We start from the raw sequence: 56,039 nt of genomic DNA on the forward strand, positions 1-56,039 counted from the left end.
CGACAAGGACCGGACCTACGAACTCGCGAACGACAAGTAGGAGGCCCCCCCATGCCTACGAGGATCCTCCCGGCCGTCGGCGACGCGGACGCGGTCCGGTCCATCACCACCCTGCTCAGCCAGCTCCCGGACGCCGAGCCGGTCCCCCCGGTCGTCGACTCCACCCAGCTCGTCGACACCCTCGCCCGGCTCGCCGCCGAGTCGTTCGACGAACTGCCCGAGGTCGTGGTCGTCCACGAACGCATCGGTCCCGTCCCCGCCCTCGAACTCATCCGCGAGGTCGCCCTGCGCTTCCCCGCGGTCGGCGTCATCCTCGTCACCACCGACGCCGGCCCCGGCCTGTTCGCCGCCGCCATGGACTCCGGGGCCCGCGGCCTGGTCTCCCTGCCGCTGAGCTACGAGGAGCTCGCCAGCCGCGTCCAGGCGGTGGCCCAGTGGTCGGTCGGGGTACGCCGTCACCTGGGCCACGGCGCCGACGTACTGCCGGGCGTCGGCGGCAGGGTCGTCACGGTCAGCGGGGCGAAAGGTGGCGTGGGGACCACCCTCACGGCCGTCCAACTCGCCTTGGCCGCGCAGGCGTCCGGCCGCGGCACGGCCCTGGTCGACCTGGACCTCCAGACCGGCGACATCGCCTCCTACCTCGATGTGCAGTTCCGCCGCTCGGTCGTCGACCTCGCCACCATCAGCGACATCTCGCCGCGCGTCCTGGCCGACGCCGTCTTCCGCCACGACACCGGCGTCGCCCTGCTGCTCGCCCCGGGCGAGGGCGAACGCGGCGAGGAGGTCACCGACCGGGCCGCCCGCCAGCTGGTCAGCGCGCTGCGCTCCCGCTACGAGGTCGTCGTCATCGACTGCGGCGCTCAGCTGGGCGGCCCCGGCGCGGCCGCCGTCGAGATGGCGGACACCGCGCTGCTGGTCACCACGCCCGACGTGGTCGCCGTCCGGGGCGCCAAGCGCACGGTCCGCATGTGGGACCGCCTCCAGGTCCGCAAGGCCGAGGAGACGACGGTCGTCGTCAACCGCCACACCCGGGGTACGGAGATCCAGCCCCCGCTGATCCAGCGGATCACCGGCACGGGGATCGCCGCCACCACGATCCCCGCCAACTTCAAGGAACTCCAGGCCGCCGTCGACGCGGGCCGTATCCACGCCCTCGACAACCGGAGCACCGTGAAGCAGGCGCTGTGGACCCTCGCCGCCGAACTCGGCCTGGTCAAAACCCCGGAGAGCGGCCACCGCGGCGGCCGGCCCCGGGGCGGCGAACGGGGCGCGGTGAGCCTGCGACGCCGGAAGGGCGGCGGAGGATGAACGGGATACGCGGAGCCGGCCGGGTGGGCGGGGGAGGCCGATGGTCGGACGGGGGAGCCCGCCGGGTGGTCGGCGGAGTTCACGGGCTGGACGGGGGAGCCCTCCGGTCGGGCCGGGGAGGATCCAGTTCGGTTCGGGGAGCCCTCCGGTCGGGCCAGGCAGTCCCCCGCTCGGTCCGGGGAGTTCTCCGCTCGGACCAGGGCCAAGTCACCGTCGAGTTCCTCGGGATGACCCCGCTCATCATTGTCACGCTGGTGCTGCTGTGGCAGTTCGTCCTCGTGGGATACACCTTCACGCTCGCCGGGAATGCTGCGGACGAGGCGGCGCGCGCGGGCACGGCGGCGCGACCGGGGGAGCGCCAGGCGGCCTGCGCGCAGGCGGGCCTGGACAAGCTGTCGGACGCGTGGAAAGGGGGCGCCCAGGTGAACTGCACCACCGGAGGCGGCTATGTGCGTTCCTCCGTCTCCCTCAAGGTGCCCGTCCTCTTCCCGGGCGCGGTCGCCTTCCCGTTCACCGTCCACGGCGAGGCGGGCGCGGTGGAGGAGGCGAAGCGCTGAGATGCCGTACGACGTCAGGTCACGCGATCGCGGCCAGGTGGCCATCGAGTACCTCGGGTTCATCCCGATCCTGCTCCTGGTCGCCCTGGCCGGTGTCCAGCTCGGACTGATCGCCTACACCGCCCAGCAGGCCGGCACCGCGGCCCGCGCCGGGGCGCGCAGCGCCTCGCTCGACCAGGGCTCCCAGGGGGCGTGCCAGAACGCCGTCAGCGACTGGCTGGCCGACGGCACGTCCTGTGCCGACGCGGACCTGGGGGACTCCGTGCGGGTCACCGCGGCCATCGAGATCCCCTCCGTCGTCCCCGGCTGGGACTTCGGCCGGGCGAGCAGAACCGCCACGATGCCCAAGGACCACTGACCCGGGCGGGCGCGACCCGCGATGCCCACGGACCACCGGCCCGACTACCGCACAGGGACCGTACGAGCTAGGAGCACAGGACCATGAGCCTGCGGGCACGTATCAACTCCCCCGAGGAGAACGGCAGCCGGGGCGAGGACGGCCATCTGGTCGCCTCCTACCGGGCCAAGCTCCTGGAGGAGATCGACCTCGCGGAGATGGGCTCGCTGGCCGCGGCCGAACGCAGGGCGCGCCTGGAACGGGTGCTCGGGCACATCATCAGCCGCGAGGGCCCGGTCCTGTCCACGGTCGAGCGTTCCCAGCTGATCCGCCGGGTCGTCGACGAGGCGCTGGGCCTCGGCATCCTGGAACCGCTCCTGGAGGACGCGTCGATCACGGAGATCATGGTCAACGGCCCGGACGCGATCTTCGTGGAACGCGGCGGCCGCGTCGAGCAACTGCCCCTGCGCTTCGCCTCCGCCGAGCAGCTGATGCAGACCATCGAACGCATCGTCTCCACGGTCAACCGCCGGGTCGACGAGTCCAACCCGATGGTCGACGCCCGCCTCCCGTCCGGTGAGCGCGTCAACGTCATCATCCCCCCGCTGTCGCTGACCGGGCCGATCCTCACCATCCGCCGCTTCCCGCGCTCGTACACGCTCCAGGAACTGGTCTCCTTCGGCTCCCTCGACGAACACATGCTGTTCCTGCTCGCGGCCCTGGTGCAGGCCAAGTTCAACATCATCGTCTCCGGCGCGACCGGCACCGGGAAGACCACCCTGCTCAACGCCCTGTCCGGTCTGATCCCCGGCGGCGAACGCATCATCACCATCGAGGACTCGGCGGAGCTCCAGCTCCAGCAGGCGCACGTGATCCGCCTGGAGTCCCGGCCCCCGAACGTCGAGGGCAACGGCCAGGTCAGCATCCGCGACCTGGTCCGCAACTCGCTGCGTATGCGTCCCGACCGGATCGTGGTCGGCGAGGTCCGCGGCGGCGAGTCCCTCGACATGCTCCAGGCGATGTCGACCGGCCACGACGGCTCGCTCGCCACCGTCCACGCCAACAGCGCCGAGGACGCCCTCACCCGCCTCCAGACCCTGGCCTCCATGTCGGACGTCGAGATCCCCTTCGTCGCGCTGCACGACCAGATCAACAGCGCCGTCGACGTCCTCATCCAGCTCACCCGGTTCGCCGACGGCGCCCGCCGCGTCACCGAGGTCGCCCTCCTCGACAGCCAGGGCGGCGAGCCCTACCGGCTCACCACCGTGGCCCGCTTCGACGCCCGGCCGATGGCCGCCGACGGCCGGGTCTACGGCGCCTTCCAGTACCACCCGCTCCCACGCCGTACCGCCGACCGCCTCTACATGGCGAGCCAGCCCCTCCCCCAGGCCTTCGGCGTCGCCCACACGACGGACCAGCTGGCCATCCGCGAAGCCAGGTAGAGACGGCGAAGACGTAGAGACAGGACGGACCCTCCCCCATGGATCTCCAGACGCGCATCACCCTCACCACCGGCGTCACCCTGCTGACCTGCGCCCTCGCCGTCATCGGCCTGCACGTCTACGCCACCGGCCGGGCGCAGCGGGCCGCGCTCGTCGAGCGGCTGTCGCACACCGGCCAGGTCCCCGTCATCGGCCGTCGGCGCCGCTTCCGCAACCTCGACCGCCGACTGCGCCGCACGAAGACGGGCCGGAAGCTGGAACTGAAGCTGGCCGCGACGGGCCTGGACGTGACCCCCGGCGAGTTCTTCGCCTACATGGCGGCGACGGTGGCCGGCCTCTTCCTGGTCGGCCAGGCCTCCCTGGCCCCCTTCTTCGGCCCGATCGCCGGCGTCCTCGGCATCTGGGCCGCCCTCCAGTTCCTGAACTGGCAACGCCAGAAACGCATCGAGAAGTTCATCAACCAACTCCCCGAACTCGCCCGCATCCTGGCCAACGCCACCCAGGCTGGCCTCGCCCTGCGCACCGCGATCGGCATGGCGGCGGAGGAACTGGAGGCCCCGGCCGGTGAGGAACTGGGCAAGGTCGCCGACCAGTTGGCCCTCGGCCAGTCCCTCGACGACGCGCTGGGTGAACTCGCGGACCGGCTGCCGTCACGCGAACTCGTCGTGCTGGTCACCACGCTCGTCCTGTCCAACCGGGCGGGCGGCCAGGTGGTGGGCGCGCTGCGCAACCTCACCGAGACGCTGGAGGAACGCAAGGAGACCCGGCGCGAGATCCGCACCCAGCTCTCCCAGGTCAACATGACGTCGTACGCCGTCCCCGTCCTCGGCATCGGCTCCCTGTTCCTGATGAACGGGGTCAAGGACGGCGCCCTGGACCGGATGACCGGCTCGACCGCCGGGCAGGCCTGCGTGATCATCGCCTTCGGGCTGTACGCGGTCGGGTTCGTCCTCATCCGCCGTATGTCCCGGATCGACGTCTGAGCGCGGGAGAGGAGAGGATCTCGTGACCGGACCACAGGTAGGAATCGCGCTGGCCCTGCTCATGGGCCTGAGCGTGTGGGGTGTCTTCGCCGGCATCCGCATGTACCGGGCGGACGTCAAGCTGCCCACCGACCTCGCGCTGGCCCTGGAGGTCGGCGCCACCCGCACCGGCGCGGTCGACTCCCTCGTCGACCGGCTCGGCATGCGGTACGCCCCCGCCGTACTGCGCCTGATGGGTCCCAGGCTGGTCGCGCGGTACCGCCGCAGGATCGACCTGGCGGGCAACCCGGGCGGCCTCACGATCGACCGCTACGCGGCCCGCCGCGCGGTCTACGGCGCGCTCGGCGGCCTGGGCGCGCTGGTCTTCGCGCTGCGCGGCCAGTACCTCATGGCCCTGCTCCTGCTGGCCTTCGGCGCGTTCTGGACCGAGGTCGGCATATGGGCGGCCATCCGTATCCGCCGGGACGTCATCGAGCGCACGCTGCCGGACTTCCTGGACGTCCTCGCGGTCGTGGTCGGCGCCGGACTCGGCTTCCGCCAGGCGCTGGACCGCGTGGCGACCCGCTACGAGGGCCCGTGGGCGGACGAGATCCGCATCACCCTGCGCCAGATGGACCTCGGCATGAGCCGCCGCCAGGCCTTCGCGGAACTGCGCCGCCGCAACGACTCCGAACAGGTCGCGATGTTCGTGACGGCCCTCCAGCAGGGCGAGGAACTGGGCGCCCCCATCGTCGACACGCTGGTGGCCATCGCCAAGGACATGCGCCGTACGGACGCGCAGAACGCCCGCCGCAAGGCCGCCCGCGCGGTCCCCAGGGCCACGCTGGTGATCACCACGTTCATGGTCCCGGCCACCATGCTCCTGCTCGGCGCGGGCCTGCTCCTGGGCTCGGGCACGGACTTCGGCTCCATCACGGGGAAGTAGGCGGGGCGGATGACGGCGACGATGACGCGGAAGCCGAGGCGACGCGGCGTACGGCTGCGACGCGGCCGGGAGCGGTCGAAGACGGCGGCGGCGGGTGCGACGACGGGCGCGGCGTCGGCGCCGGAAGCGGGTGCGGTGACGCCGGCGGCCGGGGGGAAAGCCGTCGCGCCCCCGACGATCCCCATCCAGGTCAACGCCCTCCAGGCGATGTGCCGCCAGGTGTTCGGCTTCCGCCTCGCGATGATCGCCCTGGCCACCCCCGCCGCCCTGCTCAACGCCCAACCCGGCCTGGGCGCGCGCCTGGTGGGAGCGGCCGTGGTCGTCACCTTCATGACGAGCTACGTCCTCTTCCGTGACTGGGAGCGCTTCGGCCCGCTCCTGCTGCGCCACCCCACCCTGCTGGCCGTGGACACCCTCTTCGGCTCGCTGCTCCTGATCTCCGCGGGCCCGGACACGACCCTCGCCTACGTCAGCGTCTGCACCCCCCTCCTCGCCGGCATCGTCTACAGCTGGCGCGGCGCGGCCTGCTTCGCCTCCCTCCAGTCGGGGATACTCCTGCTGGTCTACGCGGCGACGAGGGACCTGCGCGCCGACCTCGCCGAATCCCTGCTCCTGCCCGGCCTGTGCGTCATCACCGGCGCCCTCGGCTCGACCCTGCGCGGCCTGCTGCTGCGCTTCGGCGCCGCCACCCACGCCCTGACCGCCGTGCAGTCCCGGCTGGCCGTGACGGAGGCGGTGGCCGCCGAACGGGCGCGCCTGGCCCGCGAGATGCACGACTCGGTGGCGAAGACCCTGCACGGAGTAGCCCTGGCGGCGGAGGCCCTGGCCGGCACCGCCCGTACGGACCGGATGGACCCCGCCCTGGTCCGGCAGCAGGCGGAACTGGTCGCCCGCTCGGCCCGCCGCGCCGCCGCCGAGTCCCGCGAACTCCTCACCGACCTGCGCGCCCGGACCGCCCCCGACGCCACCGACGTCCTGGGTGAACTGGCCGCCCGAACCGACGACTTCAGTACCCGTACCGGTCTCCCGGCCACCTACCACCCCACCGGCGAGCCCGCCAAGGACCCGCCCGCCCTCCCGCCCGCCGTGGCCCGCCAGCTCCTGACCATCGCCGCCGAGGCCATGGAGAACGCCCACCGGCACGCCGCCCCGACCCACGTCGACGTCCGCGCCGGCGTCCACGGCGACCTGCTGCGCATCAGCGTCTACGACGACGGCCGCGGTCTGCCCCCCGACACGACCCTCGAACGGCTCTGTAGCGAGGGCCATTTCGGGATGCTCGGCATGGTCGAACGGGCCGCGGCGGTCGGCGCCCGCATCCACATCGGCCGCGGCGGCCACCTCCGGGGCACCGAGGTCAGCCTCGAACTGGAGCTTGCCGCGGCCACGGCCCGAGAGGAGGCCCCGAGATGACGGACCGACCGCTGCGCACCCCCGTGAAGCCCCTGCGTGTCGTCGTGGCGGACGACAACCCCGTGGTCCGCGCGGGGCTCACGGCCCTGCTCTCGGGCCGCGAGGACATCACGGTCGTCGCGCAGGCCGCCGACGGGCACGAGGCCTGCGAGGCGGCCGACCGCCACCGCCCCGACGTGGTCCTCCTGGACGTCCGCATGCCCGGCGTGGACGGCCTCTCGGCCCTTCCGTACCTGGTCCGGATCGCCCCGGTGGTGATGCTGACGTACACCAGGGAGTCGGAGACGGTCCGGGAGGCCCTGCTCAGGGGCGCGGGCGGCTATCTGGTCCACGGAGAGTTCACCGTGGACCAACTCGTCGCAGCGGTACGGGACATCAGGGACGGCCGGGCCCATTTCACGTCGACCGCGGCGGACGCGCTGCTGGCGCAACTGCGGGAGGCGGGTGCGACTGCACATGGCGAGGAGGCGTCTCAGCCTTTGTCGCGTACAACTTCTCCACAAAACCTTTCGCACATGCAACCGGATGTGGGACAGTCGTCTTCGACGTCCTCGCCGGCGTCGGCGGCTCAACTCAGCACGAGAGAGGCGGAGATCATGGATCTCATCGCATCGGGCATGAGCAACCAGCAGATCGCCGCCACGTGTTTCATCAGCGAGAAGACCGTCAAGAACCACATCAACCGGATCTTCGCCAAGCTGCACAGCACGACCCGGGCGCAGGCCACCGCCAAGTGGCTCGGGGTGACCCGATGACCGGGCGGGGGAGCGGCCGGCTGGGCCTGGACTGGGCCCGGAAATGGGTCCCGGGACCCTTCTCGGAGTCAGGTGTTCCGGCGTACGTTCCCTGCGACGCGACACCTGGAGGAGCACACCATGAGCGACCTCATGCTGAGGACGGCCGTCGCGGCCAAGGTCCGCGTGAACGGCTGGAAGAACACGACGGCGGAGGCGATGCGCCGCCGAGGCGGCGACGCGGGCCAGACGGCGGTCGAGTATCTGGGCATCATCGCGGTGGTGGTGGCGATCGTGCTGGCTATCACCGGTACGGATATCGGCAAGGCGATCCTCGACAAGATCAAGGCGAAGATCACCGAGATCACTTGATCCCTTCGCGCAGGTACGGCGGTGACGCAGGGCAGGCCTTCCCCATCTACATCACGGTGGTGGCGGGCCTGCTCTTCCTTGCGTTGGCCTACCTCGCGGTCGGGCAGGCGGCGGCGAACCGGAACGGCGCCCAGACGGCGGCCGACGCGGCGGCCCTCGCCGCGGCCCAGGACACCCGGGACCAACTCGCGCGCCAGTGGGTCACGGACGTACTCGACCCGACGAAGTGGCAGGACATCCTCGACGGCGACGTCCCGGTCGTCGCCTCGTGCTGGCGGGCCTACCAGCTCGCCGCGCAGAACGATGCCCATGTGACCGACTGCGGCCCGGACGGCTTCCTCAGCTACACGGTCCAGGTGCGGACGGACAAGCCGGTCGGGGACTCGGTCGTTCCCGGCACGGAGAACACGTACGCGGACGCGTCCGCCACCGCCGTGATCGAGCCGCTCTGTACGTTCGCGCTCCCGGGGGAGGACGCCGGGGACGACGTACTGCCCCATCTCACCTGCAAGGACGGGGACTGGGATCCGGACCCGGACGACATCGCGACGCTCCCGCGACCCGAGGATCTCTTCGACGTCCACCTGGCCAGACTTGCGAACGACGAGTGAAGGAAGCAGAGCGATGAGCATTCGGTTCACTGCGAAGGCCCGCAGCGGGATGGTCGCGTTGACCGTGGTGACCGGCCTGACTCTGGGGATGGCCGGCTGCGGCGGGGGCGGCGGCGACGACAAGAAGCCGGAGGCGTCGGCTTCCGCCACGAAGGGCGACGGGTCCAATCCCAGCACTCAGGAGGGGCAGTCTGACGAGCCCCTGGCCGAACTCAGGGGACCGGACGGCCTGAACTTGAAGATCACGTCAGCCGCGCGGGACGCCGGTGGGTTCGTCACCGTCAACGCCGAGCTCAAGAACGACGGGAGCAAGACGAGCGTGCTGTCGTCCCAGCTCACCGGCAACGAGACCGAGATCATGAAGAACGGCCAGTCGTTCGGCGGCGCGACCCTCGTGGATTCCAAGGGGAAGAAGCGCTACTACGTGCTTAGGGACACGGACGGGCGGCCACTCACCACCGCCGGGGTCCAGACAATCGAGCCGGGCGCGACAGTGCCGATCTTCATGCAGTTCCCGGCGCCCCCCGCCGGCACGACCGAGGTCAGCTTCCAGTTGCCGACCTTCCCCACCGCCACCATCACGATCTCCGGCTGAGGCCCACCATGACCCGCCTCGCCCTCGCTCTCACCGCCCTGCTCGCCGCGAACATCTACGCGGCCACCACGGCCCGGGCCGACGACGCTCCCAGCGTGCCGCCCGGCACCGAGGCCTCCGCCTCCGCCCCCGTCGAGGTCGACCCGAACGATCCGGATCTCAAGCTGCCCGAGGGCGCCACCCTCGCCTCCCCCAAAGTCCTCGACATCAAGTCGGTCGTGGAGGACCAGTCCGGGGACGAGCGCCGGGAGGACACCAACTCGTCCGTGAAGTTCGCCCTCCAGGCGGAGGTGCTGTTCGGCAAGGACAGCGCGAAGCTGGGCGCCGACGCGAAGGCGCGGATCGCCGCGATCGCCGAGGAGATCAAGAAGCAGAACGCGACGAACGTGCGCGTCTTCGGATTCACCGACGACCTCGGCAGCTCGGCCCACGGTGACGTCCTGTCGAAGCAGCGCGCCAACGCCGTGCAGGACGTCCTCTCCCAGGACCTGAACGACGCAAGCATCACGTTCGAGGTGCGCGGCTACGGCGAGCAGTACCCGATCTCGTCGAACGCCACGGAGGAGGGCCGGAAGAAGAACCGGCGGGTCGAGGTCTCCTTCCCGCGCTCGGAGAGCTGACGCGCGGCCGGGTCACTCCGGGCGGACGGCGACCAGCGACCCGGTCCGCAGCCCCCACCGGGCCATCGCGCCGGCCTCCGCCTCCAGGACGTGCCGGGAGCGCGGCCGGGGCAGCCCCAGCCGCCCCGGTCTCATCGTCCGGACGGCGATGACACGCAGGCGGCGGTCGACGTAGGCCACGTCGATGGGGATGCGCATGCCGAAGGTGTGCACGCCACTCGCCGGGGAGAGCAGGAGTGCCCCGTCGACGGAGTCACGGCCCAGCAGACCCTTCGTACGGGCCCGGTACGAGGTGGCGATCTCCAGTGCCACGGTCACCGAGTCCCCCTCGCCCCCGCCGTCGGCCTCCCCCTCCGGCCCCCGCCGCACCACCAGTTCGCCCCGCCCGTCCCGCCAGCGTCTCCCCATGCCGGTCACCTCCCCCGTTCCGTCCCGGCGGTAACCGCCCACGGCGCCCGCCGGTAAAGGAGTTGTCGTGCGGGCCGGGGCCCGATAGGAAGGCCGCATGACCGGACTCGGCGCGGTGTTCCGTCCCCAACTCCCTCCCGAGCGGCTGCGCGCGGTGGCCCGCCTCGCGGACGAGACGGGCCTCGAAGAGCTCTGGCTGTGGGAGGACTGCTTCCGCGAGGGCGGGATCTCGACGGCGGCGGCCGCGCTCGCGTGGACCGAGCGCGTGCGGGTCGGGGTCGGCCTGCTGCCCGTGCCGCTGCGCAACGTGGCCGTCACCGCGATGGAGGCCGCCTCGCTGCACCGGATGTTCCCGGGCCGTGCGACCCTCGCCGTCGGACACGGCGTCCAGGACTGGATGGGGCAGGTCGGGGCTCGCGCGGAGTCCCCGCTGACCCTCCTGCGCGAGCACCTGGAGGCGCTGCGCGCCCTGCTGCGCGGGGAGCGCCTGACCACCGACGGACGGTACGTCAGGCTCGATGACGTCGGCCTGGACTGGCCGCCGCGGGGCGCCCCCGTCGAGGTGCTGGCCGGCGCCACCGGACCGCGCACCCTGCGGCTGTCCGGCGAGGCCGCCGACGGCACCGTCCTGACCGCCTCCACCGCGCCCGACGGCGTCCGCCGGGCCCGTCGGCTGATCGACGAGGGCCGTGAGGCGGCCCGGCGCACCGACCCGCACCGGATCGTCGTCTACCTCCTCGCCGCGACCGGCCCCGACGCCACCGCCCGGCTGCGCGCCGAACTGGCGTACGAGGGCGTCGCCGACGTCCCCGGCCTAGGCGTCGCCGGGGACGCGACCGCCGTCGCCGAGGCGGTCCGGCGGCTGGCCGACGCGGGCGCCGACACGGTGATCCTCCAGCCGACGGGGGACGAGCCCGACCCCGAGGGCTTCGTACGGTTCACGGCCGAGGAGGTACGGCCGCTGCTCGGCTGACCGCCCGTTCACTACGGCCGGCGATGTCCCGTGGCGCCGTCGATCAGCTCCCGTACGACGTCCATGTGGCCCGCGTGTCTCGCCGTCTCCTCGACCATGTGGACGAGGACCCAGCGCAGCGACACCTCGTGGTCGCGCCAGGCCGGCCGGCCCGGGGCGTCCAGGGACAGCTCGGCGATGGTGCGGTCGGCGGCGGCGCGGGCACGGGCGTAGAAGGCGAGGATCTGTTCGGTCGTCTCGCCCTGGTCCGCGCGCATGTCCTCGTCCTCGTAGGGGTCGAACCACAGCGGTTCGGTCTCGCGGCCGAAGGTCTCCACGAACCAGCCGTACTCCACCGACCCGAGATGCTTCACCAGCCCGAGCAGACTGGTTCCCGAGGGTGTCATCGGCCGCCGCACCTGCTCGTCGTCCAGCCCCTCCAGCTTCCACACCACCGCGTCCCGGTGCCGGTCCAGGCTCTCGTGCAGGGTCTCCTTCTCACCGCCCCGGTACGGCATGCCGGGGTCGGCGGGCAGGGCGGGCACGGCGGGGCCGTCGGAAGCACTGTCGGCGTCAGGTCGCGTCATGCCGCCGAAAACTAGCAGCGCGCACTGACACCGTCCTGCCACGATCACCGTATGCGTGACACCGGGGACCCCTACGACATGGACGACACCAAGGACGCCTTGGGCCCGGAGGGCGCTTTCGCGGACCTCCTCGCGGAAGGTGCCGCCGTGCCCACCGACGGCTGGGACTTCTCCTGGTTCGAGGGCCGGGCCACCGAGGAGCGGCCGTCCTGGGGCTACGCGGTGGCGATGGCGGGACGCCTGGCGGGGGCCACCGCCGCGCTCGACGTGCAGACCGGGGGAGGGGAGGTACTCGACTTCGCCCTCGGCCGTGCCGCCCGGACACCCCCGCTGACCGCCGCCACCGAGGGCTGGCCGCCCAACACGGCCAGGGCCACCGCCCTGCTCCGCCCGCGCGGCGTCGCGGTCGTCGCCGCCCCGGAGGAGGCACCGCTGCCTTTCGCGGACGGCACCTTCGACCTGGTCGTCAGCCGCCACCCCGTACGGCCCCGGTGGACGGAGATCGCCCGGGTCCTCGCCCCCGGCGGCACGTACTTCGCCCAGCACGTGGGACCCGGCAGCGTCCACGAACTCGTCGACCACTTCCTGGGCCCGCTGCCGGACCCGGCACTGGGCCCCCGTCACCCCGACCGTGAGCGCGCCGAGGCCGAGGCGGCCGGGCTGGAGATCGTCGGGCTGCGGGCCGAGCGGCTGCGGGTGGAGTTCCACGACATCGCCGCCGTCGTCCACTTCCTGCGCAAGGTGATCTGGATGGTCCCCGGCTTCACGGTGGCGGCGTACGAGCCGAGGCTGCGCGCCCTGCACGAGCGCATCGAGGCGGAGGGCCCGTTCGTCGCCCACAGCACGCGCCACCTCGTCGACGCCCGCCGGCCTCTGGCGGTCGACACGCCATGAGCGGCATCCGGGCGCCGGTTCCACCGTTTTCGGGCCGTCGGCGGGAAGTGGCCAGGAACGGTCGTCGGCCACCCGCCCGCTCGCCTCGCCGAGTTCACCCGGGCGGGCCCGGCGTCCCCCTCGGGTAGGGGGCGAATCGGGTGATCCGCTCGCGCCTGGACAGATCGCCCGGCGATTCTCCACAGGGTTTCCACATCGTTATCGGTACGGCTCGCCTCCACGTCCCGGCCTCACGTAAATTCGGCCAAGGCAATTCGCGTGAGCAAAGCTGCGCGGCGGTACCGCGCAGTGGAGGGGGCTGCGCGGTGCCGGGCCTGTGGGGGCTGACGGCGCTCCGGCGTCAAGGCCGCGTTCGCGGTCGGGGTCGCCCGTCGGGGGGAACCGAGGGCGACACGCCCGGGGCCCTCCAGACACACCAAACCCTCGGGATCTCTCCGCATCTCAGGCGAAACACCCGGCAATCCGCCCTGTTTCGGCCATGGGCGGCCCCTGAATCCCCCCTTCCGCGGCCACCGAGGCGTCGTCATCCGACTGCGGAGAGTAGTTGTGGGGCGCCGATGCACGCAGCATCACTTACGAAGGGTTATGGTGGAAACCCCCCCTCGGGCCGGTCCGTCTCCCCCCCACGGACCGGCCCGTTTTTTTGTGCCCGCGAGCAGCCGGCTCCCCGCCGCCGCGAACGGCCCCCTCGCCGGCCCGCGAGCCCATCCCTCTCCGCACCCGCGAGCGCCGTGGCCTCCGGCCCCGGGAGCGGCCCGCCGCCCGGCCGTCCGCGAGGCGCCGCCGAAGCACCCCGACCCCGTTCCCGGGGCTCGGCGAGACCCCGCCAGAGGGGCCCGGGAAACCTTGCGAACGCATTCCCGCGCCCCGAGCCCACCCTCGTCCGCCTCCTGCCGGCGCCACGCCGATCCCCACCGGCCCCGGCCCCGGCGTCGGCACCGCGCCCGCCCTCACCTGCCCCCGCCACCGTGCCCGCCGGCCCCCACCTGCCCCCGGAACAGCGCCCCAGCCGCGCAGCGGTAGGCTTCGCCCGCGGGGACCGCCACCGTACGGAGGGGCTGACAATCACGTGAACCTGCGCGACAGGCTGCGCGGCCTGCTGGTCAGGCTGTACGCACGCCGGGTGGAAGGCCACCTGGACCACGCTCAGGTGCCCAAGCACATCGGCGTGATCATGGACGGCAACCGACGCTGGGCGAAGGCCGCGGGTTCCACCACCGCGCAGGGCCACCGGGCCGGTGCGCACAAGATCGAGGAGTTCCTCGGCTGGTGCACCGAGACGGACGTCGAGGTCGTCACCCTCTGGCTGCTGTCGACGGACAACTTCGACCGTGCCAAGGAGGAGCTCGTCCCGCTCCTCGGCATCATCGAGGACGTCGTCCGCACCCTCGCCGCCGACGGCCGCTGGCGCGTGCACCACGTCGGCACCTCCGACCTGCTGCCGTCCGGGATGCAGACGGTGCTGAAGGAGGCCGAGGAGGCCACCGCCCACGTCGACGGGATACTGGTCAACGTCGCCATCGGCTACGGCGGCCGCCAGGAGATCGCCGACGCCGTCCGGTCGATGCTCCTCGACGCCCACGACAAGGGCGTCTCGATGGAGGAGCTCGCCGAGTCCCTCGACGTCGACATGATCGGCCGCCATCTCTACACCGGCGCCCAGCCCGACCCCGACCTCGTGATCCGCACCAGCGGCGAACAGCGGCTGTCCGGTTTCATGCTGTGGCAGACCGCCCATGCGGAGTACTACTTCTGTGAGGTCTTCTGGCCGGCCTTCCGCAAGGTCGACTTCCTGCGTGCGCTGCGCGACTACGCCGCACGTCACCGCCGTTACGGCGGCTAGGACGGGTCGGGGGACCCTTCGCGAGGATCCGGGACGGGGCCTGGTCACCCGTACGGCCCACAAGGGGCCCCCGGGGTCCCGCTCGACGCGGACGTAACACGGAGTTCACCGGCGCGCCGTCATATGCCGTGGCATGGCCGTGCGTGTTCGAGGGCATAAGCCAAGCAGGTCGGTGCCCGAACCACGGGTACCGCATCTCAGCGGGCGGCTCGGGGCCGTCCGCCCGGGAGGCCCTTTGCACCAGCCCGACCGTGTGTTCCCCGCACGGACGCAGCCGCGGAGGGCCGGTTCTCGGCCCGCCGTGCATCGGCGCCGTCAACCGGTCCAGCTCCTTCTCGTCGCTCCCCGACCTCATCCGAGGGGGTACGTCCTTCCGTGGTGACCAGCACAAAGCGCCGTATGCCAGACCGGCGCACCTATGTTCTCGACACCAGCGTCCTGCTGGCCGACCCGAACGCCCTGACCCGGTTCGACGAGCACGAAGTGGTGCTCCCGATCGTCGTGGTCACGGAGCTGGAGGCCAAGCGGCACCATCCCGAACTCGGCTACTTCGCCCGGCAGGCCCTGCGCCTGCTCGACGACTACCGGGTCCGGTACGGCCGTCTTGATTCCCCCATCCCGATCGGCGAACTCGGCGGCACGGTGCGTGTCGAGCTCAACCACTCGGACCCCAGCGTGCTGCCTTCCGGCTACCGCCTGGGGGACAACGACTCCCGCATCCTCGCGGTGGCCCGAAATCTTCAGGCCGAGGGGTTCGACGTCACCGTCGTGTCGAAGGACCTGCCGCTGAGGATCAAGGCGTCGTCCGTGGGACTCCTCGCCGAGGAGTACCGCGCCGAACTCGCCATCACGGGCTCCTCCGGCTGGACCGGAATGTCCGAACTGACGCTGTCCGGCGAACAGGTGGACATCCTCTTCGAGGAAGGGCACGTGTACGCGCCGGAGGCCTCCGACCTTCCCGTGCACACCGGCCTGACCATCCAGTCGGAGCGCGGCAAGGCGCTCGGCCGGGTGTCTCCGGAGGGCAATGTCCGCCTGGTGCGCGGGGATCGCGAGGTGTTCGGCATCAAGGGGCGCAGCGCCGAGCAGCGCATCGCGCTCGACGTCCTCCTCGATCCGGACATCGGGATCGTGTCGATGGGCGGCCGGGCCGGCACCGGCAAGTCGGCGCTGGCGCTGTGCGCGGGTCTGGAGGCGGTCCTGGAGCGCCGCCAGCACCAGAAGGTGATGGTGTTCCGTCCGCTGTACGCGGTGGGCGGTCAGGAGCTGGGCTATCTGCCCGGCTCCGAGTCCGAGAAGATGAGCCCCTGGGCCCAGGCGGTCTTCGACACCCTCTCCGCGGTCACCAGCCGTGAGGTCATCGAGGAGATCACCGCGCGGGGGATGCTGGAGGTCCTCCCGCTCACCCACATCCGCGGGCGCTCGCTCCACGACGCGTTCGTGATCGTGGACGAGGCGCAGTCGCTGGAACGGAACGTTCTGCTGACCGTTCTGTCCCGAATCGGCTCGAATTCCCGGGTGGTTCTGACCCATGACGTGGCCCAGCGGGACAATCTGCGGGTCGGGCGCTACGACGGCGTGGTCGCCGTGGTGGAGAAACTCAAGGGTCATCCGCTCTTCGCGCACGTGACGCTGACCCGGTCCGAGAGGTCCCAGATCGCGGCGCTTGTGACCGAAATGCTGGAGGACGTACAGATCTGAGAAACCGTTTCCCGGTTGCCCGATCGAGTCCGGTTACTCGGTAGTTGGCGCCGTCCGAGAAGGCGATGAGCCTAGTCGGGCGGCGCCTTCGCGTGTGGTTGTTTCGCGAAATCCCTGGGGCCAAACAAGATGTGAGCTTTCACACGCAACTCAGAATTGCCTCCCGGCGTCGGGTTACGGCAGAGTCTCAGTCCTGTCAGGCCCCGCATACGACACATCTGTACCCCCAGCGGTGCGGAACCGCAGTAGCACCAGTGCCAACTCCATAGCGTCGTCGTATGCCGCCCGCTCTCCACGCGGCGCTCCCTCACCGGGAGTTGCCCACCGGGCCCGCGCCTCCCGTGACCCCGTAGTTGGGAGGCCAGTGTCAAGGGCACGATTGCGTCCGCCAGGGTCACCGAAGCGGGCGATGCTGGAAGGAAAACCGTGTGAGCCGGATCTCGGTCCGGGGATTCGCAGTGGCCTCGGCCACCGCGGTCACCGCCGTCGGAAGCGTCGTCGGTGTTGCCTCGGGCAGCAGCGCGCAGCCCATCGACGCAGAGGCGACGGCAAGCGACGCGACGCTCCTCGCGGACATCCCCGCGGGTCAGCAGGCCCAGGTGCAGACCGCGTCCCTGACGCAGCAGGCCGACGCCCAGGCCATCGCCGCCGACGCGGGCGCCAAGAAGGACGCCGAGGAGGCGGCCCGCAAGGCCGCCGCCGAGAGCGCCGTCGCGAAGAAGGAGGCGGCCGAGAAGGCGGCCAAGAAGCGCGCAGAGGAGAAGGAGGCGGCGAGCCGCAGCACGCGTGACGCCTCCAGCTTCAGCGTGCAGAGCTCCTACACCGTCGGGCAGATCCAGGCGATGGCGCGCCAGATGGTGCCGAGCGCACAGTTCCAGTGCTTCAGCAACATCGTGGACCACGAGTCCAGCTGGAACTACCACGCCGTCAACGCCTCCTCGGGCGCCTACGGCCTGTTCCAGGCGCTGCCCGCCTCCAAGTACTCCACCGCGGGCTCGGACTGGCAGACGAACCCGGCCACCCAGATCAAGTGGGGCCTCAGCTACATGGACGGCCGCTACGGCAGCCCCTGTGAGGCATGGTCCTTCTGGCAGGCGAACCACTGGTACTGAGCCGGTTCCGGCTGCCGGTGCTCAACCTCGCGAAGCCCCTCCCCGTCCTAGGGGGAGGGGCTTTCGCCATGTACGGTCGGACGCGACGACTCCAGGGGGGAGTGGTGAGGGGAAACGGGGGAAGAGAGCGGATCATGTCGCGAGTTCCAGGGTGGCTCAGCCGGCTCGGCGCCGGACTGAGTGAGATGGGTGAGCGTCTCGACAAGCGCCGGGCCGAGTTCGAGCGCGAGGACGCGGACCCCGCGCCGCCGCCGCCCGCGCCCGCGCCGCCGGCTCCGCCGCCACCGGCCGAGCACGCGCCCGCCCCTGCGCCCGCGCCGGCCGGTCAGCAGACCGCCGCTGTCGCCGTCCGCCCCGACCCCGTGCACGCGGTTCCCTGGGGTGTCCGGGTCGCCGCTGAGGCGAGTTGGCGGCTGCTGGTCCTCGCGGGCACCGTCTGGGTCCTGATGCGGGTCATCAGCGCGGTCCAGCTCGTGGTGCTCGCCTTCGTGGCGGCGCTGCTCATCACCGCCCTGCTCCAGCCGACGGTGGCCCGCCTGCGCCGCTTCGGCGTGCCGCGCGGCCCGGCCACCGCCCTCACGGCGATCCTCGGCTTCGTCGTCATGGGGTTGATCGGGTGGTTCGTGACCTGGCAGGTCGTGGAGAACATCGACAACCTCTCCGACCAGGTCCAGGACGGCATCGACGAACTGCGCAAGTGGCTGCTGAACAGCCCCTTCCACGTCACGGACAAACAGATCAACCAGATCGCCAAGAACCTGCGCGAGGCGATCGGCGCGAACACGGACCAGATCACCTCGGCGGGCCTGGAAGGCGTCACGGTCGTGGTCGAGGCCCTGACCGGCATCCTCCTGACCGTCTTCTCGACCCTCTTCCTGCTCTACGACGGCCGGCGCATCTGGGAGTGGTCGCTGAAGCTGGTCCCCGCCGCGGCCCGTCCGGGGGTGGCCGGCGCCGGACCGCGCGCCTGGCACACGCTCACCGCCTACGTCCGCGGCACGGTGATAGTCGCGTTGATCGACGCGATCTTCATCGGCCTGGGCATCTACTTCCTCGACGTCCCCATGGCCGTCCCGCTGGCCGTCTTCATCTTCCTCTTCTCCTTCATCCCGCTGGTCGGCGCGGTGGCCTCGGGAGCGCTCGCGGTCGTCGTCGCCCTGGTCACCCAGGGCGTCTTCACCGCGCTCATGACCCTCGTGGTGGTCCTCGCCGTCCAGCAGATCGAGGGCCACATCCTCCAGCCGTTCATCCTCGGCCGCGCGGTCCGGGTCCATCCGCTGGCGGTGGTCCTCTCCGTCGCCGCGGGCGGCATGGTCGCGGGTATCGGGGGCGCGGTGGTCGCGGTGCCGCTGGTGGCGGTGACGAACACGGTCGTGGGCTACCTGCGCTCGTACTCCCTGAGCACGGCCCCGCACACGTCCCCCGCCCCTGGGGGCGCCACGGCGCCGGACCCGCTCCCGGAGACCCCGCCGAAGGAATGAGCACCTGAACCGCCCCTGAGGGAGCCCCCCTTCCAGCCCCGGGGCCCGAGGAGCGGGGGTCCGGGGGCGGCGCCCCGGGGACGGGAACGGGCGGCGGGGAGCGCGGGAACACCGAGGCCCCGCCCACCCCTCACAGGGGTGAACGGGGCCCGGGGCGAACCGATGGGCGGAGTTACTCCGCCAGCACCGCCTCCGCGTCCAGCGTGACGCCGACCGCCTGGATCACCGAGGCGATCTTGAAGGCCTCCTGGACGACCTCACGCTCGACGCCCGCCTTGCGGAGCACCTGCTCGTGCGAGTCGAGGCACAAGCCACAGCCGTTGATCGCGGAGACCGCGAAGGACCACAGCTCGAAGTCGACCTTGTCGACACCGGGGTTGCCGATGACGTTCATCCGCAGCCCCGCGCGCAGGGTGCCGTACTCGTGGTCCGACAGCAGGTGCCGGGTGCGGTAGAAGACGTTGTTCATCGCCATCACCGCGGCCGCGGCCTTGGCCGCCGTGTACGCCTCGGGCGACAGTGCCGCCTTGGCCTCCGGCTCCAGCTCACGCAGCACGATCGGCGACCGCGAGGCGATCGCGGTCGCCAGGACCGTGCCCCACAGCTGCTGGGCGGGCAGGTCGGAGTTGCCGATGACCGAGCCCAGGTTGAGCTTCAGGTCCTTGGCGTAGTCCGGGACGCGGGACTTGAGGGAGTCGAGGGACAACTCACTCACCGGCCAGCAGCGCGACCGGGTCCAGCGTCTGCTCGCCCTTGGTCCAGTTGCACGGGCACAGCTCGTCCGTCTGGAGGGCGTCCAGGACCCGCAGGACCTCCTTGGGGTTACGGCCGACGGAGCCGGCGGTCACCATGGAGAACTGGATCTCGTTGTTCTGGTCGACGATGAAGACGGCGCGCTTGGCGAAGCCGTCCTCGCCCTCGATGCCGAGGTCACGCATGAGCTCGTGCTTGGAGTCGGCCATCATCGGGAACGGCAGGTCACGCAGGTCGTCGTGGTCCTTGCGCCAGGCGTGGTGCACGAACTCGGAGTCACCGGAGAAGCCGAGCACCTGGGCGTCACGGTCGGCGAACTCGTCGTTCAGCTTGCCGAAGGCCGCGATCTCGGTGGGGCACACGAAGGTGAAGTCCTTGGGCCACGCGAAAACGACCTTCCACTTGCCCTCGTAGGTCTTGTGGTCGATCGTCCCGAACTCCTTGCCCTTCTCCAGCGAGACGCAGGCGGTCAGTTCGAACTCGGGGAACTTGTCACCGACAGTGAGCACACGCTCTCCTTGCAGCGAAGAAACACCCTTTCCGGGGGCGTTTCCCATGGGTTGGACGCTGGTGATGTTGGCACAGAGTGCATTGATTAGGGAAATTGATACACTCGGTCGTGTTGATCGGAGGCGGTTATTAGTGACTGTTGGTAATGGGAGTAAGAAGAGGCAGCCCAGCCTCGCCCAGCTTCGGGCCTTCGCCGCCGTCGCCGAGCATCTCCACTTCCGGGACGCCGCCGCGGCGATCGGCATGAGCCAGCCCGCGCTCTCCGGTGCCGTCGCGGCACTGGAGGAAGTGCTCGGCGTGACGCTGCTGGAGCGCACGACGCGCAAGGTGTTGCTCTCCCCGGCCGGCGCCCGGCTCGCCGTACGCGCGAAGGCCGTCCTGGAGGAGGTCGGCGCGCTGCTGGAGGAGGCGGAGGCGGTGCGCGCGCCCTTCACCGGCGTCCTGCGCCTCGGGGTCATCCCCACCGTCGCCCCCTACCTCCTGCCCACCGTCCTGCGTCTGGTCCACGACCGCTATCCGCAGCTCGACCTCCAGGTCCACGAGGAGCAGACCGCGAACCTGCTCGACGGTCTCACCACCGGACGGCTCGACCTGCTGCTGCTCGCGGTGCCCCTCGGCATGCCGGGTGTGGTGGAACTCCCGCTCTTCGACGAGGACTTCGTGCTCGTCACGCCGCTCGATCACCGGCTCGGCGGCCAGCAGGAGATCCCTCGCGAGGCGCTGCGGGAGCTGAACCTGCTGCTCCTCGACGAGGGCCACTGCCTGCGCGACCAGGCCCTGGACATCTGCCGCGAGGCCGGGCGCGAGGACGCCCCGGTGACCACGACCGCCGCGGGCCTGTCCACGCTCGTCCAGCTCGTCGCCGGCGGTCTCGGCTGCACCCTGCTGCCACGGACCGCCGTGAGGGTGGAGACGACCCGCAGCACCCAGCTGCGCACCGGCTCCTTCGCCGACCCCGCCCCCAGCCGCCGGATCGCCCTCGCCATGCGCTCCGGGACCGCGCGTGGCGCCGAATACCAGGAACTGGCCCGCGCGCTGCGGGAGTCGCTGCGGCCGCTGCCGGTGCGACTGTTCGACGAAGGCGTCTGAAAGCCTCGCTCAATCGTTCAAATGGGCACCGGACAAAGCCCTTTGGGCGGCTGTACATCTCAACTTCCGTCACCTGGCGACAGGTAGGAAGACCCCGACCGGAATATGCGCCCCGGCTGATACACATACCCCCTCAGCGCTATGCGTCAGTCGTATGTGCGAAATCCCAAGGGGAGTGATGTCGGGTATTCGGGAGGGCACTCGGGATTCCCTCGGCCGGGTCGGCTACGACCTGTTGTCGCGTGCGTTGCTGGACTGCGGACGGGAGTGGTTCACGGGGGAACTGAGGGTGGCCGGATCCCCCGGGGGCACCTTCCACCTGCGCAACGGACTCGTCGTGTCGGTCGAGAGCCCCGGTGCCCCGGGTCCCGGCGCGCTGTTGCTGCGCTCCGGCCGGGTCACCGGCGAGCAATGGGGCGAACTGCTGCGGGAGTCGGGCGGCTCGCGCTGGCCGGCCGGCGGCCTGATCGCCCACGGATACGCCGGCGCCGCCCAGCTCAGGGTGGTCTGCATGATGGCGTTGCAGGACGCGGCCTTCGCGGTCGTGGCGGGCGACGTCGAGGCCTGCGAACCCGTGGAAGGGGCCGAGCCGCCCGCCGCCCCGGTCGCCGTGGGGGAGGCGTCGGCCCGGCTGCTCCAGGACGCGACCCGCAAACTGGCCGCCCTCGCCGCCCTGCCGTATCCGGTGCGCCCGGAGCGGGAGCGGCCCGTACCCGCGCTGGTCTCCCGCGCCGGAGTCCGGCTCACCGAACTGCAGAGCGAGCTGCTGGTGCACGCCGACGGCCGCCGTACCGCACGTGACCTGGCGTTCCGTACCGGGCGTGGGGTCTACACCGTGACCGTCGAACTCTCCCGGATGCTCGGCGAGGGTTTCCTGGAATGCGCCGACTCACCCGTGCCCATTCCGGTCCGGCTGCCGCCCGACGTCCAGAGCGTGCACCCCCGGGAGGCGCCCCCGCCGCCCGAACCGCCCCCGCGCCCCACCGCGCTGCCCCGCAGGAAATCCCACCGCGAAACGAACCCCATGTCCCCCCACTCGAAAAAGAAGAACAAATGCGATCGGAATTAGGGGAGTTGCATACATGGATCACAAGGCTCTCGCGCAGGAGATGCGCGGCCTGCGTGAGCAGGTGACCGGTATCACCGACACCGCGGTGGCCGCGGCGGACGGGCTGCTCATCGCGGCCGACACCGCCGACTCCATCGATCCGGAGGGCCTCGCCGCCCTCGCCGCGGCCGGCCTCGGACTCGCCCGCCGCACCGCCGAGGCGACCGACCGCGGTGCCCTGCACCGGACGGTCACCTACGGCAGCCACGGCTGCGCCGCCTTCTACGCCGTCGGCGACACCGCGCTGATGGTCGTACTCGGCGACGAGGGCATGGACGTGGACCGCCTGCACACGGCGACCCAGCCGGCCCTGAACAGGATCGGCTCGATCCTCACCGCGCAGGACACCAAGGCTTCCGAGGGAGTGTGAAGGGATGGCGACGAAGCGTATGTCCCCAGGTTTCTCCGATCAGGTGATGGGCCTGGTCAAATCCTTGCGTACCGATGCCCCCGAGTGCGTCGCCTCCGGCGCGGTCGACATGTCCACGGGCATGCTGCTGTCGTACGAGACGGTCGACAACCATCCGCCCGAGGTGCTGGACCTGCTCGCGGGCGCGACCCTCGACCTGTTCCAGGGCCGTACGGTCGTGATGATCGAGGACGTCTTCAAAGAGCGTCGCGGCGTCGCGAGCGACAACCACTTCTTCCAGGAGATCCTCGTCAACAGCGAGAACCTCACTCACCTGTTCGTGCGGATGAACGAGCAGCAGGACGTCGTCGCCGTGGTGGTGTGCCGCAAGTCGGTGAACGTCGGCATGCTGTTCGCCCAGGTCCGCCGGGTGGTGCGGGAGTACAGCCTCTGAGCACGCGCGGGCCCCGCCCCGCCGACCCGGCCCGATCCGTGGGGATCGGGCCGGGTCCGGCAGGGGCGGGGCCCGTACGCGTGCCTCGTGCGGCTACTCCGTGCGCAGACCGTCCGGCCGCATCAGCCGCAGCAGCGGCGGCAGGCTGAGCAGCGTCACCACCAGGACCACCGCGGCGCCGACACCGACCATCGACAGGACACTCGCCCAGTCGACGCTCACCGCGGTGTTCGTCATCCGCAGCAGCACCGCGCCCAGGGCCAGGCCCACCGCCGAGGCCAGCAGCAGGCCGAGCGCGATCGGGATCGCCGTCTGCCACAGCACCGACAGGCTCAGCGTGCGCCGCCGGGTGCCGAAGGCGACCAGCGCCGAGAGCAGCTTCCGGCGTTCGCGCAACTGCTCCAGCTGGGAGACCAGCAGACTCGCGCCGATCAGGGCCAGCACGCACACGGCACCCACGAACAGACCGGTGCGGATCGAGGTGTACTTGCGGGACTGCTCGGTGGACGCCCAGGTCATCGGCTGGACGAGCGGGTCGATCCGCGCCGCCGCGTTGCGTACGTACTCGCGCGCGTTCGGGACGGCGGGATCCAGGGAGAGGTAGATCCGTCCGCCGACGGCCGCCGCGCCCTGCGGAGGCAGCGCCGCCGGGGTGAGCAGGAAGCCGACGCGTTCGAGACCGGACGGGTCCACCCGCGCCTGAGCCTGCTTCAGCGCCTCCGGGACCTGCCAGGCGACGGCCGCGCTCTCGCTGGTGTCACCGCTGTAGGCCGGGTCGAGGAACAGCGTGCGTCCGGCCTTGGCCAGCTTCGGCGTCTCGGTGTCCGCTTCGGTGCCCCGCAGCTGGAAGACGTCGCCGTCCCGGCACGAGGGCAGCGTCGCCACCTCGCGCAGGGCCGCGCAGTCGCCCACCGTCACCGTGGAGGTCACCTCGGGATCCTTGCGCCGGTCGCCGAAGGACCCCTCGGACAGGGCCGTCACCTTCCGGACGCCCCGGGTGGCTCCCATGTCCCGGGAGACCTGGGCGAGCGGCACACCGTCCGGCACGTCCACCTGCATCTGCGCCCGGGTCACGTCGACCGTCGTCGCCTTGGTGAAGTCCGACTCCACTCCGGCGAAGAGCATCTGAAGGGCGATCGCGCCGGCCACGGCCACGGCGATGCCGTTGACCATGCGGGCCGCGGTACCGCTGCTCAGCTGGAGCCTGCGCACGGCCAGCTGCCAGGCGACACCGCCCGAGTTGAGCCGGGCGACGACCGCCTCCACCACCCAGGGCAGCAGCGCGGTCACGCCGACGAGCAGCAGCAGGACACCGCCGGTGACCAGATAGCCGTTGAAGTCCCCGTTCGTGTGGCCCTGTCCGACCATCGGGTAGAGCAGCGCGAGCCCCGCGAGCGGCAGCAGCAGCCGCCACCACAGCCGGCGCCGCGCGGGCTTGGCCGTACGCACCACACCGAGCGGCTCGATGACCACACCGCGCAGCGCGAACAGGGTCACCAGCACGGCTGCCGCGGGGACGGCGAGCACCACCAGCGCGGCGAGCGCGGGGGAGGGGTCGAGATAGCTCGGGAACACGCTGACGTGGAACACCTCGGCGTTGCCCGCGACCTGGCGCCCGATCAGGAAGAAGACGGTGCCGAAGACGAGTCCGAGGGCGGCGCCCGCGAGCGCCTCGCCGGCCGCGGTCCGCCGCACCATCCGGGCGTCGGAGCCGATCAGCCGCAGGGCCGCGAGCCGCCGGTCGCGCCGCTCGCCGCCGAACCGTACCGCCGCGGCGATGAAGACGGCGACCGGCATCAGCAGGACCACGAACACGACGAGGACGAGCAGCAGCAGGACCGGGTCGGTGGCCTCGGACGGCGAGGGGTTCGGGTCGCCGAAGGCGCTGATACGGGCCACGTTCGGCGGGTCGATCTTCGCGGCGAGGCCGTCGGCGCCCGCGTAGTAGGCCAGCTCGTGCGAGCCGACGAGTCCGTCCTCCGCGATGGTCCCGCTGATCCGGTACGGCAGCCGCTCCCGCAGCAGTTCGCCGTCCTTGGAGTCGAGCAGCCGCTTCAGCGCGGGGGAGACGACCATGTCGCCCGGCGCCGGGAACTTCTCCAGGCCCGGCGGCAGCGGTGCCCGCGGCCCCTCGGGCTGCATCGTCCGGCCGCGGACGTCCAGATCGTGGTACGTGGTGTCGGTGTCCGAGATGACGAGGGTGTCGTCGGCCGCGGGCTTCGGGGTGAAGTCGTAGGTGTAGTCCAGCCGGGCCTGCTCGCGCTCGTGCCGCACGTCCAGAGCGCTGGGCAGGGCGGTGGTGAGCAGCAGCAGTGCCACTCCCAGGCCCACGCCGACCGCCGTGAGCAGGGCGCGGACCCATCCCTCGCGTCCGCCCGTGAAGGCGAAGCGGACGCCCATGGCCAGATCCCTGGACCACTGCCGCACGCTCATACGACGCGCTCCATGTCCCGTGACTTGCCGTCCCGTACGACGATCTCGCGGTCGGAGTAGGCGGCCACCCGTGCCTCGTGGGTGACCAGGACGACGGCCGCGTTGGCCGTGCGGGCCGCGTCGGTGAGCAGTTCCATCACGCGCTCGCCGTTGAGGGAGTCGAGGGCGCCGGTGGGTTCGTCGGCGAACACCACACGGGGGCTGGTGACCAGCGCCCGGGCCACGGCGACCCGCTGTCCCTGGCCGCCGGACACCTCGCCGGGCCGCTTGCCCCCGAGGTCGTCGACCTCCAGCCGTTCCATCCAGCCCAGGGCGGTCTTCTCGGCCGCCTTGCGGGGGGTGCCGTTCAGCCGCAGCGGCAGGGCGACGTTCTCGACGCAGGTGAGCTCGGGAACGAGCTGGCCGAACTGGAAGACGAACCCGAACTCGGAGCGCCGCAGCGCGCTGCGCTGGGCGTCGCTCATGGTCGCCATCTCGCGCCCGTCGTAAAGGATCGACCCGGAGTCGGGCGTGACGATCCCGGCGAGGCAGTGCAGCAGCGTCGACTTGCCGGAGCCGGAGGGGCCCATCACCGCGACGACCTCGCCGGGGTGGATGGAGAACTCGGCGCCGTCGAGCGCGTTGGTGGGCCCGTACGCCTTGCGCAGGTCGTGGGCGTGGAGCAGGGAGCCGGCGGGCGCGGTCACTCGGTCACCGCCTCGGCGAGCTTGTCGAGACGCGCGGCGGTCAGTTCGAGCCAGCGCAGGTCGGCCTCGAGGTGGAACAGCGCGTGATCGCAGATGAGCTGGTCGGCGAGGTCGCCCCGGCGCTTGCGGTCGGTGAGGATGCGCATGCCGCGCAGGTGCTCGGAGCGCTGGGTGTCGAGGATGTCGGCGGCGTCGCGGCGGGTGAGCAGCGCGAGGACGACCTTCGTGTACAGCGTCGACTGGAGGTACGGCTCGGGCTTCTCCGGCGTCGCGAGCCACTGCGCGACGTCGGTGATCCCGGCGTCGGTGATGGCGTACCGCTTGCGCTCGGGGCCGCCGCCGGCCTCGATGCCGTCGACTTCGACGAGTCCGTTCTTCAGCAGTCGGGACATCGTCGAGTAGACCTGGCCGTAGTGCAGCGGCCGGTCGTGACCGAACTTCTCGTCGAAGGCCCGCTTGAGGTCGTAACCGTGGCGGGGCCCGGACTCCAGGAGCCCTAGAAGCGTGTGACCAATGGACATGCCGGCGACTCTACACAGCGTGTATACGCACCATGTATACGCACGGTGTGTAGATCATGGCGGCCGGTATGGATGCCCAGGTGGGAGGCCATTGTCACGGTTCTGTCACCGAGACGGGCCCGCTCGGCCGGAGGGGCCCGTTCATCCGGAGGGGGGAGCCGGCGGGGAGCCTTGGGGCGGGCGCCCGCGGCGCGGGAGCGGCCCCGCCTCGCCGGGCAGCCGCCCGGCCTCCGCCAGCGCCCTGCGCAGCAGGAACTCGATCTGCGCGTTGGCCGAGCGCAGCTCGTCCCCGGCCCAGCGGGCGAGCGCCTCGTACACCGACGGGTCCAGCCGCAGCAGCACCTGCTTGCGCTGCTGCGGCCGACGCTGGGGGGCGGGGCCCCCGGGGGAGTCCGTCACTGGTAGAGGGTCCCGGTGTTCAGGACCGGCTGCGGCGCCCGGTCCCCGCACAGCACCACCATCAGGTTCGACACCATCGCCGCCTTGCGCTCCTCGTCCAGTTCCACGATGCCCTGCTCGGCGATCCGGGCGAGGGCCGCCTCGACCATGCCCACCGCACCGTCCACGATCTGCCGCCGCGCCGCCACGACCGCTCCGGCCTGCTGGCGCTGGAGCATCGCGGAGGCGATCTCCGGAGCGTAGGCGAGGTGGGTGAAGCGCGACTCGATGATCTGCACGCCGGCCGCCCGCACCCGCGCGCTCAGCTCGACGGCCAGCTTCTCGGTGATCTCCTCGGCGTTGCCGCGCAGCGAGAGCCCGCCCTCGTCGTGGGCGTCGTAGGGGTACTCGATGGCGATGTGCCGCACGGCCGCCTCGGTCTGGGTGGCCACGAACTCCAGGTAGTTGTCCACCTCGAACGACGCCTGCGCCGTGTCCTGGACCTTCCAGACCACCACGGCGGCGAGCTCGATCGGGTTGCCGTAGGCGTCGTTGACCTTCAGGACGGGGGTCTCGTGGTTGCGCACCCGCGTGGAGATCTTGCTGCGTGAGGTGAAGGGGTTCACCCAGCGCAGGCCGTCCTCGCGGATCGTGCCCCGGTACCGGCCGAAGAGCTGCACCACACGCGCCTCGCCCGGCGCCACCATGTTCAGCCCGCACATGGCGAGGAACGCGGAGACGCCGATCACGATGCCGGCGACGATCAGCGCGGCCCGGGCGCCGTCCCCGGTCACCGTGGAGCCGCCCGCGATCAGAGCGGCCGCGGCCGCCAGCCCGGCCAGGCCGAGCAGCAGCGACAGGCCGCCTCCGATGCTGTGTGCGGCGAACTCCCGCACCTGCGGGGCGGGCATCTCGGGGACGTCGGCGTCGGCCGACGGCTCGTGTGCGGACATGAAGGGTCCCCCGTTCCTGGATTTCCGTGAGCTTAGATCTAGCTAAGTGATATCAAATTACCCTGTCGCGGCAACCTTGACCCCCTTTCGCACGTCGGTTCTATCGAGCGGGGGTGCTGATTCTCACGTCCGTAAAAGACCGGATCGGCATCCCTTTGTCATAGAGAGCGGTGTTAGCTTTCTGAGCTGACCTGCCCCCGGGCACTGGTGTGACAGCCGAGAACGAAGCGGAGCGAGCAGACACATGGGACGAGCGGAAGAGAGACGAGCGCGGCAACGGAGCGGCCGCCGCGCTGCGCCCAGGGACCGCTCGTCGCAGGCGACGGTCGAGGAGGGGCCCACGGTCGTCGGTGAGGGCCGCGCGGCGGCCCGCCGGGGTGCCAAGGGAGGCAAGGGCGCCAAGGGAGCGCAGGGCGCGAAGAAGAGCTTCCTGCGCCGGATGTTCACCTGGAAGAAGATCCTCGGCACGTTCCTCGGCCTGTGTCTGCTCGGCATAGGCGCCTTCATCGCGCTGTACATGGTGATCGAGATACCCGCGGGCAACGCCGACGCCCAGCTCGAGAGCAACGTCTACAAGTACAGCGACGGTTCGCTCATGACCCGCGACGGCGACGTCAACCGCGAGATCGTCGACCTCGCGCACGTCCCCAAGGACGTCCAGCGGACCTTCGTCGCCGCCGAGAACAAGTCCTTCTACAAGGACTCCGGCGTCGACCTCAAGGGCACCGCGCGCGGTGTGCTCAACACGCTCTCCGGCAAGGGCGCGCAGGGCGGTTCGACGATCACCCAGCAGTACGTGAAGAACTACTACCTGACCCAGGACCAGACCGTCTCGCGCAAGCTGAAGGAACTGGTCATCTCGCTCAAGCTGGACCGCGAGAAGTCCAAGGACTACATCCTCGCCGGGTACATCAACACCAGCTACTACGGCCGCAACGCCTACGGCATCCAGGCGGCCGCGCAGGCGTACTACCGCGTCGACGCGGAGAAGCTCACCGTCCCGCAGGGCGCGTACCTGGCCGCGCTGCTCCAGGCGCCCAGCCAGTACGACTGGGCGGCGGCCACCGGCACCGGCAGGAAGCTGGTCCAGCAGCGCTGGAACTACGTCCTGGACAACATGGTCGAAGAGGGCTGGCTGCAGAAGTCCGAGCGCGACGCCATGACGTTCCCGATCCCGAAGGAGCCCAAGCCCGCTCCCGGCCTGGGCGGCCAGAAGGGCTACCTGGTGAAGGCGGCCAACGCGGCACTGGAGAAGCAACTGGTCTCCCAGGGCGTCGCCGACAGCGCCAAGCAGGCCGAGGACATGGTCGGCCGCGGCGGCTGGACCATCACCCTCAACATCGACAAGAAGAAGCAGGCGGCGCTGGAGAAGTCCGTCAAGGACCAGCTCACCGGCAAGCTGGACAAGAAGAAGCGCGCGGTCGACGGCAACGTCCAGGCCGGTGCCGCCTCGGTCGATCCCAGGACCGGCGCGGTCGTCGCGATGTACGGCGGTGTGGACTACTACAAGCACTACTACAACAACGCCACGCGCACCGACTACCAGCCCGCCTCCACCTTCAAGCCGGTCATCCTCGCGGCGGCGATCGACGAGGACGCCCACACGCAGGACGGCAAGCCGATCACGGCGAACACGATCTACGACGGCACCAGCAAGCGGCCCGTCAAGGGCAGCGACATCGGTTTCGCCCCGGAGAACGAGGACGACCAGAACTACGGCAACATCACCGTGCAGACGGCGATGAACAAGTCGGTCAACTCCGCCTTCGCGCAGCTCGGCGTGGACGTGGGCATGTCCAAGGTGCTCAAGGTGGCCGACGACCTGGGCATGGACACCAAGGACCTGAGGGCGGTGCCCGCGCAGACCCTGGGCACCATGGGCGCCAGCCCGCTCCAGATGGCCGGCGTCTACGCGACCCTCGACAACCACGGCAAGAAGGTCACTCCGGCCCTGGTCAAGTCCGTCGAGCACATCTCCCGCAAGGTCACCATGCCGGACCCGATCGGCAAGCAGGTCATCAGCCGCGAGGCCGCCGACACCGTCACCTCGGTGCTCACCGGCGTGGTCGACGACGGTACGGCCAGGACGTCCGTGCGGGACAACCCCCTGCGCGACGGTCAGAAGGTGGCGGGCAAGACGGGTACGTCCGACAACAACAAGTCGGCCTGGTTCACCGGCTACACCCCGAGCCTGGTCACCTCCGTCGGCCTGTTCGGCGAGAACGCCAAGAACGGCTCCCAGGTGACCCTGACGGGCGCGACCGGACTGATCCCGGGCGTCGGCCGGATCAACGGTGGCGGCTACCCGGCGCAGATCTGGGCGGCCTACACCTTCGGGGTGCAGTCCGAGGTCACCAAGTTCGACCTGGAGACCGACCAGGGCGCGGCGGTCCAGCCGACCCTGACGCCGACCCCCTCCAAGTCGGTCACCCAGACCCCGACCCAGTCCCCGACCACCGAGGCACCCACCGAGTCCCCGACGACGCAGACGCCGACGCAGACGCCCACGCAGACCCCGACGCAGACGCCGACCCAGACGCCTACGCAGACCCCGTCCCAGACCCCGACGGACGATCCCGACGATCCGTTCGGCCTGGACGGTCAGTGACCGCCGGAGAGGGGCGCCCGGGATCCACCGGGCGCCCCTCTCCGTATGCGGGGCTCGTCAGCCGCCGTTGACGTTGCCGGCGATCCGGTCGCCGAGCTCCTTGTCGATGTTCCGCCAGTACTGCACCGCACGGTCCAGCACCGGCCGGGACACGCCGGCCTTCAGATGTCCGCTGACGTTGGACACCAGCCGGTCCCGCTGCGCGTCGTCCAGCACCTGCCGGACCATCGTGCCCGCCTGGCCCCAGTCGTCGTCCTCCCGGTGCAGCTTGTACGCCTCGCGCACCAGCTCGCCGGCGGTCTGCCAGCTCGCCGGGTCACCGAAGCGCCCGTAGTCGGCCGCGGGACCGCCGTAGGAGTTCGGCGCGTAGGGCCGGGCCGCCTTCGACGGCTCGTACCGCATGGGCCCGTCCTTGGCGTACGAGTTCACCGGGGAGTGCGGCCGGTTCGGCGGCAGCTGGGCGTAGTTCGGGCCGATCCGGTACCGGTGGGTGTCCGGGTACGAGAACAACCGGCCCAGCAGCATCTTGTCCGGCGAGGGACCGATGCCCGGGACGAGGTTCGACGGCTCGAAGGCGGCCTGCTCGATGTGGATGAAGTAGTCCTCGGGGTTGCGGTCGAGGACCATCCGGCCGACGTCGATCAGCGGGTAGTCGCCGTGCGGCCACACCTTGGTCAGGTCGAAGGGGTTGAAGCGGTAGTCCGCCGCGTCCTCGAAGGGCATGATCTGGACCTTCAGGCTCCAGCTCGGCGCGTTCCCCGAGTCGATCGCCTCGAACAGGTCCCGGCGGTGCTTGTCCGCGTCCGAACCGGCCAGCTGGTCGGCCTCCTCCTGGGTGAGGAAGTCGATGCCCTGGTCGGTCTTGAAGTGGTATTTCACCCAGAACCGCTCGCCACCGCCGTTGATCCACATATAGGTGTGCGAGCTGTAGCCGTTCATGTTGCGGTAGGTCTTCGGGATACCCCGGTCACCCATCAGCCACGTCACCTGGTGGGCCGACTCGGGGGAGAGCGTCCAGAAGTCCCACTGCATGTCGTTGTCGCGCAGCCCGGTCGCCGGGTGACGCTTCTGTGAGCGGATGAAGTCCTGGAACTTGATCGTGTCACGGACGAAGAAGACCGGTGTGTTGTTGCCCACCATGTCGTAGTTGCCCTCGTCGGTGTAGAACTTGAGCGCGAAACCACGGGGGTCGCGCCAGGTGTCGGGAGAGCCCTGCTCACCCGCCACCGTCGAGAACCGCGCCAGCATCTCCGTGCGCCTGCCGGGCTGGAAGAGGTCGGCCTTGGTGAACTGGCTGACGTCATTGGTGACTTCGAAGAACCCGTACGCGCCGCTGCCCTTGGCGTGCACCACCCGCTCGGGGACCCGTTCCCGGTTGAACTGGGCCATCTTCTCGATCAGGTAGTGGTCCTGGAGCAGGATCGGTCCGTCGGGGCCGACGGTGAGCGAGTGCTCGTCGCTCTCCACCGGAATTCCGACGTTGTTCGTGGTGTACGGAGCCTTCTGGGATTCCTGTGTCACGAGCGTCCTCCCGTCGACAGAGGGTGGTCAGATCGCTTCGCTCACCCCAGCAGTCAACGCCGCCGACGAGGTGTCGGCAACTTCTGGACGCGGTCCAGCCTCGGTACGGGTCCGAACGGCTGCCGGAGGGGCGCCCCGCACGGGGTACCCCTCAGCCGCGGTTCAATTCGAACCAGACCACCTTTCCCGTGCTCAGTCTGGTCGCGCCCCACCGCTTGGCCAGTTTGTTCACCAGATACAGCCCGCGCCCGCCCTCGTCGGTGGCCCGCGCCTGCCGCAGCCGAGGCAGCTGCGGCACGTCGTCGCCGACCTCGCAGCGCAGCACGTCGGTGCGCAGCAGACGGAGCGTGACGGGCCGCGACGCATAGCGCACGGCGTTGGTCACGACCTCGCTGACCAGCAGCTCCACGGAGTCGCTCATGTCCTCCATGCCCCAGCGCGAGAGCGCGCGCCGGGCGAGCCGACGGGCCCGGCCGGGAGCCGCGTCCTCCGGCTCCAGGAACCAGTACGCCACGTCGCTCGGCGCGATCCCGTCGAAGCGGGCGGCGAGCAGCGCGATGTCGTCGTCCCGGTCGCCCGGGCCGAGCATGTCGAGCACCTCGTCGCACAGCGCTTCCAGCGGCGGCGGATGGTCGGGTCCGGTGAGCTGCGCGGTCGCGGCGAGCTTCTCGCGCAGCTGCTCTATACCGGTCCACACGTCCCGCAGCCGCGACTCCACCAGCCCGTCGGTGTACAGCAGCAGGGTCGCGCCGGCCGGCGCGTCCAGCTCCACCGCCTCGAAGTCGACCCCGCCCACCCCGATGGGCGCGCCCGCGGGCACCCGCAGCACCTCGGCCCGGCCGCCCAGGTGCAGCAGCACCGGCGGCGGATGCCCGGCGTTGGCGATGGTGATCCGGTGCGAGACCGGGTCGTACACCGCGTAGAGGCAGGTCGCCATGCGGTCCGTGCCCAGCCGCTGGGCCTGCTCGTCGAGGTGGTGCAGCACCTCCTGCGGCGGCAGGTCCAGTCCCGCCAGGGTCTGCGCGGTCGTCCGCAGCTGGCCCATGATGGCCGCCGACGTCATGGAATGCCCCATCACGTCACCGACGACCAGGGCGACCCGGCTGCCGGGCAGCGGGATCGCGTCGTACCAGTCACCGCCGACCCGCGCGGTCTCCGCGGCCGGCAGATAGCGGGACGCCAGCCGCACCCCCGTGGGACGCGGCAGCGTCTCCGGCAGCATGGTGCGCTGGAGCTCGTCCGCGATGTACGCCTCACGGCCGTACAGCACCGCCTTGTCGATGCCGAGCGCGCTGTGCGTGGCCAGCTGGGCGGCGACCAGCAGGTCGTCCGCCTCGAACGCGATGCGCTCGGGACGGCGCAGGAAGACCGCGGCGCCGATCACCCGGCGCCGCCCGCGCAGCGGGGCCAGGATCGCCCGCTGCCCGCTCGGCACCACCAGCTCGCCGCCGTCGCCCAGCAGCTCCGGGAGGGCGGCACGGGCGGCCGGGGCGTCGGCGAACACCGGACGCACCCCGCGCAGCACCTCGGCGAGCGCGCCGCCGGGCCGTACCTCGCACAGCTCGGCGGTGACGGCCGACAGCTCGGTGAGCTCCGAGGGCTGCTCCGGCTGCGGCGCCGGCGCGAACCCGTTCTCGGTGTCCCGCTCCTCCGGGATCCGGTCGGTGCGCCGCAGCCGCAGCACGACGGGCCCGGTGGGCCGCTCGTCGCCGACCGGCAGCGGATCGCGCAGATACACGAGGATGGCGTCGCTGAAGGTCGGCACGGTGGCCCGGCACAGCCCCATCACGATCTCGTCCAGGTCGATGCCCCGGGCGATCCGCCGGGTCGCGGCCCCGACGAAGCGCAGCCGGTCCCCGTCCCGCCGCATCGGAGTGGGCCGCCCGGGCACCACCCCCTGTCCCGTACGCCGGTCCTGGCGGTCCCCGGCGCCCCGCTCGACGGCACCCGGCCCGGAGCCGCCCGGCTGGGCCGGGATGGCCTCGGGCGTGGGACGCGGCCGGTGGGTGCCGGTCTCGGCGACGGCGGGCTGGGAGTGCTCGGGATCACCGCCGGCGGCCGTCGTCCCGGGTGTCTCGCCGGTACGGGCCTGGGCGGGCTGCGCGGCCTGGGCGGGCTGAGGCGGTAAAGCGGTCGCGCCGGGCGTGCGGGCCGGTGCCGGGGTACGCAGAAGCGCCCCGCGGGGATCCGTGGGGTCGACGCCCGGCTGCGGGCGTTCGTAGGAGGTGGGCTGCTCCGTCACGCGTGTCGAATCCGTCCGTCCGGGGCTGCGCGCCGCGCGCGCAGTTCGTCCCGCCGAAAAGCCGATACCCGGAATACCTGTCCCAGGAACGGAATTCCCGCGTGACCAGAGGTTGTTCCTGTGCCGCGGGCGGTCCGGGCGCACCCCTCGCCGGCATCGCCGGGGGTTGTGCCCATACCGCCGAGGCCCTGGGCGATGCCCGGACCGGTGTCGCGCTCGTACCCCTCGCTCACGTCCTGCCGCCCCTCGGTGACGTTCGGTCAGACCTGATGCCTGCTCCGGGAGTTGCCTCTGTGCGCCCTTGCGGAGGACGATCCTACGTTTGTTGCCCGGGGGCGCATCAAGGGTCTCATGAGGACACGTGCGCGGGCGTACGGTCCCAGTCCTCCGGCAGCAACGGTACGGCCCAGGACGGATCCGGGCGCCAGTGCTGCCAGCCCTGGGAGTACGGCGCCCCCCAGGCCCGGATCGCGTCCACCGCGTCCCGCCCCGCCGCCCGCACCCGCTCGGCGACCTCGGCGTCCATCAGCCCGTCCCGCTGAGCCTGCGCGAACTCGTCCTCGTCGCGCCAGTGCCAACTGCGGTCCGGGTGAACGGAGATGTCCAAAAAATGATCCTCGGAGTCGACTCCGCCCGCCCAACGGGCCAGCGGTTCCTCCAGGTTCACGTACCAGTTCTTGAACTGCCAGCCCTGGTCCCAGAACAGCCACACCGACCAGGGCTCGCCGGGCCGGGCCAGCTTCAGCACCCCGGTACCGAACCACCGGTCGCGCGCGACGGTGCGCGGCCTGGTGTAGCGCGAGACGAGCGGCTCGACGTGCACGGGCGTGCCGTCGGCGAGCACGGGCTTCACACACTCGGTACCGGGCGCCAGCCACACGGCGAGCACCTCCTCGTCGTCCCGCGCGACGGTCACGGGCCGCGCGATGTGGAAGCCCGCGCCGGCGTTCTCCCGGTAGCGCCACAGGATCTGACTTCCGGGCGCCCAGAAGGCTGTCGAACCACCGTTCCCCACGCGTCTCACCGCTTCACCGTCTGCCATGCACAGATATTAGGTGTCATGGCCATACGACGCTGCCGCGGGCGGCACGGTTCACGCACGGGGCGCAAAGGGTTCGCGGCGCGTTACGGACGCGTCATACGCAGGACATCCAGCGCCTCGTCGAGCTGCTCGACCGTCAGATCCCCGCGCTCCACGTACCCGCCGTCCAGGACGACCTGCCGAATCGTCCTGCGTTCGGCCAGCGACTTCTTGGCGACCTTGGCGGCCTCCTCGTAGCCGATGTACTTGTTCAGCGGGGTGACCACGGACGGTGACGACTCGGCGTACTCGCGGGCCCGCTCCCGGTGGGCGACGATCCCGTCGACGGTCCGGTCGGCGAGCAGCCGCGACACGTTGGCCAGCAGCCGCACGGACTCCAGGACGTTCTTCGCGATCACCGGCAGCATCACGTTGAGCTCGAAGTTCCCCGCGGCTCCGGCGGTCGCGATCGTCGCGTCGTTCCCCACGACCTGGGCCGCGACCATCAGCACGGCCTCCGGGATGACCGGGTTGACCTTGCCGGGCATGATCGAGGAGCCCGGCTGGAGGTCGGGCAGGGAGATCTCGGAGAGTCCGGTCCGCGGCCCCGAGGCCATCCACCGCAGATCGTTCGCGATCTTGGTCAGTGAGACCGCGATGGTCCTGAGCTGGCCACTGGTCTCGACGATCCCGTCCCGCGCCCCCTGCGCCTCGAAGTGGTCGCGCGCCTCGGTGAACGGCAGCCCGGTCGCGCGGGCCACCTCCTCGATGACCGCCGCGGAGAACCCGGGCGGGGTGTTGATCCCGGTCCCGACGGCGGTGCCGCCCAGCGGCAGCTCCGCCAGCCGCGGCAACGAGGCCCGCAGCCGCTCGACCCCGTACCGCACCTGGGCGGCGTACCCGCCGAACTCCTGGCCCAGCGTCACGGGCGTGGCGTCCATCAGGTGCGTCCGCCCCGACTTCACGACGTCCCCGAACTCCTCCGCCTTGCGGCCGAGGGCGGCGGCCAGGTGCTCCAGGGCCGGGATCAGGTCGTGGGTGACGGCACCGGTGGCGGCGATGTGGATCGACGAGGGGAAGACGTCGTTGGACGACTGGGAGGCGTTGACGTGGTCGTTCGGGTGCACGTCGCGCCCCAGCCGCTCCGTCGCCAGCGTCGCGATGACCTCGTTGGCGTTCATGTTCGACGACGTCCCCGACCCGGTCTGGAACACGTCGACGGGGAAGTGCTCGTCCCACTTCCCCGCGGCGACCTCGGCGGCCGCCTCCTGGACGGCCTCGGCGATGTCCTTGTCCAGCACCCCGAGCCGGGCGTTGACCTTGGCCGCGGCGCCCTTGACGCGGGCGAGGGCCTCGATGTGGGCCCGCTCGATGCGCTGTCCGGAGACGGGGAAGTTCTCCACGGCACGCTGCGTCTGGGCCCGCCACTTGGCATCCGCCGGTACGCGGACCTCGCCCATGGAGTCGTGCTCGATGCGGTAATCGCTCATGCCTGGTACAGCGATCGGGACGACCCGGTTGTTCCGGCCCGCGGCCGAACGGGGCGGATCCCCCGAGGGGAGCGGGGACGGACAGGGGCGGCGGGTCCGCCGTATGCGTCAGCGGCCCCGCCACGGGCCGTCCCCGCCGCCCAGAAGGGCCCTACGCGAGCCCGGGGCCGCGCACCGGGATCGTGGTGAACGTCGGCTGCGGCGCGGGATCCTGGAAGAAGTCGTTGCCCTTGTCGTCCACGACGATGAAGGCGGGGAAGTCCTCGACCTCGATCTTCCAGACCGCCTCCATGCCGAGCTCCTCGTACTCGACGACCTCGACCTTCTTGATGCAGTCCTGGGCGAGCCGCGCGGCGGGCCCGCCGATCGAGCCGAGGTAGAAGCCGCCGTGCGCTTCGCACGCGTTGGTGACCTGCGCGGAACGGTTGCCCTTGGCCAGCATCACCTTGGAGCCGCCCGCGGCCTGGAACTGCTCGACGTAGGAGTCCATGCGGCCGGCGGTCGTGGGGCCGAAGGAGCCGGAGGCGTAGCCCTCGGGGGTCTTCGCCGGGCCCGCGTAGTACACCGGGTGGTCCTTCAGGTACTGCGGCATCTCCTCGCCCGCGTCCAGCCGCTCCTTGATCTTGGCGTGCGCGATGTCCCGCGCGACGACCAGCGGCCCGGAGAGCGAGAGACGCGTCTTCACCGGGTACTTCGCGAGCTCGGCGAGGATGTCGTCCATCGGCTGGTTCAGGTCGATCTCGACGACGTCGCTGTCGGACTCCAGGTGCTCGTCCGTCGTCTCGGGCAGGAACCGCGCCGGGTCCGTCTCCAGCTGCTCCAGGAAGACGCCCTCGGCGGTGATCTTCGCGACCGCCTGCCGGTCGGCGGAGCAGGACACGGCGATCGCGACCGGGCAGGACGCCCCGTGCCGCGGCAGCCGCACCACCCGCACGTCGTGGCAGAAGTACTTGCCGCCGAACTGCGCGCCGATCCCGATCCGCTGCGTCAGCTCGAAGACCTTCTCCTCCAGCTCCTTGTCCCGGAAGCCGTGCCCGAGCTCGGAGCCCTCGGCCGGGATCTCGTCCAGGTAGTGCGCGGAGGCGTACTTCGCGGTCTTCAGGGCGTACTCGGCGCTCGTGCCGCCGACCACGATCGCCAGGTGGTACGGCGGGCAGGCGGCCGTACCGAGCGAACGGATCTTCTCCTCCAGGAACTTCATCATGGAGCCCTCGTTGAGGACCGCCTTCGTCTCCTGGTAGAGGAACGACTTGTTGGCGGAGCCGCCGCCCTTGGCCATGAACAGGAACTTGTAGGCGCCGCCGTCGGTCGCGTACAGCTCGATCTGCGCCGGCAGGTTGGACCCGGTGTTCTTCTCGTCCCACATGGTGAGCGGGGCCATCTGCGAGTACCGCAGGTTGAGGTTCTGGTACGCGTCGTAGATGCCGCGCGAGAGGGCCGACTCGTCGCCGCCCTCGGTGAGGACGTTCTGCCCGCGTTTGCCCATGACGATCGCCGTGCCGGTGTCCTGGCACATCGGCAGCACGCCGGCCGCCGCGATGTTGGCGTTCTTCAGCAGGTCCAGGGCGACGAACTTGTCGTTGCCCGACGCCTCGGGGTCGTCGATGATGCGGCGCAGCTGGGCCAGGTGGGCCGGGCGCAGGTAGTGCTGGATGTCGTGGATCGCCTCTTCGGCGAGCTTGCGCAGCGCCTCCGGCTCCACCTTGAGGAAGGTCCGCCCGTCGGCCTCGAAGGTGGACACACCCTCGGAAGTCACCAGCCGGTAGGGGGTGGTGTCCTCTCCCATCGGGAGCAGATCGGTGTACGCGAACTCAGGCATCTCGCCCATTCCTCACTCGACAGACAGCGGCCGGCCTCCATTGGCAAGCGCTCACCAGCGTAGAACCTGCCGTGGGCGCCGAGCTTGTGAGGTAAGGCTCAGTTCGGGGCTGTCGCGATCTATCGTGTTTCGCTACGCTGGCTCCGTGGACCTTCAGAAGCAGACCGCGCCGCGCGCCGCCGAACCCCGGGTCGCCGAACTGCGCGCCTCGGACGCCGACCGTGACCGCATCGCCGACATCCTGCGTGACGCCCTCGCCGAGGGCCGCCTCACCGCCGAGGAGCACGCCGAGCGCGTCGAGGGCGTGCTCGCCGCCAAGACGGTCGGCGAGCTGGAGGTCTTCATCCGGGACCTGCCCGCCGCCCACCACCGGGCCGCCCCGGCCTACGCCGCCGCCCCGAGCCGTCCGACCGCGGGCGCGATACCGGCCGACCCCGACGAGAACGTGGTCGCGGTCTTCAGCAGCGCCGTCCGCAAGGGCCGTTGGCGCGCCGGACGCCGTATCCACGCCTACGCGATCTTCGGCAGCGTCGAGATCGACCTCAGCGAGGCGCTCTTCGAGTACCAGCAGGTCGTCATCAAGGCGCTCTCGGTCTTCGGCAACGTCGAGGTCCGCGTCCCGGAGAACGTCTCGCTGCGCGGCACCGGCGGTGGCGTGCTGGGGAACTTCGAGGTGGACACGCTGGACGCGGCCGACCCGGACGCCCCCGTCGTCTATCTCGACGGCTGGGCCGTGCTGGGCAACATCGAGGGCAGGCCCAGGCGCGGCCGGCTCGTCGGGGACATCCTCGACCGTGTCCACCGCAAGGTCGACAAGAGTTTGCGCCGGCACCTGGACCGTTGACGGTTGTGAACCCGGGCGGCCCCGGGCGCGGTCGCCGGGGCGCGGCGGGGCCGACGCGGGCGCACACGACCCCCCGAAATCCTGCGGTTCGGAACTCAGTGCATAGGCGCGCGTACAGCGGGTAGGCCTTGCTGCATCGTCTCTCGCTCGCGAAGCCGTCGTCAGGAGTAGACCGTGCTGCAACCGCCGCATTCGTCCCTGCAGGTAGCTGCCGTACCGGCCCAGCGGGGGCCAGTGCGGGACAGGGACCAAGACGCACCCTGGCACACCGAGGCGGTGTGCCGGCGCGACGAGGCCGGCCTGTTCTTCGCACCGTCCAAGGAACCCACCGCCGCCCGGCTCTCCCGTGAGGAGGCGGCCAAGCGCGTCTGCGCACGCTGCCCGGTGATGGTGGAGTGTCGTGAGCACGCGCTGCTCCAGCCCGAGCCGTACGGCGTCTGGGGCGGCCTCACCGCCGCCGAGCGCCGCGTGGTGCTGGCCCGGCGCCGCCGCCGCGAGCTCGAACTGCAGAAGGCCCGCACGGCGAACCGCATAGCCGCGGCCGGCTAGCGCGTCCGCCCCGGGACAGCTCCCGGGCTTCGCCGACCCGTACGTGAAGGGGGCGCTCCCTCCGCACCGGGAGCGCCCCCTTCACGTACGACCTCATCAGGGGCCGGCGGACCGCCTACTTGGCGCGGTCGAAGTCGACCGCGCTGTACGCGCGCAGCTTGCTCAGCCGGTGCTCGGAGTCGATCCGGCGGACCGTGCCGGACTTCGAGCGCATGACGATCGAGTCGGTGGTGGCGGTCTCGGAGCGGTAGCGCACCCCGCGCAGCAGTTCGCCGTCGGTGATGCCGGTGGCGACGAAGAAGACGTTCTCGCCGGAGACCAGGTCGGCCGTGGTCAGGACCCGGTCGAGGTCGTGCCCGGCGTCGATCGCCCGCTGGCGCTCCACGTCGTCCTTCGGCCACAGCTTGCCCTGGATGGTGCCGCCGAGGCACTTCACCGCGCAGGCGGAGATGATGCCCTCGGGGGTGCCGCCGACGCCCAGGAGCAGGTCGATGCCGGTGCCCTCGCGCAGCGCCAGGATCGAGCCGGCCACATCGCCGTCGGAGATCAGCTTGATGCGCGCGCCGGTCTCCCGGATCTCCTTGATGAGCCCGTCGTGGCGCGGCCGGTCCAGGACGACGACGGTGACGTCCTCGGGCGAGGACCGCTTGGCCTTGGCGACCCGGCGGATGTTCACGGACACCGGCGCGTCGATGTCGACGAAGTCGGCGGCCTCGGGGCCCGTGACCAGCTTGTCCATGTAGAAGACGGCGGACGGGTCGAACATCGAACCGCGGTCGGCGGCGGCGAGGACCGCGATCGCGTTCGTCATGCCCTTGGCGGTGAGCGTGGTGCCGTCGATCGGGTCGACGGCGATGTCGCACTCGGGGCCGGTGCCGTCGCCGACGCGCTCCCCGTTGAACAGCATCGGCGCCTCGTCCTTCTCGCCCTCGCCGATGACGACGACGCCGTTCATCGACACGGTGGAGACGAGGGTGCGCATGGCGCGTACCGCGGCACCGTCGGCGCCGTTCTTGTCGCCGCGTCCGACCCAGCGGCCCGCGGCCATCGCCGCAGCCTCGGTCACCCGGACGAGTTCCAGGGCGAGGTTGCGGTCGGGGGCCTCGGAGGGAACTTCGAGTTCGGACGGCAGCTGATGATTCTCGGTCATCGGAGCGCACCTTTCTGATACGACGACGGCCGGACGAGGGTGTTGGTCCCGACTCTATCGCCAGGTGAACAAAATGAGCAGGGGCCCCCACGGATGAGCGCTCCGGGTACCTGCGACGATAGAGGGCGTGGCAGGTACGAACGGCAAGCAGAAGACGGTCCGGGACATGATCCTTTCCCTGGGCCTGATCATGATCGCGGCGGGCGTCATCTACGTGTTCGTCCCGCACGACGACAAGGCTCCCGACATCGAGCGGGTCGACTACCGCGTGGAGCTGCTCACGGCGCGCCGCGCCGCTTCGTATCCGGTGGCGGCGCCCGAGGGCCTGCCCGGGAGCTGGAAGGCGACCTCCGTGCGCTTCCAGGGCGACAAGTTCGATGCCTGGCACCTCGGCTTCCAGGACCCCGACGGTGAGTACGTGGCGATCGAGCAGTCGACTCAGAAGCGCGCCGCGTTCGTCGACGAGGCCAGCCAGGGCGCGAAGGAGACGAAGGCCACCGAGGAGATCGGCGGCCGGACGTGGACCCGCTACACCGGTGGCCGCTACGACGCCCTCGTGCTCAAGGACACCGACGGCTCCACGACGGTCGTGGCGGGCACGGCGTCGTTCGACCGGCTGGCGAAGATGGCCGAGGCGCTGAAGCTGGCGTGAGCGCCTGAGCGCCTGAGCGCGTGAGCGCCTGATCCGGGCCGCGCGGACGCGGGGCGATCGGGTGTGCGCCGCCCGCGCGGACGCGGGCTCGCGGGACCCGCCCGAGGTCGTGGCCCGCGCCGACGCACGACAGAGGCCCCCGGCGGTGTGCCGGGGGCCTCTGTCGTGTCCGTGGGCCGGATCGGATGGCGGATCAGACGGTGGTGACGACCTCGTCGTAGGCCAGACGCGGGGAGCGCGGGAACCAGGCGTCGGGGCCCGGCTTGCCGATGTTGACGACCATCAGCGGGGTGTGGTCGTCGTCGAGGAACTCCTTGCGGACACCCTCGAAGTCCAGACCGGTCATCGGGCCGGCGGCCAGACCGGCGGCGCGGATGCCGATGATGAAGTAGGCGGACTGGAGGGCGGCGTTGAGCGTGGCGTTGGACTCACGCACCGAACGGTCGGCGAAGACGGCGTCCTTGGCCTGGGGGAAGTGCGGGAAGAGCTCGGGCAGCTCCTCGTGGAACTCGTTGTCGGCGGAGAGGATCGCGACCAGCGGGGCGGCGGCGGTCTTCTTCTGGTTGCCCTCGGCCAGGTGCTGCACGAGGCGCTCGCGGGCCTCGGCGGAGCGGACCAGGGTGACGCGCAGCGGCGACTGGTTCATGGAGGTCGGGCCGTACTTGACCAGGTCGTAGATCGCCTGCACCTGCTCGTCGGTCACCGGCTCGTCGGTGAAGGTGTTGGCGGTGCGGGCCTCACGGAACAGCAGGTCCTGGGCGGCGGGGTCAAGAACGAGAGACATGCGTCGACTTCCTCGGGTGGTGGGCCGGATCCGGGGCGTCGGACCGGCTGTCTGTAACGACCGTACGTGATGGAAGTTCAACATTCAACAAAATGCGGAGTGCGGTGATCCGATTCACAGGCGTCGCAGGTCACAGGGCGGTCGACCGGACACCGGGACGAGGGCGCGACCGCCGGCCCACCCCTACTCGGGGTCAGGTTCCCCGTCCCGCGCGCCCTCCTCGGCCAGCGCCGCGTCCAGCCGTGCCCGCGCGCCCTCGAGCCACCGCCGGCACACCTTGGCCAGCTCCTCGCCCCGCTCCCAGAGCGCGAGGGACTCCTCCAGCGTCGTACCGCCCGCCTCCAGCCGCCGCACGACGTCGATCAGCTCATCGCGGGCCTGCTCGTAGCCGAGCGCCTCTTCCACCTTGCCGGTCATGCACTCACTCCTGGACATCGACTCGTACGTTGAACTCACCCTCGGCGACCCGCGCCCGCAGCGCCTCGTCCGCCGCCACCTCCCCCGGGTCGCGGACGACCTGACCGTCCGCCTTCTGCAACACCGCGTAGCCCCGCCGCAGCGTCGCCGCGGGGGAGAGGGCCACCACGCGCGCGTGCGTGTGCGTCAGCTCGGAGTCGGCCCGGTCGAGGAGATGGCCGAGGGTCCGCCTGCCCCGGTCGAGCAGGGACGTCACCTGCTCCGCCCGCTCGTCGATCATCCGGTGCGGATCCTCCATCGAGGGCCGGCTGAGCGTCTGGGCGAGACCGCGCTCCTCCCGCGTCACGAACGCCTCCACGCTCCGGCGCGCCCGGTCGCGCAGCATCCGCACCCGCTCGTACTCCTCGCCGACGTCCGGTACGACCTTCTTCGCCGCGTCCGTCGGGGTCGAGGCCCGGAGGTCGGCCACGTAGTCGAGGAGCGGGGTGTCGGGCTCGTGCCCGATCGCCGACACCACCGGCGTACGACAGGCCGCGACCGCGCGCACGAGCTGCTCGTCGGAGAACGGCAGCAGGTCCTCCACGCTGCCGCCGCCGCGCGCGACGATGATCACGTCCACGGCGTCGATCGCGTCGAGCTCCTTGACGGCCTGCACGACCTGCGGGACGGCGTGCACCCCCTGCACGGGGACGTTGCGCACCTCGAAGCGGACGGCGGGCCAGCGGTGCCGGGCGTTCTCCAGCACGTCCCGCTCCGCGGCGGAGGCGCGGCCGCAGACCAGCCCGATGAGCTGCGGCAGGAACGGCAGCGCCTTCTTGCGCCCGGGCGCGAACAGCCCCTCCGCGGTGAGGGACTTCTTCAGCTGCTCCAGCCTGGCCAGCAGTTCGCCGACGCCCACCGGCCGGATCTCGGCGGCCCGCAGCGACAGCTGCCCCCGCGGCGCGTACCACTCCGGCTTCGCGAGGACGACGACCCGGGCGCCCTCGCCGACGACATCGGCGACCGCGTCGAACACCTGCCGGTAACAGGTCACGCTGACGGAGATGTCGTGCGAGGGGTCGCGCAGCGTCAGGAACACGACACCCGCCCCCGGCCGCCGCGACAACTGGGTGATCTGTCCCTCGACCCACACCGCGCCGAGCCGGTCGATCCAGCCCCCGATGAGCCGCGAGATCTCGCCGACGGGCAGCGGGGCGTCCGCGGACGTGTTCACAGCCATGCGCCGAGCGTATCCGCCGACACCGACATCCCGGCCCGTCCACCGCCCCGCCCCGTCCAGGAGCGGAACGAGGCGGCCCGGACCGGTGAGGGGCATTCCGAAAGCCGAGGCAGCGCCGCAGGTCGGGGGCCTGCTCGCCGGTACGGACCGCCGTCCCGCGGTCGGACATCAGTGCCCGGGCGCTCCCGTCCCGTCCGGCCCTTCCCAGCTCACCGCCCGTCACGCCGGCCGGAGCGGGGGGACGCGATCTTCGACCCCCCGAACGCGGCCTTACGATGGGTGCCATGACTGCTTCGCCTGGCCGCCGTGTCCTGCTCGCCGCCCCCCGGGGCTACTGCGCGGGCGTGGACCGCGCCGTGATCGCCGTCGAGAAAGCCCTGGAGCAGTACGGGGCTCCGATCTACGTCCGGCACGAGATCGTGCACAACAAGTACGTCGTCCAGACCCTGGAGCGGAAGGGCGCGATCTTCGTCGAGCGGACGGAGGAGGTGCCCGAGGGGAACATCGTCATGTTCTCCGCGCACGGTGTCGCCCCCGTCGTCCACGAGGAGGCCCAGCGCGGCCGCCTCGCCACCATCGACGCGACCTGCCCGCTGGTGACCAAGGTCCACAAGGAAGCCGTCCGCTTCGCCAACGAGGACTTCGACATCCTCCTGATCGGGCACGAGGGCCACGAGGAGGTCATCGGCACCTCCGGCGAGGCGCCCGACCACATCCAGCTCGTCGACGGCCCGGCGGACGTCGCCAAGGTCGAGGTCCGCGACCCGTCCAGGGTGGTCTGGCTCTCCCAGACCACCCTCTCCGTCGACGAGACCATGGAGACCGTCGACGCCCTGAAGGAGAAGTTCCCGCAGCTCATCTCGCCGCCCAGCGACGACATCTGCTACGCCACGCAGAACCGCCAGCTCGCCGTGAAGCAGATGGGCGCCGAGGCGGAACTCGTGATCGTGGTCGGCTCGCGCAACTCCTCCAACTCCGTGCGCCTCGTCGAGGTCGCCAAGCTCGCCGGTTCCCGCGCGGCCTACCTGGTGGACTTCGCCAGCGAGATCGACGAGGCCTGGCTGGAGGGCGTGACCACGGTCGGCGTCACCTCGGGCGCGTCGGTGCCGGAGGTGCTGGTCGAAGAGGTCCTGGAGTGGCTGTCGGAGCGTGGCTACGCGGACGTGGAGCTGGTCAAGGCGGCCGAGGAGTCCATCACCTTCTCGCTGCCCAAGGAGCTGCGCCGCGACCTGCGCGACGAGGCGGCCGGCCTGGTCGCCGAGCGCGGCGGAGCCGGCACACCTGCCGATTCCACGGAGTGACCGTCAGTCCCACGTCGTAACGTAGAGCCATGCAGATCTTCGGCGTGGACATCGGTGGATCCGGGATCAAGGGCGCTCCCGTGGACCTGGACAAGGGCGAGCTGGCTCAGGAGCGTTGCAAGGTGCTCACCCCGCACCCGGCGACTCCCGACAGCGTGGCCGACGGGGTGAAGGAGGTCGTCGACCACTTCGGGTGGACGGGCCCGGTCGGGCTCACCTTCCCGGGCGTGGTCACGGGCGGGGCCACCATTCGTACGGCGGCCAATGTCGACAAGAGCTGGGTCGACACGGACGCCCGCGCGTTGTTCGGCGAGCGGCTGGGCGGCCTCCCGGTGACCGTGGTGAACGACGCGGACGCGGCCGGCGTCGCCGAGATGCGGTTCGGCGCCGGCCGGGACCGCCGGGGCACGGTCATCCTGCTGACCTTCGGCACCGGCATCGGCAGCGCCCTCTTCGTCGACGGCGTCCTCGTCCCCAATACCGAGCTGGGCCACCTGGAGCTCAACGGCCACGACGCGGAGAAGCGCGCCTCCAGCAAGGCCAAGGACGACAACGAACTGACGTGGGAGCACTGGGCCCACCGCGTCCAGAAGTACCTCGCGCATGTCGAGATGCTGTTCTCGCCCGAGCTGTTCGTCATCGGCGGTGGCGTCAGCCGCAAGGCGGACAAGTTCCTGCACCTCATCGAGGGCATCAGGGCGGAGATCGTCCCGGCTCAGCTGCAGAACAACGCGGGGATCGTGGGGGCGGCGATGCACGCCCTGGATCAGGACTGAGGGTGCCGCGGGGGCCGGGTCACCGCGCCCGCCGCTGTCGCCGGCGCTGACGCACCAGGCGGACCTTCCGCACGGTCGCGATCAGCCCGGCGACGAGCGTCCCGGCGTACAGCCAGCCGGCCTGGGTGGCGAGCGCGGTGACCAGCCCCATCAGCCGGCTGCCGATCCCGCCGTCACCGTCGGCCACCGGCAGCAGCCCGACCGTGAAGGCGATCGGCGCGATGACCGGCGCGCTCAGCAGGTCCCCCCTGCGCACCCACAGCGCGGTCAGCGCGCACACCGGCAGGAACAGCACGCTGTAGACCGTCAGCGACCCGTCGAACAGCAACTGGTCCAGACAGCCGAGCAGGAACAGCACCGCCCCGCAGAACAGCCCGCCGCCCAGCCCCGTCAGCCGGGGGCCGGGCAGCCGCCGCGCCGCCTTCCCGACCGGCGGAGCGGGCCGCCGTACGGTGACCGGGCGGCGCTGCACGGGTCCGCGCGCGGGAGCGCCCACCCGCGCGGGCCGGGAGGACGGGCCCGGGGCGGACGGGCCGGGAGCGGACGGCCGGGCGGGCCGTGCCGCGCCCGCGCCACCCCGGCCGCCCTGCGGAGGCAGGGACGAGGGCGTGCCGCGTCGCGGTCCGTGCTGCTGGGGTCGCGTCCTGTGTTGCTCCACTGGACCAACTTAGGTCGTTTTATGTGTCGAACGGCTCCTCAGACACGCCGTTGAGCCGAGCTTGGCCAAGCGTTCGACAGGTCGCCGGGGCGGGGCGCGGCACGCCGTAGACTGGTGGATCGGCCCCCTGGTCTCCAGTCCTCTCACGTCCTCTCACGTACGGGAAGTCGCAACGTGTCGCTCACGATCGGAATCGTCGGTCTGCCGAATGTCGGCAAGTCGACCCTTTTCAACGCCCTGACCAAGAACGACGTGCTGGCGGCCAACTACCCGTTCGCCACGATCGAGCCCAACGTGGGCGTGGTCGGCGTGCCGGACGCCCGTCTCACGAAGTTGGCCGAGATCTTCTCCTCGCAGCGGGTCCTGCCCGCGACCGTCGACTTCGTCGACATCGCCGGCATCGTGCGGGGCGCGTCCGAGGGCGAGGGCCTGGGCAACAAGTTCCTGGCGAACATCCGTGAGTCCGACGCGATCTGCCAGGTCATCCGCGCCTTCAAGGACGAGAACGTCGTCCACGTCGACGGCAAGGTCTCGCCCAAGGACGACATCGAGACGATCAACACCGAGCTGATCCTCGCCGACCTCCAGACCATCGAGAAGGTCCTGCCGCGCCTCCAGAAGGAGTCGCGCATCAAGAAGGACGTCGTGCCCAAGGTCGCGGCGGTCGAGGCGGCGAAGGAGATCCTCGAGAAGGGCGACACCCTCTTCTCGGCGGGCATCGTCCAGGGCTCCGGCAACGAGGAGCTGCTGCACGACCTGCACCTGCTCACCACCAAGCCGTTCCTCTACGTCTTCAACGTCGACGAGGACGAGCTGGTGGACGACGACTTCAAGGCCGAGCAGCGCGCCCTGGTCGCCCCCGCCGAGGCGATCTTCCTCAACGCCAAGCTGGAGCAGGACCTCGCCGAGCTCGACGAGGCGGACGCGCTGGAGCTCCTGGAGTCCGTCGGCGCCGAGGAGCCGGGCCTTGCGACCCTCGCCCGCGTCGGCTTCAACACCCTCGGCCTCCAGACCTACCTCACGGCCGGCCCCAAGGAATCCCGCGCCTGGACGATCAAGAAGGGCGCGACGGCCCCCGAGGCGGCCGGCGTGATCCACACGGACTTCCAGAAGGGCTTCATCAAGGCCGAGGTCATCTCCTTCGAGGACCTGGTCGAAACAGGCTCGGTCGCCGAGGCCCGCGCCAAGGGCAAGGCCCGCATGGAGGGCAAGGAGTACGTCATGCAGGACGGGGACGTGGTGGAGTTCCGCTTCAACGTGTGACGGTCGACAGATCGCACGTGAGCCACCGACTTGAACGTGCGGGTGGGAAGGGGTCGGACTTCGTCGAGTCCGGCCCCTTCCATATCACCGTGCCGGGTGGGTGCCGGGGTTGATCGGCATCGGCGGCATCAGGTGTCCCAGACGCTGGAGCGGTGTCCCGGGTGAACGACCCAGACCACCAGTTCTCCGTTGTCGATCGTGTAGACGACGCGGGAGTCGCCGACCCGAAGCCGACGGCGGTCCGGCCGGGACACGAGTGCGGTGGTGTCGAAGCCGAGGGGATCGCTTTCCAGCGCGGGCAGCTTGGCCAGGAGGCCCGCGCCTCGGCGCGGAAGACGGTTCGGTACTCACTCACCGCGCGCCGGCGTCTCCCCCATGATGTCCTCGATCGGGATGCCGGGTGCGGGGCTGGCCATGCGCTCGTCGATGATCCGATTGATTTCGCGCTCTTCCCACTCCTGGTACCTGCGCAGTACCTCGATGGAGACGACGGCGGCGACTTCCTTGCCGCGGCGCGTGATCACCGTGGGTACGTCGTCGCGGTCCGCGCGCTCCACGACCTCCGCCGGCCGGCCTCCCTTGAGCCGAACCGACCCGTGTACGGAGTCGGCTCGGCAGGGTGCCGGTGCCTTGCTGTCTCCCTTACGGAGCCCTCGGCCTGTCGGTGGGCGGTGGGAGGATGCCGGGAGAGCGAGAGTGAGGGGCGGGGCGCGTGGGGCGTGGCGAGCGGGACCTGGTCGCGAGGGGGGCGCGACTGCACGAGGCGGCGCGGGCGGTGGTCGGCGACCACGGCAGGGCGGTCGAAGCCGTACGGGCCGCACTGAAGCCGATCCAGGACGCGGCGGTGCGCCGGGAGCTCGACGCCATCCCGGTCAGCAGACTCCAGGACGTCACCGACGGACGGCTCCGACTGGGGAACGTCGAGAAGAGCGGGCTGCGCACGGTCGGCGGGGTTCTCGAAGCGGGCCCCTATCGGTTGCGGCAGATTCCGGGCGTCGGGCAGCGCACGGTCGACCAGATGCTCGGCGCCGCCCGCCAGCTCTCCGCGGCCGTACACGAGAGCGTGGCGGTACACCTGGACGTGGACCGGCCGCGGCCGGACACCACCGCCCTCGTCATGGCCCTGTACGTGCTGGTGGAGGCCGGTCCGGACGCCCGGCGCGCGGTGGACAGGGCCGTCGGCCTGGCGGAGGAACTCGGTCCGGCGCTGACCGAGGCGAAGCCCGCCGCCGGGCGTTTCCGGATGCTTCTGGCGGGCCAGGAGAAGAGGACGCGCGCGCTCGCGGCGGTCGCCGAGATCCGGGCGCTGGTCGAGGAGGCCGAGCAGACGGACCTCCCGGAACTGCTCGCCCAGGCCTCGGTGGACCTGCTGCGGGGACCTCCGGACGACCTCGCGGCCTGGGTGGACTTCGAACTCCGGTCCGCCGAGTACTACAGCCTGCTCGCCGAGATCTCCGGGCGGCCGCCCGACACGGCCGCCGCCGAGGGCTTCCTGCCGGACGAGATCGCGGAACGGGTCCGGGCCCAGTACCTGGACGACTCCCACCGGCGGGTCTCGCTGCGTGGATACCAGGCGTTCGGCGCGCGGTTCGCCCTCGCCCAGCGCAAGGTGATACTCGGCGACGAGATGGGCCTCGGCAAGACCATCCAGGCGATCGCCGTGCTGGCGCACCTGGCCGCCGAGGGGCAGAGCCACTTCATGGTGGTCTGCCCGGCGAGCGTCCTGGTGAACTGGACGCGCGAGATCGAGGCCCGCAGCGCCCTGCGCGTAGCGGTGCTCCACGGCCCCGACCGGCAGGACGCGTTCGCCGACTGGAAGGGGCGGGGCGGGGTCGCGGTGACCACGTTCGAGGCGCTGCGCGGATTTCCGGCGCCGGGCGGAGGGGAGGTCGGACTGCTCGTCGTGGACGAAGCGCACTCCGTGAAGAACCCGAAGGCCAGGCGGTCGCAGACGGTCGCGCTCTGGGCGGAGCACTGCGAGCGCGCCCTTTTCATGACCGGTACGCCGATGGAGAACAGGGTCGTCGAGTTCCGCAACCTGGTCGGGATGCTGGACGGCGCGGTCGCGCGATCCCTGGACGAGCGGGACGCGCTGGTCGGATCGGTCGCCTTCCGCAAGGCCGTCGCCCCGGTCTATCTGCGACGCAACCAGGAAGACGTCCTGACGGAACTCCCGAGTCTCCAGCGGACCGACGAATGGGAGGAGCTCAGCGCGTCGGACGAGGAGGCCTACCGCGCGGCCGTGCGGGCGGGCAACTTCATGGCGATGCGCAGAGCCGCGTACACGCGCCCGGAGAAGTCGGCCAAGCTGGACCGGCTCCGGGAGATCGTCGAGGAAGCCGCCGAGAACGGGCAGAAGACGGTGGTCTTCTCCTACTTCAGGGATGTGCTGGGCGTCGTCCGGGAAGCACTCGCCGCCGGACCCGCCGGACCCGCCCACGCCCTCACGGTGTTCGGTCCGCTCAGTGGAAGCGTTCCGGCCGGGCGGCGGCAGCAGATCGTCGACGACTTCGCCGGTGTCCCGGGCCCCGCGGTGCTCCTGGCCCAGATCCAGGCGGCGGGCATCGGCCTGAACATGCAGGCGGCCTCCGTCGTCATCCTCTGCGAACCCCAGATCAAGCCGACCATCGAACACCAGGCGGTGGCCCGGGCCCACCGCATGGGCCAGGTCAGGCCGGTGCGCGTGCATCGCCTCCTCGCCACCGGGGGAGTGGACGAACGCATGGTGAGGATGCTGGAGGAGAAGACCCGCCTGTTCGACGCCTATGCCCGTCGCAGCGCCGTGGCCGAAGCCACCCCGGACGCGGTCGACGTGTCGGACATCGACCTGGCCCGCCGGATCGTCGAGGAGGAACAGGCCCGCCTCGGCATGACGGACGGGGGCGGATGACCTCCGCTCACCTGCCCGGTACTCCGGCACTCCGGCACTTCAGTACGCCCGTCAGCCGTCAGCCGTCAGCCGTCGAGCCTGTTCAGCGCGTCGGTCCAGCCGTGCTGTCGGCCGTCGCGCCGGCGGCGTCCGCGCGGGCCGAGGTGCGCAGTGTGCCGACGGTCTTCAGGAGGCGGTCGGCCGGCTCCCGCAGGGTGGGGTGGGCCAGGACCGTGTTCCGCAGGCCGCGTACCGGTCTGCGCCACAGCCGGTGCGCCGCCGCCACCGGATGACGGGGACGGGTCGCGAACCCCTCGCCGACCCGCAGTTCCCGGGTCTTGAGCCAGTCCTTGTACTCCTTCTCGCCGCGCCCCATGTCCATCAGGGTCACGCCGTGCCGGGCCGCGGCCTCGGCCATGCGCAGGTGCATGATCAACCCGGGGGAGTAGTAGCGGAACTCGGGGTCGTACGCCGTGAACCAGGCCGCGAACACCGTGCGCGAGCGCGGCCCGAAGTGCGCGGCGACCGGCCGGTCACCGGCGTACACCACGGACAGCACGCCGGTGAAGTACTCCTCGCGGACCTCGAACAGGTCGTCCACCAGGGCGACGATCCACGGTCGCGCGAACCGGTCCATCCGCCCCGTCCTGCGGTACTGGGCGGACTTCCACCGCATCAGCGTGCGCAGCACGGCCGGATCGCGCTCGTCGAAGACGAACCGCATCTCGCCCACGTTGCGCCCCAGGCGGCGTTCCTTCTTCAACGTCGTCTTGGCCAGCCCGGGGTACGCCCCGCGCAGCCACTGCGCGTACTCGCCGTCGGCGGGCTTCAGATCCAGCACCGGTGAGGCGAAGGTCCCCGTGACATACCTGCCGAACGGTTTCTGCTCGGCCACCAGATGGTCGAACTCGAAGACGGACAGGCCGCAGGCCCGCAGCAGTTCCCGCGGGTCCCAGGTGACGCCGGGGCGGTGCACCAAGGCCTGGAGGTCCGACAGGCCGAGTCCGATGGCCCGGCCGACGCCGAAGGAGTTGCGCTCGTACGGGAAGAAGCCCACGGGTTCGCCGCCCTCGTGCAGGACCGCCACGTACGTGTCACCGCGGTGTCTGCCGACACCGGTCGCGAACTCCGGTGCCAGAAAGGGGTTCGCGTATTCCGGCGACTCGTCCATCGCCCGGTGCCAGGCGTGACGGAGCGCGTCGCTCAGTTCGTCGGGTCTGTGGATCGTGATGTCTGATGGACCACCGTGCAAGGACCGCATGGGCGACCGCTCCCCCAGTTCCCCCCATGACGCGCTGATCGCGTCCTGTCACTGCATCGCGTAACTGCCGCTCCACGCCGCCGTCCACGCCGGACGCGAGCTCGTCCGCGGCGCGGAGCTCAAACGTCGCGAAACAGTACGCACGCTGTCAAGGTGTCTGCCGCAACGGAACCCGTCCGCCGTCGCGAACGGGACCGGCGGGGCCGGTGTGCGCACCGGTCACCTCGGCCCGGGCGGGCCCGCTCGCGGACCGGCGTTCCGTCCCGGGCCGCGGCCTGCATACCATGCGCGCAAGTCGTACGTGAGTTCTTGTCCTTCCGCATCACAGGACGCCCGTATCCGGGGGCGTCCGCATCCGCCACTCCCCGCATCCCGCATCCCGCACCCGCGGCGGCCGCGTCGCCCCGCCGTCAGAACCAGGAGCACGGCACCCGTGTCCATACCCCCGCCCCCTGGGACCCCCGACCCCCAGCAGCCCCAGGGCCCGTACCAGGCGCCGCAGTCCGCGCCGTACGGACAGTCCGCGCCGTACGGACAGTCCCCGCCGTACGGGCAATCCGCGCCGTACGGGCCGTACGGGCCGCCTCCGTACCAGACGTGGGGGCAGGGCTACAGCCCGTTCAACCGGCCCGCGCCCGTCAACGGCCTCGCCATCGCCTCCCTCGTGCTCGGCGTCCTCTGCTTCGTGCCGGCCGTGGGTCTGGTGCTGGGGGTGATCGCGCTGGTGCAGATCAGGAAGCGGGGCGAGCGCGGCCGGGGGCTGGCCGTCGGCGGCGCCGTGCTGTCGACGGTCGGACTCGTGCTGTGGACGCTGATGCTCACCACGGGTGCGGCGTCCGACGTCTGGGAGGGCTTCAAGGAGGGCGCCCGCGGCAGCACGTCCCTGTCGGTCGGTACCGGTGAGTGCTTCGACACGCCGGGGGGCTCCCTGGAGGGGTACACCTACGACGTCGACGAGGTCCCCTGCGAGGGCGAGCACGACGGCGAGGTGTTCGCCGCGTTCAAGCTGCGCAGCGGCACCGACTACCCCGGTGACGGTTACCCCGGCGACACGCGTATCAGGGACATCGCCGACGAGCGGTGCTACAAGCTCCAGGGCGAGTACGCGATGGACGCCTGGGCCGTGCCCGAGAACGTCGACGTGTACTACTTCACCCCGACCGAGGACAGCTGGAGCATCGACGACCGCGAGGTCACCTGCGCCTTCGGCAACACGGACGAGCACGGCAAGCTGACCGGCTCGCTGCGCAACGACGGCACGAAGCTCGACTCGGACCAGCTGGCCTTCCTCAAGGCGAGCCGCGCCCTCGACGCGGCGCTGGCGGAGGAGCCCGAGGACTACGCCGAGGAGGACCTGGAGGGCAACACGGCCTGGGCCGGCGACGTCGACGACGCGCTCGGCGAGCAGGCCGGGGTGCTGCGCGGCTACGCCTGGTCGTCCGCCGCCGCGAAGCCCGTCGCCGCCTTCGCCAAGGACCTGGAGGCCGCCCGCAAGGAGTGGGCGAAGGCCGCGTCCGCCCACGACGTGAACACGTTCTACGAACACTACGACCGGGGGTACGAGGTCGTCGACGGCGACAGTGCGGTCACCGCGCGCGAGGCTCTGGGGCTGGCCACCACGCCGCCGTCGTACGACGACTACGACGACAGCTCCGGCGACAGCAAGGGCGGCGGTGACCTCGATGTGTGATCACGTCCACAGCGGGGAGAAAGTGCCTGAGTAATGCCTCCCGCGGGCACGCGTCATCACATCGAGTGATTCTCTGGCCTTCGCTTGCACAGGACAACCCACGGTTGCCAGGCTGTCGCTGTCTGTACAACCTGATGGGAGCGGCCAGTGACTTTCGGTGAGCAGCCGGCGTACCTGCGCGTCGCGGGTGATCTCCGCAAGAAGATCGTCGACGGTTCACTGCCACCGCACACCCGGCTCCCCTCGCAGGCGAGGATCCGCGAGGAGTACGGCGTCTCGGACACCGTGGCGCTGGAGGCGCGCAAGGTGCTGATGGCCGAGGGGCTGGTCGAGGGCCGCTCCGGTTCCGGGACGTACGTGCGTGAGCGGCCCGTGCCGCGCCGGATCGCCCGCTCCGGCTTCCGGCCGGACGGCGGGGCCACGCCGTTCCGCCAGGAGCAGGCCGACCTCGACACGCGCGGCACCTGGGAGTCGAACAGCGCGCAGGCGGAGGCGAGCGGCGCGGTCGCCGAGCGGCTCGGCATCAAGCGCGGCGACCGCGTGATGTGCACGCGGTACGTGTTCCGGGAGGCCGGCGAGGCGATGATGCTCTCCACCTCCTGGGAGCCGCTCGCGGTGACCGGCCGCACGCCGGTGATGCTGCCCGAGGAGGGCCCCCTCGGCGGTATGGGCGTGGTCGAGCGGATGCGCGCCATCGACGTCATCGTGGACAACGTCACCGAGGAGGTCGGCGCCCGCCCCGGACTCGCCGAGGAACTCCTCGCGCTGGGCGGGGTGCCCGGCCATGTCGTCCTCGTCGTCCAGCGCACGTACTACGCCTCGGGGCGCCCGGTGGAGACGGCCGACGTGGTCGTCCCGGCCGACCGCTACCGGGTCGCGTACCACCTCCCCGTGAAGTAGCGCACCACCCCTGGGCAGTTGACCCCGGACCGTCCTCAACCGGAGGCGCCGGGCGAGCCGTTGGTTTCCGGTCGTTCTCGCAGGTCCCCAGCGTGTGCCGGGCGTGCCGCCGACCGGTTGCACCGCAGCGTCCGCACGGCGCGTTCGTCGACGTGCGCCCCCTCCGTACTGGCTGGTTGCGTACCTCTTTGTGAAAAGCCGTATTCGCTGCGTAAAGGTTAGGCGTAGGGTCGGGCATATGCGGATTGCGGTTTCGTCAGCGGGCGGGGCGTGGGCGGGATGTGGAGGGGTGCGATGAACGACGGCAGCACGATCGCTCTTCCCTGGCTCGTCATACGGCAGGACGACAACGGCAATCGCTATCGCGTGGGGCGGTACGCGACCCGGGCCGAGGCGGAGAAGATCGCCGACAGCCTCGATAGCCGCGGCCACAAGCAGCTCTACTGGGTCGAGCGGATCGGACAGCACGGGGACGTCACCCGCAACTGACCCGCGTTCCGCTCCCGTAGGCTCCGGGCATGACGGATCGGATCGTGGTGGTGGGAGCCGCCCTGCTCGACGACGGCCGACTGCTCGCCGCGCGCCGCAGCGCGCCTCCCGAACTGGCCGGGCGCTGGGAGCTGCCCGGCGGCAAGGTCGAACCGGGCGAGACGCCCGACGCGGCCCTTGTGCGCGAGCTGCGCGAGGAACTCGGCGTCGAGGCCGAGGCCGTCGAGCGCGTCCCGGGGGAGTGGCCCCTGCGGCCGCCGTACGTCCTGCGGGTGTGGACCGCCCGGCTGCGCGCCGGCTCCGCCGCTCCGCGGCCCCTCCAGGACCACGACGCGCTGCGCTGGCTCACTCCCGCCGAGATCTGGGACGTGAACTGGCTGGACCAGGACGTGCCCGCCGTGCGGGAG

Annotated in this window: 55 protein-coding genes and 2 pseudogenes (2 of these 57 cut by a window edge); 35 read left to right on the forward strand and 22 right to left on the reverse strand. The window is 71.1% G+C overall.

Annotated elements, in window-relative coordinates; all coding sequences use genetic code 11:
* From cpaB to ACWCQK_RS29605, 13 genes are all read left to right on the forward strand, one after another.
* A protein-coding gene (gene cpaB / locus ACWCQK_RS29545; protein WP_451160033.1) for a Flp pilus assembly protein CpaB crosses the window boundary here: on the forward strand, window positions 1–40 show its 3' end. It extends 668 nt beyond the left edge of the window; only the last 40 of its 708 coding nucleotides appear in the window; the start codon falls outside the window, past its left edge; it ends in the stop codon at window positions 38–40.
* Window positions 41–51: 11 nt separating this feature from the next.
* Window positions 52–1,308 (forward strand): AAA family ATPase, encoded by a 1,257-nt coding sequence (locus ACWCQK_RS29550; RefSeq protein WP_451160035.1) that lies wholly within the window; start codon window positions 52–54, stop codon window positions 1,306–1,308.
* 227 nt (window positions 1,309–1,535) lie between these two features.
* Window positions 1,536–1,865 (forward strand): pilus assembly protein, encoded by a 330-nt coding sequence (locus ACWCQK_RS29555; protein ID WP_451160037.1) that lies wholly within the window; start codon window positions 1,536–1,538, stop codon window positions 1,863–1,865.
* A gap of 1 nt (window position 1,866) precedes the next feature.
* Window positions 1,867–2,223 carry a TadE/TadG family type IV pilus assembly protein gene (locus ACWCQK_RS29560; protein ID WP_451160039.1) on the forward strand — a complete coding sequence of 119 codons (357 nt, stop codon included), beginning with the start codon at window positions 1,867–1,869 and terminating at the stop codon, window positions 2,221–2,223.
* An 83-nt stretch (window positions 2,224–2,306) separates the two neighbouring features.
* Window positions 2,307–3,644, forward strand: coding sequence for a CpaF family protein (locus tag ACWCQK_RS29565; protein ID WP_451160041.1), 1,338 nt, complete (start codon window positions 2,307–2,309; stop codon window positions 3,642–3,644).
* Between the two features lie 38 nt (window positions 3,645–3,682).
* Complete coding sequence (locus ACWCQK_RS29570; RefSeq protein ID WP_451160045.1) at window positions 3,683–4,627, forward strand: type II secretion system F family protein; 945 nt, start codon at window positions 3,683–3,685, stop codon at window positions 4,625–4,627.
* 22 nt (window positions 4,628–4,649) lie between these two features.
* Entirely contained in the window at window positions 4,650–5,552 is a 903-nt protein-coding gene (locus ACWCQK_RS29575) for a DUF5936 domain-containing protein (RefSeq protein WP_451160047.1), read from the forward strand.
* 9 nt (window positions 5,553–5,561) lie between these two features.
* Window positions 5,562–6,965: a sensor histidine kinase gene (locus tag ACWCQK_RS29580; protein ID WP_451160049.1), complete on the forward strand. Its 1,404-nt coding sequence runs from the start codon at window positions 5,562–5,564 to the stop codon at window positions 6,963–6,965.
* On the forward strand, window positions 6,962–7,720 hold the full coding sequence (locus tag ACWCQK_RS29585; RefSeq protein ID WP_451160051.1) for a response regulator: 759 nt from the start codon (window positions 6,962–6,964) through the stop codon (window positions 7,718–7,720). The genes ACWCQK_RS29580 and ACWCQK_RS29585 overlap by 4 nt, the downstream gene beginning before the upstream one ends.
* A gap of 120 nt (window positions 7,721–7,840) precedes the next feature.
* Window positions 7,841–8,071 carry a hypothetical protein gene (locus tag ACWCQK_RS29590; protein ID WP_451160053.1) on the forward strand — a complete coding sequence of 77 codons (231 nt, stop codon included), beginning with the start codon at window positions 7,841–7,843 and terminating at the stop codon, window positions 8,069–8,071.
* On the forward strand, window positions 8,071–8,682 hold the full coding sequence (locus ACWCQK_RS29595) for a pilus assembly protein TadG-related protein (protein WP_451160163.1): 612 nt from the start codon (window positions 8,071–8,073) through the stop codon (window positions 8,680–8,682). Before ACWCQK_RS29590 ends, ACWCQK_RS29595 begins: the two co-directional genes overlap by 1 nt.
* Window positions 8,683–8,695: 13 nt before the next feature.
* Window positions 8,696–9,277, forward strand: coding sequence for a hypothetical protein (locus ACWCQK_RS29600; protein ID WP_451160055.1), 582 nt, complete (start codon window positions 8,696–8,698; stop codon window positions 9,275–9,277).
* A gap of 8 nt (window positions 9,278–9,285) precedes the next feature.
* Entirely contained in the window at window positions 9,286–9,897 is a 612-nt protein-coding gene (locus ACWCQK_RS29605) for an OmpA family protein (RefSeq protein ID WP_451160057.1), read from the forward strand.
* Window positions 9,898–9,909: 12 nt separating this feature from the next.
* On the opposite strand, the gene ACWCQK_RS29610 is transcribed toward ACWCQK_RS29605, so the two are convergent.
* Complete coding sequence (locus tag ACWCQK_RS29610; protein ID WP_451160058.1) at window positions 9,910–10,305, reverse strand: DUF192 domain-containing protein; 396 nt, start codon at window positions 10,303–10,305, stop codon at window positions 9,910–9,912.
* 97 nt (window positions 10,306–10,402) lie between these two features.
* Between ACWCQK_RS29610 and ACWCQK_RS29615 the strand changes: the two genes are divergently transcribed.
* Window positions 10,403–11,278: an LLM class flavin-dependent oxidoreductase gene (locus tag ACWCQK_RS29615; protein WP_451160059.1), complete on the forward strand. Its 876-nt coding sequence runs from the start codon at window positions 10,403–10,405 to the stop codon at window positions 11,276–11,278.
* A gap of 11 nt (window positions 11,279–11,289) precedes the next feature.
* Here the strand turns inward: ACWCQK_RS29615 and ACWCQK_RS29620 are convergent, their stop codons facing one another.
* On the reverse strand, window positions 11,290–11,775 hold the full coding sequence (locus ACWCQK_RS29620; protein ID WP_451160165.1) for a DinB family protein: 486 nt from the start codon (window positions 11,773–11,775) through the stop codon (window positions 11,290–11,292).
* A 147-nt stretch (window positions 11,776–11,922) separates the two neighbouring features.
* Between ACWCQK_RS29620 and ACWCQK_RS29625 the strand changes: the two genes are divergently transcribed.
* The 5 genes from ACWCQK_RS29625 (at window position 11,923) to ACWCQK_RS29645 (ending at window position 18,875) form a co-directional block, all read left to right on the forward strand.
* The gene (locus tag ACWCQK_RS29625; protein ID WP_451160167.1) at window positions 11,923–12,738 is read left to right on the forward strand and encodes a class I SAM-dependent methyltransferase; all 816 of its coding nucleotides are present in this window, start codon (window positions 11,923–11,925) and stop codon (window positions 12,736–12,738) included.
* Window positions 12,739–13,807: 1,069 nt separating this feature from the next.
* Entirely contained in the window at window positions 13,808–14,581 is a 774-nt protein-coding gene (locus ACWCQK_RS29630) for an isoprenyl transferase (RefSeq protein WP_451160061.1), read from the forward strand.
* Between the two features lie 375 nt (window positions 14,582–14,956).
* Window positions 14,957–16,282: a PhoH family protein gene (locus tag ACWCQK_RS29635; RefSeq protein ID WP_451160063.1), complete on the forward strand. Its 1,326-nt coding sequence runs from the start codon at window positions 14,957–14,959 to the stop codon at window positions 16,280–16,282.
* Between the two features lie 428 nt (window positions 16,283–16,710).
* On the forward strand, window positions 16,711–17,394 hold the full coding sequence (locus ACWCQK_RS29640; RefSeq protein WP_451160065.1) for an aggregation-promoting factor C-terminal-like domain-containing protein: 684 nt from the start codon (window positions 16,711–16,713) through the stop codon (window positions 17,392–17,394).
* A gap of 134 nt (window positions 17,395–17,528) precedes the next feature.
* Complete coding sequence (locus ACWCQK_RS29645; RefSeq protein ID WP_451160067.1) at window positions 17,529–18,875, forward strand: AI-2E family transporter; 1,347 nt, start codon at window positions 17,529–17,531, stop codon at window positions 18,873–18,875.
* A gap of 172 nt (window positions 18,876–19,047) precedes the next feature.
* Here the strand turns inward: ACWCQK_RS29645 and ACWCQK_RS29650 are convergent, their stop codons facing one another.
* Together ACWCQK_RS29650 and ACWCQK_RS29655 are read right to left on the reverse strand one after the other, a co-directional pair.
* Window positions 19,048–19,581 carry an alkyl hydroperoxide reductase gene (locus ACWCQK_RS29650; protein ID WP_451160169.1) on the reverse strand — a complete coding sequence of 178 codons (534 nt, stop codon included), beginning with the start codon at window positions 19,579–19,581 and terminating at the stop codon, window positions 19,048–19,050.
* A gap of 1 nt (window position 19,582) precedes the next feature.
* Window positions 19,583–20,137: a peroxiredoxin gene (locus tag ACWCQK_RS29655; protein ID WP_451160069.1), complete on the reverse strand. Its 555-nt coding sequence runs from the start codon at window positions 20,135–20,137 to the stop codon at window positions 19,583–19,585.
* 133 nt (window positions 20,138–20,270) lie between these two features.
* On the opposite strand from ACWCQK_RS29655, the gene ACWCQK_RS29660 reads away from it, so the two are divergent.
* The 4 genes from ACWCQK_RS29660 to ACWCQK_RS29675 all read left to right on the forward strand — a co-directional run bounded on the left by ACWCQK_RS29660 (window position 20,271) and on the right by ACWCQK_RS29675 (window position 23,138).
* Complete coding sequence (locus ACWCQK_RS29660; RefSeq protein WP_451160071.1) at window positions 20,271–21,227, forward strand: hydrogen peroxide-inducible genes activator; 957 nt, start codon at window positions 20,271–20,273, stop codon at window positions 21,225–21,227.
* 178 nt (window positions 21,228–21,405) lie between these two features.
* On the forward strand, window positions 21,406–22,296 hold the full coding sequence (locus ACWCQK_RS29665) for a MarR family transcriptional regulator (protein WP_451160073.1): 891 nt from the start codon (window positions 21,406–21,408) through the stop codon (window positions 22,294–22,296).
* Window positions 22,297–22,309: 13 nt separating this feature from the next.
* Entirely contained in the window at window positions 22,310–22,705 is a 396-nt protein-coding gene (locus ACWCQK_RS29670) for a roadblock/LC7 domain-containing protein (RefSeq protein ID WP_451160075.1), read from the forward strand.
* A gap of 4 nt (window positions 22,706–22,709) precedes the next feature.
* Window positions 22,710–23,138, forward strand: a complete 429-nt coding sequence (locus ACWCQK_RS29675; RefSeq protein ID WP_385777289.1) for a hypothetical protein — start codon at window positions 22,710–22,712, stop codon at window positions 23,136–23,138.
* Window positions 23,139–23,231: 93 nt separating this feature from the next.
* Here ACWCQK_RS29675 and ACWCQK_RS29680 read toward each other — a convergent pair whose 3' ends face one another.
* From ACWCQK_RS29680 to ACWCQK_RS29700, 5 genes are all read right to left on the reverse strand, one after another.
* Complete coding sequence (locus tag ACWCQK_RS29680; protein ID WP_451160077.1) at window positions 23,232–25,571, reverse strand: ABC transporter permease; 2,340 nt, start codon at window positions 25,569–25,571, stop codon at window positions 23,232–23,234.
* Window positions 25,568–26,257 (reverse strand): ABC transporter ATP-binding protein, encoded by a 690-nt coding sequence (locus tag ACWCQK_RS29685; RefSeq protein WP_451160079.1) that lies wholly within the window; start codon window positions 26,255–26,257, stop codon window positions 25,568–25,570. Before ACWCQK_RS29685 ends, ACWCQK_RS29680 begins: the two co-directional genes overlap by 4 nt.
* The gene (locus tag ACWCQK_RS29690) at window positions 26,254–26,778 is read right to left on the reverse strand and encodes a PadR family transcriptional regulator (protein WP_451160081.1); all 525 of its coding nucleotides are present in this window, start codon (window positions 26,776–26,778) and stop codon (window positions 26,254–26,256) included. Before ACWCQK_RS29690 ends, ACWCQK_RS29685 begins: the two co-directional genes overlap by 4 nt.
* Window positions 26,779–26,919: 141 nt before the next feature.
* On the reverse strand, window positions 26,920–27,177 hold the full coding sequence (locus ACWCQK_RS29695) for a hypothetical protein (protein WP_451160083.1): 258 nt from the start codon (window positions 27,175–27,177) through the stop codon (window positions 26,920–26,922).
* Complete coding sequence (locus ACWCQK_RS29700) at window positions 27,174–28,109, reverse strand: SPFH domain-containing protein (RefSeq protein ID WP_451160085.1); 936 nt, start codon at window positions 28,107–28,109, stop codon at window positions 27,174–27,176. Before ACWCQK_RS29700 ends, ACWCQK_RS29695 begins: the two co-directional genes overlap by 4 nt.
* A gap of 244 nt (window positions 28,110–28,353) precedes the next feature.
* Here ACWCQK_RS29700 and ACWCQK_RS29705 point away from each other — a divergent pair, with 244 nt between their 5' ends.
* Window positions 28,354–30,717, forward strand: coding sequence for a transglycosylase domain-containing protein (locus ACWCQK_RS29705; protein ID WP_451160087.1), 2,364 nt, complete (start codon window positions 28,354–28,356; stop codon window positions 30,715–30,717).
* A 57-nt stretch (window positions 30,718–30,774) separates the two neighbouring features.
* Here the strand turns inward: ACWCQK_RS29705 and ACWCQK_RS29710 are convergent, their stop codons facing one another.
* The 5 genes from ACWCQK_RS29710 to ACWCQK_RS29730 form a co-directional block, all read right to left on the reverse strand.
* Window positions 30,775–32,238 (reverse strand): catalase, encoded by a 1,464-nt coding sequence (locus ACWCQK_RS29710; RefSeq protein ID WP_451160089.1) that lies wholly within the window; start codon window positions 32,236–32,238, stop codon window positions 30,775–30,777.
* A 151-nt stretch (window positions 32,239–32,389) separates the two neighbouring features.
* On the reverse strand, window positions 32,390–34,480 hold the full coding sequence (locus ACWCQK_RS29715) for a SpoIIE family protein phosphatase (RefSeq protein ID WP_451160091.1): 2,091 nt from the start codon (window positions 34,478–34,480) through the stop codon (window positions 32,390–32,392).
* A 349-nt stretch (window positions 34,481–34,829) separates the two neighbouring features.
* Complete coding sequence (gene fomD, locus ACWCQK_RS29720; protein ID WP_451160093.1) at window positions 34,830–35,522, reverse strand: cytidylyl-2-hydroxypropylphosphonate hydrolase; 693 nt, start codon at window positions 35,520–35,522, stop codon at window positions 34,830–34,832.
* An 83-nt stretch (window positions 35,523–35,605) separates the two neighbouring features.
* Entirely contained in the window at window positions 35,606–36,991 is a 1,386-nt protein-coding gene (locus ACWCQK_RS29725) for a class II fumarate hydratase (RefSeq protein WP_451160095.1), read from the reverse strand.
* Between the two features lie 151 nt (window positions 36,992–37,142).
* Window positions 37,143–38,810, reverse strand: coding sequence for a fumarate hydratase (locus ACWCQK_RS29730; protein WP_451160097.1), 1,668 nt, complete (start codon window positions 38,808–38,810; stop codon window positions 37,143–37,145).
* Window positions 38,811–38,955: 145 nt separating this feature from the next.
* Between ACWCQK_RS29730 and ACWCQK_RS29735 the strand changes: the two genes are divergently transcribed.
* Together ACWCQK_RS29735 and ACWCQK_RS29740 are read left to right on the forward strand one after the other, a co-directional pair.
* On the forward strand, window positions 38,956–39,654 hold the full coding sequence (locus ACWCQK_RS29735) for a DUF1707 SHOCT-like domain-containing protein (protein WP_451160099.1): 699 nt from the start codon (window positions 38,956–38,958) through the stop codon (window positions 39,652–39,654).
* Window positions 39,655–39,828: 174 nt separating this feature from the next.
* Window positions 39,829–40,203 (forward strand): WhiB family transcriptional regulator, encoded by a 375-nt coding sequence (locus ACWCQK_RS29740; protein ID WP_451160101.1) that lies wholly within the window; start codon window positions 39,829–39,831, stop codon window positions 40,201–40,203.
* Between the two features lie 115 nt (window positions 40,204–40,318).
* On the opposite strand, the gene glpX is transcribed toward ACWCQK_RS29740, so the two are convergent.
* Window positions 40,319–41,353 carry a class II fructose-bisphosphatase gene (glpX, locus tag ACWCQK_RS29745; RefSeq protein WP_451160103.1) on the reverse strand — a complete coding sequence of 345 codons (1,035 nt, stop codon included), beginning with the start codon at window positions 41,351–41,353 and terminating at the stop codon, window positions 40,319–40,321.
* Window positions 41,354–41,480: 127 nt separating this feature from the next.
* On the opposite strand from glpX, the gene ACWCQK_RS29750 reads away from it, so the two are divergent.
* Window positions 41,481–42,005 (forward strand): DUF4245 domain-containing protein, encoded by a 525-nt coding sequence (locus ACWCQK_RS29750; RefSeq protein ID WP_451160105.1) that lies wholly within the window; start codon window positions 41,481–41,483, stop codon window positions 42,003–42,005.
* Between the two features lie 193 nt (window positions 42,006–42,198).
* Here ACWCQK_RS29750 and ACWCQK_RS29755 read toward each other — a convergent pair whose 3' ends face one another.
* The 3 genes from ACWCQK_RS29755 to xseA form a co-directional block, all read right to left on the reverse strand.
* Window positions 42,199–42,789, reverse strand: coding sequence for a malonic semialdehyde reductase (locus tag ACWCQK_RS29755; RefSeq protein ID WP_451160107.1), 591 nt, complete (start codon window positions 42,787–42,789; stop codon window positions 42,199–42,201).
* A 183-nt stretch (window positions 42,790–42,972) separates the two neighbouring features.
* Complete coding sequence (locus tag ACWCQK_RS29760) at window positions 42,973–43,206, reverse strand: exodeoxyribonuclease VII small subunit (RefSeq protein WP_451160109.1); 234 nt, start codon at window positions 43,204–43,206, stop codon at window positions 42,973–42,975.
* Between the two features lie 4 nt (window positions 43,207–43,210).
* Entirely contained in the window at window positions 43,211–44,425 is a 1,215-nt protein-coding gene (gene xseA, locus ACWCQK_RS29765) for an exodeoxyribonuclease VII large subunit (protein ID WP_451160111.1), read from the reverse strand.
* Between the two features lie 275 nt (window positions 44,426–44,700).
* Here xseA and ACWCQK_RS29770 point away from each other — a divergent pair, with 275 nt between their 5' ends.
* A complete protein-coding gene (locus ACWCQK_RS29770) occupies window positions 44,701–45,726 on the forward strand; it encodes a 4-hydroxy-3-methylbut-2-enyl diphosphate reductase (RefSeq protein ID WP_451160113.1) in 1,026 nt (341 codons plus the stop codon).
* A gap of 29 nt (window positions 45,727–45,755) precedes the next feature.
* Complete coding sequence (gene ppgK, locus ACWCQK_RS29775; protein ID WP_451160115.1) at window positions 45,756–46,502, forward strand: polyphosphate--glucose phosphotransferase; 747 nt, start codon at window positions 45,756–45,758, stop codon at window positions 46,500–46,502.
* Window positions 46,503–46,521: 19 nt separating this feature from the next.
* Here the strand turns inward: ppgK and ACWCQK_RS29780 are convergent, their stop codons facing one another.
* Window positions 46,522–47,160: a DUF6542 domain-containing protein gene (locus ACWCQK_RS29780; protein ID WP_451160117.1), complete on the reverse strand. Its 639-nt coding sequence runs from the start codon at window positions 47,158–47,160 to the stop codon at window positions 46,522–46,524.
* Between the two features lie 174 nt (window positions 47,161–47,334).
* Between ACWCQK_RS29780 and ychF the strand changes: the two genes are divergently transcribed.
* Window positions 47,335–48,423, forward strand: coding sequence for a redox-regulated ATPase YchF (gene ychF / locus ACWCQK_RS29785; protein ID WP_451160119.1), 1,089 nt, complete (start codon window positions 47,335–47,337; stop codon window positions 48,421–48,423).
* Window positions 48,424–48,551: 128 nt separating this feature from the next.
* On the opposite strand, the pseudogene ACWCQK_RS29790 reads toward ychF, so the two are convergent.
* Both ACWCQK_RS29790 and ACWCQK_RS29795 read right to left on the reverse strand, forming a co-directional pair.
* A pseudogene (locus tag ACWCQK_RS29790) lies at window positions 48,552–48,778 on the reverse strand (type II toxin-antitoxin system RelE family toxin).
* Window positions 48,771–48,992: pseudogene (locus tag ACWCQK_RS29795) on the reverse strand (type II toxin-antitoxin system prevent-host-death family antitoxin); the annotation flags it as partial. The pseudogenes ACWCQK_RS29790 and ACWCQK_RS29795, both read right to left, overlap by 8 nt.
* A gap of 143 nt (window positions 48,993–49,135) precedes the next feature.
* On the opposite strand from ACWCQK_RS29795, the gene ACWCQK_RS29800 reads away from it, so the two are divergent.
* Window positions 49,136–51,313: a DEAD/DEAH box helicase gene (locus ACWCQK_RS29800; RefSeq protein WP_451160121.1), complete on the forward strand. Its 2,178-nt coding sequence runs from the start codon at window positions 49,136–49,138 to the stop codon at window positions 51,311–51,313.
* An 82-nt stretch (window positions 51,314–51,395) separates the two neighbouring features.
* Here ACWCQK_RS29800 and ACWCQK_RS29805 read toward each other — a convergent pair whose 3' ends face one another.
* Entirely contained in the window at window positions 51,396–52,553 is a 1,158-nt protein-coding gene (locus ACWCQK_RS29805; protein ID WP_451160123.1) for a GNAT family N-acetyltransferase, read from the reverse strand.
* A gap of 433 nt (window positions 52,554–52,986) precedes the next feature.
* Between ACWCQK_RS29805 and ACWCQK_RS29810 the strand changes: the two genes are divergently transcribed.
* The 4 genes from ACWCQK_RS29810 to ACWCQK_RS29825 form a co-directional block, all read left to right on the forward strand.
* Window positions 52,987–54,243, forward strand: a complete 1,257-nt coding sequence (locus ACWCQK_RS29810; RefSeq protein ID WP_451160125.1) for a DUF4190 domain-containing protein — start codon at window positions 52,987–52,989, stop codon at window positions 54,241–54,243.
* A 147-nt stretch (window positions 54,244–54,390) separates the two neighbouring features.
* Window positions 54,391–55,143, forward strand: a complete 753-nt coding sequence (locus tag ACWCQK_RS29815; RefSeq protein ID WP_451160127.1) for a GntR family transcriptional regulator — start codon at window positions 54,391–54,393, stop codon at window positions 55,141–55,143.
* Window positions 55,144–55,437: 294 nt separating this feature from the next.
* A complete protein-coding gene (locus tag ACWCQK_RS29820; protein ID WP_451160129.1) occupies window positions 55,438–55,632 on the forward strand; it encodes an SPOR domain-containing protein in 195 nt (64 codons plus the stop codon).
* 29 nt (window positions 55,633–55,661) lie between these two features.
* Window positions 55,662–56,039, forward strand: partial view of a (deoxy)nucleoside triphosphate pyrophosphohydrolase gene (locus ACWCQK_RS29825; protein WP_451160131.1) — the 5' portion only. 33 nt of this gene lie beyond the right edge of the window; only the first 378 of its 411 coding nucleotides appear in the window; its start codon is at window positions 55,662–55,664; its stop codon lies off the right edge, out of view.

It is taken from the genome of Streptomyces sp. NPDC002306, from assembly GCF_053593435.1.

What these genes read in the sequence shown, in the direction of transcription:
- ACWCQK_RS29550 (WP_451160035.1), top strand. Translation starts at nt 52, where the DNA reads ATGCCTACGAGGATCCTCCCGGCCGTCGGCGACGCGGACGCGGTCCGG.
- ACWCQK_RS29555 (WP_451160037.1), top strand. Translation starts at nt 1,536, where the DNA reads ATGACCCCGCTCATCATTGTCACGCTGGTGCTGCTGTGGCAGTTCGTC.
- ACWCQK_RS29560 (WP_451160039.1), top strand. Translation starts at nt 1,867, where the DNA reads ATGCCGTACGACGTCAGGTCACGCGATCGCGGCCAGGTGGCCATCGAG.
- ACWCQK_RS29565 (WP_451160041.1), top strand. Translation starts at nt 2,307, where the DNA reads ATGAGCCTGCGGGCACGTATCAACTCCCCCGAGGAGAACGGCAGCCGG.
- ACWCQK_RS29570 (WP_451160045.1), top strand. Translation starts at nt 3,683, where the DNA reads ATGGATCTCCAGACGCGCATCACCCTCACCACCGGCGTCACCCTGCTG.
- ACWCQK_RS29580 (WP_451160049.1), top strand. Translation starts at nt 5,562, where the DNA reads ATGACGGCGACGATGACGCGGAAGCCGAGGCGACGCGGCGTACGGCTG.
- ACWCQK_RS29585 (WP_451160051.1), top strand. Translation starts at nt 6,962, where the DNA reads ATGACGGACCGACCGCTGCGCACCCCCGTGAAGCCCCTGCGTGTCGTC.
- ACWCQK_RS29590 (WP_451160053.1), top strand. Translation starts at nt 7,841, where the DNA reads ATGAGCGACCTCATGCTGAGGACGGCCGTCGCGGCCAAGGTCCGCGTG.
- ACWCQK_RS29600 (WP_451160055.1), top strand. Translation starts at nt 8,696, where the DNA reads ATGAGCATTCGGTTCACTGCGAAGGCCCGCAGCGGGATGGTCGCGTTG.
- ACWCQK_RS29605 (WP_451160057.1), top strand. Translation starts at nt 9,286, where the DNA reads ATGACCCGCCTCGCCCTCGCTCTCACCGCCCTGCTCGCCGCGAACATC.
- ACWCQK_RS29610 (WP_451160058.1), bottom strand. Translation starts at nt 10,305, where the DNA reads ATGGGGAGACGCTGGCGGGACGGGCGGGGCGAACTGGTGGTGCGGCGG.
- ACWCQK_RS29615 (WP_451160059.1), top strand. Translation starts at nt 10,403, where the DNA reads ATGACCGGACTCGGCGCGGTGTTCCGTCCCCAACTCCCTCCCGAGCGG.
- ACWCQK_RS29620 (WP_451160165.1), bottom strand. Translation starts at nt 11,775, where the DNA reads ATGCCGTACCGGGGCGGTGAGAAGGAGACCCTGCACGAGAGCCTGGAC.
- ACWCQK_RS29625 (WP_451160167.1), top strand. Translation starts at nt 11,923, where the DNA reads ATGGACGACACCAAGGACGCCTTGGGCCCGGAGGGCGCTTTCGCGGAC.
- ACWCQK_RS29645 (WP_451160067.1), top strand. Translation starts at nt 17,529, where the DNA reads ATGTCGCGAGTTCCAGGGTGGCTCAGCCGGCTCGGCGCCGGACTGAGT.
- ACWCQK_RS29665 (WP_451160073.1), top strand. Translation starts at nt 21,406, where the DNA reads ATGTCGGGTATTCGGGAGGGCACTCGGGATTCCCTCGGCCGGGTCGGC.
- ACWCQK_RS29670 (WP_451160075.1), top strand. Translation starts at nt 22,310, where the DNA reads ATGGATCACAAGGCTCTCGCGCAGGAGATGCGCGGCCTGCGTGAGCAG.
- ACWCQK_RS29675 (WP_385777289.1), top strand. Translation starts at nt 22,710, where the DNA reads ATGGCGACGAAGCGTATGTCCCCAGGTTTCTCCGATCAGGTGATGGGC.
- ACWCQK_RS29680 (WP_451160077.1), bottom strand. Translation starts at nt 25,571, where the DNA reads ATGAGCGTGCGGCAGTGGTCCAGGGATCTGGCCATGGGCGTCCGCTTC.
- ACWCQK_RS29690 (WP_451160081.1), bottom strand. Translation starts at nt 26,778, where the DNA reads ATGTCCATTGGTCACACGCTTCTAGGGCTCCTGGAGTCCGGGCCCCGC.
- ACWCQK_RS29700 (WP_451160085.1), bottom strand. Translation starts at nt 28,109, where the DNA reads ATGTCCGCACACGAGCCGTCGGCCGACGCCGACGTCCCCGAGATGCCC.
- ACWCQK_RS29705 (WP_451160087.1), top strand. Translation starts at nt 28,354, where the DNA reads ATGGGACGAGCGGAAGAGAGACGAGCGCGGCAACGGAGCGGCCGCCGC.
- fomD (WP_451160093.1), bottom strand. Translation starts at nt 35,522, where the DNA reads ATGGCAGACGGTGAAGCGGTGAGACGCGTGGGGAACGGTGGTTCGACA.
- ACWCQK_RS29725 (WP_451160095.1), bottom strand. Translation starts at nt 36,991, where the DNA reads ATGAGCGATTACCGCATCGAGCACGACTCCATGGGCGAGGTCCGCGTA.
- ACWCQK_RS29730 (WP_451160097.1), bottom strand. Translation starts at nt 38,810, where the DNA reads ATGCCTGAGTTCGCGTACACCGATCTGCTCCCGATGGGAGAGGACACC.
- glpX (WP_451160103.1), bottom strand. Translation starts at nt 41,353, where the DNA reads ATGACCGAGAATCATCAGCTGCCGTCCGAACTCGAAGTTCCCTCCGAG.
- ACWCQK_RS29755 (WP_451160107.1), bottom strand. Translation starts at nt 42,789, where the DNA reads ATGTCTCTCGTTCTTGACCCCGCCGCCCAGGACCTGCTGTTCCGTGAG.
- ACWCQK_RS29760 (WP_451160109.1), bottom strand. Translation starts at nt 43,206, where the DNA reads ATGACCGGCAAGGTGGAAGAGGCGCTCGGCTACGAGCAGGCCCGCGAT.
- xseA (WP_451160111.1), bottom strand. Translation starts at nt 44,425, where the DNA reads ATGGCTGTGAACACGTCCGCGGACGCCCCGCTGCCCGTCGGCGAGATC.
- ACWCQK_RS29770 (WP_451160113.1), top strand. Translation starts at nt 44,701, where the DNA reads ATGGGTGCCATGACTGCTTCGCCTGGCCGCCGTGTCCTGCTCGCCGCC.
- ppgK (WP_451160115.1), top strand. Translation starts at nt 45,756, where the DNA reads ATGCAGATCTTCGGCGTGGACATCGGTGGATCCGGGATCAAGGGCGCT.
- ACWCQK_RS29805 (WP_451160123.1), bottom strand. Translation starts at nt 52,553, where the DNA reads ATGCGGTCCTTGCACGGTGGTCCATCAGACATCACGATCCACAGACCC.
- ACWCQK_RS29820 (WP_451160129.1), top strand. Translation starts at nt 55,438, where the DNA reads ATGAACGACGGCAGCACGATCGCTCTTCCCTGGCTCGTCATACGGCAG.